General features: G+C 63.3%; 51 protein-coding genes, 1 tRNA gene and 1 CRISPR repeat array (1 of these 53 running past the window's edge). Of the genes, 8 read left to right on the top strand and 44 right to left on the bottom strand.

What is annotated here, in order from left to right; genetic code table 11:
* The 5 genes from BMY31_RS00740 to BMY31_RS00720 form a co-directional block, all read right to left on the bottom strand.
* Positions 1 to 617, bottom strand: the 5' portion of a protein-coding gene (locus BMY31_RS00740) for a ZIP family metal transporter (RefSeq protein ID WP_078686376.1). The gene continues 181 nt to the left of window position 1, outside the view; 617 of the gene's 798 nt are visible here — the first part of the coding sequence; the start codon lies at positions 615 to 617; the stop codon falls past the left edge of the window.
* 389 nt (positions 618 to 1,006) lie between these two features.
* A complete protein-coding gene (gene feoB, locus BMY31_RS00735) occupies positions 1,007 to 3,655 on the bottom strand; it encodes a ferrous iron transporter B (RefSeq protein ID WP_078686375.1) in 2,649 nt (882 codons plus the stop codon).
* A gap of 103 nt (positions 3,656 to 3,758) precedes the next feature.
* Positions 3,759 to 3,995, bottom strand: a complete 237-nt coding sequence (locus BMY31_RS00730) for a FeoA family protein (protein WP_078686374.1) — start codon at positions 3,993 to 3,995, stop codon at positions 3,759 to 3,761.
* Between the two features lie 65 nt (positions 3,996 to 4,060).
* Positions 4,061 to 4,345, bottom strand: coding sequence for a FeoA family protein (locus BMY31_RS00725; protein WP_306806899.1), 285 nt, complete (start codon positions 4,343 to 4,345; stop codon positions 4,061 to 4,063).
* Between the two features lie 263 nt (positions 4,346 to 4,608).
* On the bottom strand, positions 4,609 to 7,302 hold the full coding sequence (locus tag BMY31_RS00720) for a phosphoenolpyruvate carboxylase (RefSeq protein ID WP_090991419.1): 2,694 nt from the start codon (positions 7,300 to 7,302) through the stop codon (positions 4,609 to 4,611).
* 356 nt (positions 7,303 to 7,658) lie between these two features.
* Between BMY31_RS00720 and BMY31_RS00715 the strand changes: the two genes are divergently transcribed.
* The gene (locus BMY31_RS00715) at positions 7,659 to 9,128 is read left to right on the top strand and encodes a lipopolysaccharide biosynthesis protein (protein WP_257612292.1); all 1,470 of its coding nucleotides are present in this window, start codon (positions 7,659 to 7,661) and stop codon (positions 9,126 to 9,128) included.
* A gap of 198 nt (positions 9,129 to 9,326) precedes the next feature.
* On the opposite strand, the gene BMY31_RS00710 is transcribed toward BMY31_RS00715, so the two are convergent.
* The 3 genes from BMY31_RS00710 to aspS form a co-directional block, all read right to left on the bottom strand.
* Entirely contained in the window at positions 9,327 to 10,370 is a 1,044-nt protein-coding gene (locus BMY31_RS00710; protein ID WP_091007392.1) for a zinc-ribbon domain-containing protein, read from the bottom strand.
* Positions 10,371 to 10,611: 241 nt separating this feature from the next.
* Positions 10,612 to 11,850: a CapA family protein gene (locus BMY31_RS00705; RefSeq protein ID WP_180371315.1), complete on the bottom strand. Its 1,239-nt coding sequence runs from the start codon at positions 11,848 to 11,850 to the stop codon at positions 10,612 to 10,614.
* Between the two features lie 198 nt (positions 11,851 to 12,048).
* Positions 12,049 to 13,818 (bottom strand): aspartate--tRNA ligase, encoded by a 1,770-nt coding sequence (gene aspS / locus BMY31_RS00700; RefSeq protein ID WP_234970612.1) that lies wholly within the window; start codon positions 13,816 to 13,818, stop codon positions 12,049 to 12,051.
* A gap of 258 nt (positions 13,819 to 14,076) precedes the next feature.
* On the opposite strand from aspS, the gene BMY31_RS00695 reads away from it, so the two are divergent.
* A complete protein-coding gene (locus BMY31_RS00695) occupies positions 14,077 to 14,730 on the top strand; it encodes an HAD family hydrolase (protein ID WP_078686719.1) in 654 nt (217 codons plus the stop codon).
* Between the two features lie 19 nt (positions 14,731 to 14,749).
* Here the strand turns inward: BMY31_RS00695 and BMY31_RS00690 are convergent, their stop codons facing one another.
* The 3 genes from BMY31_RS00690 to BMY31_RS00680 all read right to left on the bottom strand — a co-directional run bounded on the left by BMY31_RS00690 (position 14,750) and on the right by BMY31_RS00680 (position 18,450).
* The gene (locus tag BMY31_RS00690; RefSeq protein ID WP_078686368.1) at positions 14,750 to 16,414 is read right to left on the bottom strand and encodes a 4Fe-4S dicluster domain-containing protein; all 1,665 of its coding nucleotides are present in this window, start codon (positions 16,412 to 16,414) and stop codon (positions 14,750 to 14,752) included.
* An 84-nt stretch (positions 16,415 to 16,498) separates the two neighbouring features.
* Positions 16,499 to 17,467 (bottom strand): RluA family pseudouridine synthase, encoded by a 969-nt coding sequence (locus BMY31_RS00685; RefSeq protein WP_091007386.1) that lies wholly within the window; start codon positions 17,465 to 17,467, stop codon positions 16,499 to 16,501.
* Entirely contained in the window at positions 17,467 to 18,450 is a 984-nt protein-coding gene (locus BMY31_RS00680) for a LysR family transcriptional regulator (RefSeq protein WP_091007384.1), read from the bottom strand. The genes BMY31_RS00685 and BMY31_RS00680 overlap by 1 nt, the downstream gene beginning before the upstream one ends.
* A gap of 251 nt (positions 18,451 to 18,701) precedes the next feature.
* On the opposite strand from BMY31_RS00680, the gene BMY31_RS00675 reads away from it, so the two are divergent.
* Positions 18,702 to 20,108, top strand: a complete 1,407-nt coding sequence (locus BMY31_RS00675; protein ID WP_078686365.1) for a Na+/H+ antiporter NhaC family protein — start codon at positions 18,702 to 18,704, stop codon at positions 20,106 to 20,108.
* A 246-nt stretch (positions 20,109 to 20,354) separates the two neighbouring features.
* On the opposite strand, the gene hisS is transcribed toward BMY31_RS00675, so the two are convergent.
* Positions 20,355 to 21,668, bottom strand: a complete 1,314-nt coding sequence (gene hisS, locus BMY31_RS00670) for a histidine--tRNA ligase (RefSeq protein WP_078686364.1) — start codon at positions 21,666 to 21,668, stop codon at positions 20,355 to 20,357.
* 147 nt (positions 21,669 to 21,815) lie between these two features.
* Positions 21,816 to 22,616 carry an amidohydrolase family protein gene (locus BMY31_RS00665; RefSeq protein WP_078686363.1) on the bottom strand — a complete coding sequence of 267 codons (801 nt, stop codon included), beginning with the start codon at positions 22,614 to 22,616 and terminating at the stop codon, positions 21,816 to 21,818.
* A gap of 174 nt (positions 22,617 to 22,790) precedes the next feature.
* Here BMY31_RS00665 and BMY31_RS00660 point away from each other — a divergent pair, with 174 nt between their 5' ends.
* Positions 22,791 to 23,657, top strand: a complete 867-nt coding sequence (locus BMY31_RS00660; RefSeq protein WP_091007381.1) for a DMT family transporter — start codon at positions 22,791 to 22,793, stop codon at positions 23,655 to 23,657.
* Positions 23,658 to 23,789: 132 nt separating this feature from the next.
* Here the strand turns inward: BMY31_RS00660 and BMY31_RS00655 are convergent, their stop codons facing one another.
* The 5 genes from BMY31_RS00655 to nadA all read right to left on the bottom strand — a co-directional run bounded on the left by BMY31_RS00655 (position 23,790) and on the right by nadA (position 28,587).
* Positions 23,790 to 24,821 (bottom strand): branched-chain amino acid aminotransferase, encoded by a 1,032-nt coding sequence (locus BMY31_RS00655; protein ID WP_091007378.1) that lies wholly within the window; start codon positions 24,819 to 24,821, stop codon positions 23,790 to 23,792.
* Positions 24,822 to 25,015: 194 nt separating this feature from the next.
* Positions 25,016 to 25,555, bottom strand: a complete 540-nt coding sequence (locus tag BMY31_RS00650; RefSeq protein WP_078686360.1) for a transcription repressor NadR — start codon at positions 25,553 to 25,555, stop codon at positions 25,016 to 25,018.
* An 18-nt stretch (positions 25,556 to 25,573) separates the two neighbouring features.
* Complete coding sequence (gene nadC, locus BMY31_RS00645; protein WP_078686359.1) at positions 25,574 to 26,452, bottom strand: carboxylating nicotinate-nucleotide diphosphorylase; 879 nt, start codon at positions 26,450 to 26,452, stop codon at positions 25,574 to 25,576.
* Positions 26,449 to 27,666, bottom strand: coding sequence for an L-aspartate oxidase (locus BMY31_RS00640; protein ID WP_091007375.1), 1,218 nt, complete (start codon positions 27,664 to 27,666; stop codon positions 26,449 to 26,451). Before BMY31_RS00640 ends, nadC begins: the two co-directional genes overlap by 4 nt.
* Complete coding sequence (nadA, locus tag BMY31_RS00635) at positions 27,667 to 28,587, bottom strand: quinolinate synthase NadA (protein WP_180363864.1); 921 nt, start codon at positions 28,585 to 28,587, stop codon at positions 27,667 to 27,669.
* A gap of 193 nt (positions 28,588 to 28,780) precedes the next feature.
* On the opposite strand from nadA, the gene BMY31_RS00630 reads away from it, so the two are divergent.
* Complete coding sequence (locus tag BMY31_RS00630; protein WP_091007372.1) at positions 28,781 to 29,833, top strand: threonine aldolase family protein; 1,053 nt, start codon at positions 28,781 to 28,783, stop codon at positions 29,831 to 29,833.
* On the opposite strand, the gene BMY31_RS00625 is transcribed toward BMY31_RS00630, so the two are convergent.
* The 8 genes from BMY31_RS00625 to BMY31_RS00590 all read right to left on the bottom strand — a co-directional run bounded on the left by BMY31_RS00625 (position 29,830) and on the right by BMY31_RS00590 (position 38,441).
* Positions 29,830 to 30,486: a 4'-phosphopantetheinyl transferase family protein gene (locus BMY31_RS00625; protein ID WP_091007369.1), complete on the bottom strand. Its 657-nt coding sequence runs from the start codon at positions 30,484 to 30,486 to the stop codon at positions 29,830 to 29,832. The two genes, BMY31_RS00630 and BMY31_RS00625, sit on opposite strands and share 4 nt — an antisense overlap.
* A gap of 72 nt (positions 30,487 to 30,558) precedes the next feature.
* Positions 30,559 to 31,179 (bottom strand): DUF47 domain-containing protein, encoded by a 621-nt coding sequence (locus BMY31_RS00620; protein ID WP_078686354.1) that lies wholly within the window; start codon positions 31,177 to 31,179, stop codon positions 30,559 to 30,561.
* A gap of 36 nt (positions 31,180 to 31,215) precedes the next feature.
* A complete protein-coding gene (locus BMY31_RS00615) occupies positions 31,216 to 32,265 on the bottom strand; it encodes an inorganic phosphate transporter (protein WP_078686353.1) in 1,050 nt (349 codons plus the stop codon).
* A gap of 272 nt (positions 32,266 to 32,537) precedes the next feature.
* On the bottom strand, positions 32,538 to 33,296 hold the full coding sequence (locus BMY31_RS00610; protein ID WP_078686352.1) for an amino acid ABC transporter ATP-binding protein: 759 nt from the start codon (positions 33,294 to 33,296) through the stop codon (positions 32,538 to 32,540).
* Between the two features lie 19 nt (positions 33,297 to 33,315).
* Positions 33,316 to 34,161 (bottom strand): amino acid ABC transporter permease, encoded by an 846-nt coding sequence (locus BMY31_RS00605; protein WP_091007366.1) that lies wholly within the window; start codon positions 34,159 to 34,161, stop codon positions 33,316 to 33,318.
* On the bottom strand, positions 34,158 to 34,817 hold the full coding sequence (locus BMY31_RS00600; protein WP_078686350.1) for an amino acid ABC transporter permease: 660 nt from the start codon (positions 34,815 to 34,817) through the stop codon (positions 34,158 to 34,160). The genes BMY31_RS00605 and BMY31_RS00600 overlap by 4 nt, the downstream gene beginning before the upstream one ends.
* A gap of 162 nt (positions 34,818 to 34,979) precedes the next feature.
* Positions 34,980 to 35,960, bottom strand: coding sequence for a glutamate ABC transporter substrate-binding protein (locus tag BMY31_RS00595; protein WP_078686349.1), 981 nt, complete (start codon positions 35,958 to 35,960; stop codon positions 34,980 to 34,982).
* A 123-nt stretch (positions 35,961 to 36,083) separates the two neighbouring features.
* A complete protein-coding gene (locus tag BMY31_RS00590) occupies positions 36,084 to 38,441 on the bottom strand; it encodes a sensor domain-containing phosphodiesterase (RefSeq protein ID WP_180371314.1) in 2,358 nt (785 codons plus the stop codon).
* A gap of 194 nt (positions 38,442 to 38,635) precedes the next feature.
* On the opposite strand from BMY31_RS00590, the gene BMY31_RS00585 reads away from it, so the two are divergent.
* Complete coding sequence (locus BMY31_RS00585) at positions 38,636 to 38,956, top strand: hypothetical protein (RefSeq protein ID WP_091007361.1); 321 nt, start codon at positions 38,636 to 38,638, stop codon at positions 38,954 to 38,956.
* Positions 38,957 to 39,110: 154 nt separating this feature from the next.
* On the opposite strand, the gene BMY31_RS00580 is transcribed toward BMY31_RS00585, so the two are convergent.
* The 18 genes from BMY31_RS00580 to BMY31_RS00495 all read right to left on the bottom strand — a co-directional run bounded on the left by BMY31_RS00580 (position 39,111) and on the right by BMY31_RS00495 (position 54,464).
* Positions 39,111 to 39,683, bottom strand: coding sequence for a xanthine phosphoribosyltransferase (locus tag BMY31_RS00580; protein WP_078686346.1), 573 nt, complete (start codon positions 39,681 to 39,683; stop codon positions 39,111 to 39,113).
* Positions 39,684 to 39,880: 197 nt separating this feature from the next.
* Entirely contained in the window at positions 39,881 to 40,060 is a 180-nt protein-coding gene (locus BMY31_RS00575) for a hypothetical protein (RefSeq protein WP_091007359.1), read from the bottom strand.
* Positions 40,057 to 40,320 carry a hypothetical protein gene (locus tag BMY31_RS00570; RefSeq protein WP_091007356.1) on the bottom strand — a complete coding sequence of 88 codons (264 nt, stop codon included), beginning with the start codon at positions 40,318 to 40,320 and terminating at the stop codon, positions 40,057 to 40,059. The genes BMY31_RS00575 and BMY31_RS00570 overlap by 4 nt, the downstream gene beginning before the upstream one ends.
* A 299-nt stretch (positions 40,321 to 40,619) precedes the next feature.
* Positions 40,620 to 40,695 (bottom strand) — tRNA-Thr (locus tag BMY31_RS00565).
* 146 nt (positions 40,696 to 40,841) lie between these two features.
* Positions 40,842 to 42,032: a purine-nucleoside phosphorylase gene (locus BMY31_RS00560; RefSeq protein ID WP_078686341.1), complete on the bottom strand. Its 1,191-nt coding sequence runs from the start codon at positions 42,030 to 42,032 to the stop codon at positions 40,842 to 40,844.
* Positions 42,033 to 42,114: 82 nt separating this feature from the next.
* Positions 42,115 to 43,200: a hypothetical protein gene (locus BMY31_RS00555; RefSeq protein ID WP_257612288.1), complete on the bottom strand. Its 1,086-nt coding sequence runs from the start codon at positions 43,198 to 43,200 to the stop codon at positions 42,115 to 42,117.
* A 165-nt stretch (positions 43,201 to 43,365) separates the two neighbouring features.
* Positions 43,366 to 43,941, bottom strand: a complete 576-nt coding sequence (locus BMY31_RS00550; RefSeq protein ID WP_078686340.1) for a hypothetical protein — start codon at positions 43,939 to 43,941, stop codon at positions 43,366 to 43,368.
* An 18-nt stretch (positions 43,942 to 43,959) separates the two neighbouring features.
* Entirely contained in the window at positions 43,960 to 44,736 is a 777-nt protein-coding gene (locus BMY31_RS00545) for an NYN domain-containing protein (RefSeq protein WP_078686339.1), read from the bottom strand.
* 9 nt (positions 44,737 to 44,745) lie between these two features.
* Complete coding sequence (locus BMY31_RS00540) at positions 44,746 to 45,174, bottom strand: hypothetical protein (protein ID WP_234970610.1); 429 nt, start codon at positions 45,172 to 45,174, stop codon at positions 44,746 to 44,748.
* A 2-nt stretch (positions 45,175 to 45,176) separates the two neighbouring features.
* A complete protein-coding gene (locus BMY31_RS00535) occupies positions 45,177 to 46,160 on the bottom strand; it encodes an NAD(P)-dependent oxidoreductase (RefSeq protein WP_091007353.1) in 984 nt (327 codons plus the stop codon).
* A 28-nt stretch (positions 46,161 to 46,188) separates the two neighbouring features.
* Complete coding sequence (locus tag BMY31_RS00530; protein WP_078686337.1) at positions 46,189 to 47,202, bottom strand: DegV family protein; 1,014 nt, start codon at positions 47,200 to 47,202, stop codon at positions 46,189 to 46,191.
* 19 nt (positions 47,203 to 47,221) lie between these two features.
* Entirely contained in the window at positions 47,222 to 47,806 is a 585-nt protein-coding gene (gene hpf / locus BMY31_RS00525; protein WP_078686336.1) for a ribosome hibernation-promoting factor, HPF/YfiA family, read from the bottom strand.
* Between the two features lie 131 nt (positions 47,807 to 47,937).
* Positions 47,938 to 48,897: a substrate-binding periplasmic protein gene (locus BMY31_RS00520; RefSeq protein ID WP_078686335.1), complete on the bottom strand. Its 960-nt coding sequence runs from the start codon at positions 48,895 to 48,897 to the stop codon at positions 47,938 to 47,940.
* A 324-nt stretch (positions 48,898 to 49,221) separates the two neighbouring features.
* The gene (locus BMY31_RS00515) at positions 49,222 to 49,956 is read right to left on the bottom strand and encodes a ComF family protein (RefSeq protein WP_091007351.1); all 735 of its coding nucleotides are present in this window, start codon (positions 49,954 to 49,956) and stop codon (positions 49,222 to 49,224) included.
* A 64-nt stretch (positions 49,957 to 50,020) separates the two neighbouring features.
* Positions 50,021 to 51,046 carry a TatD family hydrolase gene (locus tag BMY31_RS00510; RefSeq protein WP_091007348.1) on the bottom strand — a complete coding sequence of 342 codons (1,026 nt, stop codon included), beginning with the start codon at positions 51,044 to 51,046 and terminating at the stop codon, positions 50,021 to 50,023.
* A gap of 1 nt (position 51,047) precedes the next feature.
* Positions 51,048 to 51,959, bottom strand: coding sequence for a 16S rRNA (adenine(1518)-N(6)/adenine(1519)-N(6))-dimethyltransferase RsmA (rsmA, locus tag BMY31_RS00505; RefSeq protein WP_091007345.1), 912 nt, complete (start codon positions 51,957 to 51,959; stop codon positions 51,048 to 51,050).
* A gap of 24 nt (positions 51,960 to 51,983) precedes the next feature.
* Entirely contained in the window at positions 51,984 to 53,594 is a 1,611-nt protein-coding gene (gene metG / locus BMY31_RS00500) for a methionine--tRNA ligase (protein ID WP_091007342.1), read from the bottom strand.
* Between the two features lie 105 nt (positions 53,595 to 53,699).
* Entirely contained in the window at positions 53,700 to 54,464 is a 765-nt protein-coding gene (locus BMY31_RS00495) for an alpha/beta hydrolase family protein (RefSeq protein WP_078686330.1), read from the bottom strand.
* Positions 54,465 to 55,152: 688 nt separating this feature from the next.
* Here BMY31_RS00495 and BMY31_RS08895 point away from each other — a divergent pair.
* Together BMY31_RS08895 and BMY31_RS08890 are read left to right on the top strand one after the other, a co-directional pair.
* Entirely contained in the window at positions 55,153 to 55,563 is a 411-nt protein-coding gene (locus BMY31_RS08895) for a hypothetical protein (RefSeq protein ID WP_257612285.1), read from the top strand.
* Between the two features lie 341 nt (positions 55,564 to 55,904).
* Positions 55,905 to 56,102: an HNH endonuclease gene (locus BMY31_RS08890; RefSeq protein WP_257612359.1), complete on the top strand. Its 198-nt coding sequence runs from the start codon at positions 55,905 to 55,907 to the stop codon at positions 56,100 to 56,102.
* A gap of 103 nt (positions 56,103 to 56,205) precedes the next feature.
* A CRISPR array of direct repeats spans positions 56,206 to 56,478; the repeat unit is 29 nt; unit sequence GGGATCATCCCCGCATGTGCGGGGAGCAC.

Genomic DNA, 56,478 nt, shown 5'->3' with positions numbered 1-56,478 from the left:
GCAGAGATAGTGACGACGGCCCCGACGGGCTCGACGACACCCGACAGAAAGCCGCCAAGAAACGCCTTGGACCTCGACGCCCCCTCTGCCCTCAGCGGCATCGAGATGATAGCCCCCTCCGGAAAGTTCTGGATGGCAATGCCGATGGACAGAGCCATCGCACCGGCAACGGTCAGGCTCGTGTTGCCGGACATGAGGCCCGCATACACCACCCCAACGGCCATTCCCTCGGGAATGTTGTGTATGGTGACGGCCAGAACCATCAGGGTCGTCCTCTCGAGCCTGGATCGCATTCCCTCGGGCTCGGTGTCGGTCTCCCCCAGGTGCAGGTGAGGCATGAGGCTATCGAGTAGGAGCAGGAAGAGAACGCCGAGCCAAAAGCCCGCAAAGGCGGGCAGCCATGCCATGTGCCCCATGCCGACGGACTCCTCGAGCGCAGGCGCTATCAGACTCCAGATCGAGGCCGCGACCATCACGCCAGCGGCAAAACCCGTCAGGGCCTTGTTGACCGTCCTCCCCAGCTGTCTTCTCATGAAGAAGACCATGGCCGCGCCAAGCGTCGTCCCCGCAAAGGGAATGGCCAGACCCACGGCCGTCGTTGTGATGGTGTCTCCCATGTCATCCCCCCCAGTATTTCCCTGCCGTCGCAAGCGCGACGGGTCGATGCAGTGGTAGGCGGAGGATCCCAGAAAAGGTGCCTCCACCCTATCAATACCCATTAGTTAGCCGTATCTTACTTTATCTTGAGAACAGTGCGCCTTCTCCGCAAAACAAGGGGCCCCGCGCAAGCGGGGCCCACGGAGAGGATGGTTCGCGGATTGGGCAGGTGAAGCTACCTCGTCACTTTCCCGTGACGCAGGATGTCACGTAGGGCTACGCAGGAGCTCGCAACCGCCACGGCGATGCCTATGGACTCAAGCTCAGGCATGAGCGCTCCTCTCGATAGTCGATAGAACGGCAAGGCGGAAGGTGCCCGGCCGCAGAGACCGGGTACCCCCCAGAATTGCTAGGCCTGATGGGCAAGCGAGCTCAGAATCTTGCTGTCAGCCTTCTCCCACTTGGGCATGGGACGGAACACCTGGAAGAGCATGGCCGCCAGGATGACGAATGCCACGATGGTCCAGAAGCCGAAGTTGCCGAAGACGATCAGCTCGTAGAACTGGTTGATCATGAGGCCGATGACCCAGCCGAACACGCACTCGAAGGCGATGGCGAAGGCAGTCCACTTGCCGCTGTCCATCTGGCGGCGAATCGTGCCCATTGCGGCGAAGCAGGGGGCGCAGAGCATGTTGAAGGCAACGAACGCGCACATGGAACCGATGTGGACCACGCCACCGACGGTGAACATGCCGGCAAAGCCGTTCCACATGTTGACCGAATTCTCGGTCGCATCGCCAAGGCCATAGAGAACGCCGAAGGTGGAGACGAGGTTCTCCTTGGCGATAAGGGCGGAGATGGTGGAGGCAACAGCCTGCCAGTTGCCAAAGCCGAGGGGCGCGAAGATGAAGCTCAGGACGCCACCAATGCCAGCGAGCAGCGAGAAGTCCATCACGGCGTCGGGGGCACCGTCCATGGCGGGCAGGTAGCCGAAGGTGTTGGAGCCGCCCTCCCAGCCGGATACGCCGAAGTTGGAGAGGAACCAGATGCCGACCGCAGCGGCGAAGATGATGGTGCCGGCCTTCCTGATGTAGGACCAGACGCGCTCCCACACGTGCAGGGCCCAGGAGCGAATTGCCGGGAAGTGGTAGTCAGGAAGCTCCATGACGAACGGAACGGGCTCGCCCTGGAAGGGCTTGGTCTTCTTGAGCATGACGGCCGAGACGATGATGGCGGCAACGCCCATGAAGTAGAACATCGGGGCGACCCACCACATGTCAGAGCCACCAGCGAGAACGCCCATGACAAGCGCGATGATGGGAAGCTTGGCGCCGCAGGGAATCATGGTGGTGAGCATGGCGGTCATGCGACGGTCGCGCTCGTTCTCGATGGTCTTGGTCGCAAGGACGCCCGGGACGCCGCAGCCCGAGGAGACGATCATCGGGATGAAGGACTTGCCGGAGAGTCCGAAGGGACGGAACACGCGGTCCATGACGAAGGCGACACGGCTCATGTAGCCGCAGTCCTCGAGGAAGCAGAGCATCACGAACAGGACGAACATCTGGGGGATGAAGCCCAGGACGGAACCGACGCCGCCGATGATGCCGTCAACGACGAGCGAGATGACCATGGGAGAAGCACCCGCGGCGGTCAGGGCATTCGTCGCGGCATTGGGGATGGAGTCCACGAAGCCGTCGTAGTCGTGTCCGTCGGGGGCAGGGTTGTCCACAGCCGTCGCAAACGCGTCTGCGTCTACGGAGTCAATGGTCTGGAGCTCCTGGCCGTCAGCAAGGATGGGGTTGCCGTCGGCATCCTCCTCCGTGATTGCCTCGCCGTCCGCGTCGAGGAAGTTGCCGTCCTCGTCGTGGCATGCGACATCGGTCGCGACGACACCAGCTGCCCTGGCGTTGTCTTCGAAGGTAGTGACGACGTCAGAGTCGGTCTCGCCGGCCTCGATGGCCTCGGCGACGCCCTCGGTGTCCACGCCCTTCTCGTCTGCGGCCTCAAGATACGCATCGATCTGGTCACCGTAGTAGTTCTCACCCCAGGCCTCGGTGTCGGCATCAAACTGCTGCTGGGAGGCGCCGTTGATGAAGAAGCCGTCCGAGAAGAGGTTGTCGTTGACCCAATCGGTGCCTGCGGTGCCGACGGTGGAGATGGCGATGTAGTAGACGAGGATCATGACCGCAACGAAGATGGGGAGGCCCAGCCAACGGTTGGTAACGACACGGTCGATCTTCTGGGACACGGTAAGCTTCTTGGGCGCCTTGACGACGCAGGCGTCCATGACCGTGGCGATCCAGTCGTAGCGGTCGGAGGTGATGATGGACTCGGAGTCGTCGTCTCGGTCGACCTCGACCTTAGCGATTACCTTCTCGGCCTCCGCAAGTTGCTTGCTGCTGAGGCCAAGCGACTTGATGGCCTCGGCGTCGCGCTCGAACACCTTGATGGAATACCAGCGGGAGAGCTCGGCGGACGCGACGGAACCGACGATCGCCTTGATCTGGGAGAGCGCATCCTCGACCTCTGCGGAGAAGCACGGGGCGCCCTTGGTCGAGACGCCCTTCCTGGCAGCGCTCAGAGCCTCGTCCATGAGCTTGTCGAGGTTGCTGTTTCGAAGCGCGGAGACCTCGACCACGGGTGCACCGAGCATCTTCGAGAGCTTCTTGCTGTCGATGGTGTCGCCGCGCTCCTTGAGAAGGTCGCACATGTTAAGACCGACGACGACGGGGCGGCCGGCCTCGAGAACCTGAGTGGTGAGATAGAGGTTGCGCTCGAGGTTCGTGACGTCGATCAGGTCGACGACGGCGTCGGGACGGTCGTCGACGAGGAAGTCACGCGAGACGACCTCCTCGGGGGAATACGGGGAGAGGGAATAGATGCCGGGAAGATCGACGAGGGCGATGCCCTTGTCTTTCTTCCAGTCAGCCTGCTTCTTCTCGACGGTAACGCCAGGCCAGTTGCCGACGTAACCATTGGAGCCGGTAAGCTCGTTGAACAGCGTCGTCTTGCCGCAGTTGGGGTTGCCGGCAAGGGCGATGTAAGTCTTGTCTGCCATCAAAACCTTCCTTGAAACGTTGTGTTTCATTGCAGAATCGCAGCTAAACCACGATTTGTTAGGTATAGGTAACTCTCTTTTCAAAAAAAGAGAGGCGTGTCGCCTAGGCTACGGCGACGTCCCTCACCTCGATGCACTGAGCCTCATCCTTGCGAAGCGAAAGCTCGTAGCCGCGGACCGTGACCTCGATGGGGTCGCCCAGCGGCGCGACCTTGTGAACCAGGACCTCGGTGTTCTTGGTGAGCCCCATGTCCATGATGCGGCGCTTGATCGCACCCTCCCCCGTGAGCTTGGACACGACGCACTTCTCACCCACCTTGACGTCCTTAAGCGTTGACATAAATCCCCTTTCAAAACCATGCCGAAGTCCGGCAGTTACAAAACCCAAGTGTTGCGTCAAGGCAGCTAGCAGGTAACGACCTTCATGGCCGTGGAGCGGTTGAGGCCTAGCGTGGAACCTTTGACGCTGACGAGTACGTCTCCGCTGACGCGCGAGATGACCTTGACCGTGGCTCCGGGAACGAAGCCAAGCTCTGCCATGTGCTGGCGGACCTCCTGCGTCCCACGCACCTTGGCCACCTGGACGGTTTCGCCCTCGCCCACCATTGAGAGCGGAAGCTGCGCGCCGGAACGGAGAGCCTGCGCACCCGCGACGGCAGCACGGCTGCCCTCCATTACGCTTTCCATCATGAACCTCCCGATAACGACGCTTTTGCCTGATAAAGTAGCATAAGTTAGTTTACGTGAACTAACTTCGATACAGTTGTACACCAAAGCTAACTATTAATGAAGCCAATTGCTGCATTTTTCACTAATTAATTTTTCCGCACGAACGAGTGATCCAAAGGCAGGCGAGATGCCGTTCGCGCCCCAGGCACAAAAGCGGCCCGCGCCACCAAAGGGCGACGCGGGCCATAAGCAAATGCGTGAAGCCGAAAGACGCCGGGCGCAAATCACCCGGTGTTCTGGAGGCCGGCGGCAACGCCGGACACGGTGCACAGGATGAGGTAGATGAAGCGCTCGCGCTCCTCGGGAGTGAGCTTGTCACCGCGAGTGCGGACGGCCTGCAGCGCACGGGCCTGTGCAATGGACAGGACGTTCACGAACGGCAGACGCATGTGAATGACGGGACCGAGCACGCGACGGTGCTCGAGCGGCCAGTTGTTGCCCGTGATGGCAAGCACCCACTTGCGCGTCAGACGCATCTCGTCGAGAACCTTCTTGTTGAGGTCCTCGCGGTCGCCCAGCGAGAGGAACATCTCGGCGATGCGGTCGTCGGTCTTGGAGATGGACATCTCGATGTTGTCGACGAAGGTCGTAAAGAGCGGCCACTCCTTGTAGGCCTCCTGGAGGCGATCGAGGTCGCCGAACTTCTCGCAGGCGGTGCCCAGACCGTACCAGGCGGCAAGGTTGGTGCGCGCCTGGGACCAGGAGAAGATCCAGGGGATGGTGCGCAGGTCGTCAAGCGACTTGGCACCCAGGCCACGCTTGGCGGGACGCGAGCCGATGGGCATGAGGCCGATCTCGGTCAGAGGCGTGACGAAGCTGAACCACTCTGCAAAGCCGTCGGTGTTGAGCAGGTCGAGGTAACGCTCGCGAGAGTACTTGTCGAGCGCGGTCGAGATGTCAGAGAACTTGTCGATGGTCTCGGTGTTGACGTACTCGATCGACGGCGCGGACTGCAGCAGGGTCGCACCGGCGACGGACTCGATGTGACGACGCGCCAGCGTGGGGTCGCCGTAACGCGCGAAGATGACCTCGCCCTGCTCGGTCAGCTTGAAGCGGCAGTTGACGGAGCCCTTGGGCTGCGAGAGGACGGCGCGGTTTGCGGGGCCGCCACCACGGCCGACGGCGCCTCCGCGGCCATGCATCAGCACGAGGTCGATGTTGTTCTCCTCCGCCCACTTTGCGATGCGCTCCTGGGCAGCGTGCAGGACGAGGGTCGCCGAGGTGGGGCCGGCGTCCTTGGAGGAGTCGGAGTAGCCGAGCATGACCTCGAGCCTACGACCGGTCTCGGCAAGACGACGCTGGACCTGGGGGAGCTTGATGACCTCGTTGAGCGTGTCCACGGAGTTCTCGAGGTCCTCCACCTGCTCGAACAGGGGGATGACGTCGAGTACGGGGACGTCCGCCTCGTGCGCGAAAGCTAGGTGCGCGAGCTCGTAGACGTCCGCGACGTTCTGGGCGCTCTTGGTGAACGAGATGATGTAGCGACGGGCGGCCTTTACGCCGTTCTTGCGCTGGATGGATCCGATGGCGCGGAAGGTGTCGAGCACCTCGCGGGTCATGGGCTGCAGCTCTCCCCTCTCGCCCCAGCGGCCGTGCTCGCGAATGTCGGCGAGTGCGCGGGAGTGGACGACGGAGTGCTGACGGAACTCCATCTCGACCATGTGGAAGCCGAAGGTCTGGGCCTGCCAGATCAGGCGTTGGACCGGACCGTAGGCGGTGCGAACCGCGCCCGCGGCGGCAAGGGAACGCTGGACGACCTTGAGGTCCTCGATGTAATCCTCGGCAGAGTTGTACATGAGGTCCGCAGTGCGGTTGACGGTCGCCTTCAGACGCTCGGAAATAACGAGCATGACGGCGCGGTGGGTCTCCTGCGCGGAGATCTCCATGGCGTGAGCGCTGATAACCTCGCTCATCTCGACCTGGTGGCTCCAGAGGTTGAGGAGCTGGTCAGAGGCAGGCGTGGACTCGGTGTCGAGCGTGATGTTGCGGCCGACGGCGTGCGTGGCCTCGGCAAGGGTCTCGAGCATGTGCGTGCGGAACTTCTCAGCCACCTTGCGCGAGACCTTGGCGGTTACGTTAGGGTTGCCGTCGCGGTCGGAGCCGATCCAGCTTCCGGGGTGGAAGAACGCGGGGCAGACGGGCGGCACGGTGCCGGCCTTCTCGCCCAGCTCCCAGTCGTCAAAGCGACGGTAGACCTCGGGAACCATCTCGAACAAGGTGTTGTCGAAGATGTCGAGGATGGTGTCGGCCTCCTCGACGGGCGTCGGCTTCTTATGGGCGATTGGCGAGGTGCGGAACAGCGCATCGATCTCCTGAAGCATGCGGCGCTCGTTCTCGGCAAGAGAGACGCCAGCCAGCAGCGGTCGCTGCTCGAGCAGGGCCGAAATGCGGCGGATCTTGCCCTCGACGGCCTTGCGACGTGCCTCCGTGGGGTGCGCGGTGAAGACGGGGTGGAACTCGAGCCGGTTGAGAAGTGCGATCGCCTTGCCCCTGCCGCACTCGTCGACGAGCTGGCGATACGCGACTGTGATGTCGTTGATCGGGTCGGAGTCCGCATTGGTGGGGACGACCTCCTCGCGCTGGCGCAGCGAGGTTACGCGGTAGTTCTCCTCGCAGATGTTGGCCAGGTGGAAGTACGTGGCAAAGCCCCTCATGAGCAGTGTTGCGCGCTCGACGGGAAGGTCGTCAATGATCTTGACGGCCTCCGAGAAGGCTGCGACCTCCTCGTCGGTCTGGTCATCCTCGTCGAGGTTGGCCATGATGGCATCAGCCAGGAGCGCATCGAAGGTGTCGCAGAGCTCCTCATCGTATTCGCCGATGACCTTGCGGGTCAGACGCAGGAAGAGCGTCATGTTCTCCTTCAGGCCGTCGGGGATGTCGAACTCAGAGAGTGTCGTCTCCGCCGCGGAGCGCTTCATCGCGTTCTCGATTTCTTCTCGCGCAAGCCCCGCCTTATCGTCGGCCTTGCCCTTAACCTCGTCCGTCAGTCGTTCGACCTCAGACACAATGCCTCCTTCGCGCCATGCCCCAGGGCATATCGTTTTCGCAGAGAATTAGCTCTTTTACCATACCTGTGCAAAAACGCCACCACCTCTTCGGCACATGGATGAAACCCAGATTTCACCGGATGCAAACAGAAGCAAGGCATTATTACGCAGCGTCGCAACCACGCGGAGCGACGCTGCCATGAACACTAAAATGCAGAGAAGTGCCTGACCGCCGGCATCCCGCTCGGCGGAAGCCCGACCACAGTCAAACAGTCTGCAGGAGCAGTATGAGAAATCCTCTTGACCAGCTGAACGGCGCGCTCGGAGCCAACGCGCGCCGTCACGCGCCCCTTCACACGCCGAGTCCCGCCGACAACCTGCGCGAGGCTCGCCTGCGCGCGCAGACGGAGGCAGGACGGCAGTCCCCCGGGCAGACCGGAGCGCTTACGCGCCTGGTCAACCACTGGTGGGACCGACTGATCGGCGCCGTCTACTCAGGGTCACTCGCAAACCAGACCGCGCAGTACAGTGCCCACAACACCAAGCGCGACTACCTGTACAACTCGCTGGGCTCCGGCGTCTGGGGCGCCCTCTTCCCCATCCTCACGATCGTCGCGACCCAACTTGTCGGAGCCGAGCGCGCGGGCATGTTCTCCATGGCCTTCGTCATCGCGAACCTCCTGCAGTTCATCGGCAACTACGGCGTCCGCACGTTCCAAGTGTCCGACATCGACGAGATGGACTCCTTCTCGTCCTACTGCATCCAGCGCTTCGCCTCGTGCGCGCTCATGCTCGGCGTGGGCTACCTGTACTGCAGGCTGCGCGGCTATGGCGGAGAAATGCTCGTCATCTGCGCTGGCACGTTCGCATTCCGCATGGTCGACGCCCTCGCCGACGTCTACGAGGGCAGGCTCCAGCAGTTCGACAAGCTCTACCTCGCAGGCGTCTCGCAGATCGTCCGCTCGGCGGCGGTCATCGTGATCTTCTCCTTTGCCTTGCTGGTCACCCACAGCGTGCCCACCGCAAGCGTCGCGATGGCAGTCGCCTCGCTGGCCTCGCTGGCGCTGGTAACCATTCCCCTTACTCTTTTCGAGACGCCCCGTTCGCGCAGCTGGGACCTCACCGAGATCGTCGAGGTGTTCAGGGAGTGCTTCCCCGCGTTTCTGGCCCAATTCCTCTTCGCGCTCATCGAGGCGATGCCCAAGTTCGTGATGGAGGGCAGCCTGGGCTACGACAGCCAGCTCTTCTTCAACGCCATCTACTTCCCCGCGCAGAGCATCCTGATCGTCGTGAGCCTCGCGTACAAGCCCCAGCTCGTGCGCCTCGCGAAGATCTGGGCGGACCCCAACCACCGCAAGCGCTTCGACCTCATAGTCATCGCCGTGGTGCTGGGCACCGCAATCTACACGGCAGCCTCCCTCGTCGTGGCCGCTGTCATCGGCATCCCGCTTACGGGTCTTCTCTACGGCACCAGCTTTGAGCCGTATCGCAACGCCCAATACCTGATGATCGTCGCCGGAGGCCTCTCGGCGGTCATCGACTTCCTCTATCAGATCATCACGGTCCTGCGCCAGCAGCAGAAGGCCACGGGTGCCTACGGCATCGGCTTTGGCTACGTGACGCTCGCCTCGCTGCTGCTGATCAACACGATGGGATTCGATGGGGCCGTCTGGGCCTACGTGACGGTCATGGTCGTCCTGCTGGCGCTGCTGATCGTCCAGTACGTGCGCATCCGCCTCAATCCACCAAGCTTCTAATCGCAGGTAGAAACACGTGCACGACCGCTTGAGGCGCGTCTGGGAAGACTACGGAGGCGTCGTCCTCCTAGCTCCTCAAGTTCGGGAAAAGCACCGGGGACAGCATGGGGACGGCGGGCCGCCACAAAAGAAGGCGGGGCGAGCCATGTGGCCCGCCCCGCCTCAGCCTTGCCTTGCGAGAGCTATGTAAGCTCGTGCTTACGACTCGCTGTTTGCGTTGACGCAGCGCAGACCAGAGTCAGAGTCGCCCTCGATCATGACGTAGAGGTTCTCGTCGGTGGTGTCATCCTCGTTGAAGAAGGCATAGAGCTTCTTGTAGCCGTCGCCGAAGTCGAGTGTGTAGGTGGTGCCACTCTCGTCGTTGGTCTCGACGGACCAGGTGCCGTGGTGCCCCTCGTCACCGATGTACATGTAAACGGTGTTGTCGGCGTCGAACTTCAGATAGGAGTCGCCGATCATGGAATCGGGGGTCTCGGTGACATCGCCGTCGTTCATGATGGCCGTGATGTTCCAGGTGGAGACGATGGGATCAGCGGTCGCAGGCGTCTTCGTGTCGGTCTTGGTGTCGGTCTTGGTCTCGGTCTTGGTGTCCGACTTCGAGTCGCTCTTGCTGTCGTCGTCGCCAATGGAGTCCTCGATCTTGGTGAGGCCGGGGTCAGACGTGCCGTTGCTCGAGTAGGTGTCCTTGGGCCTGCCGAACGCCATGTACAGCAGGATGGCCAGCACGGCGACGATTCCCACGATGATGGCGATCTTCTTGCCGTTGCCCTTCTTGGGCTCGCTGCTCAGGGGAATCTGGCCGGGAGCGGGCACCTGGCCGGGGTTCACCTGACCTGCCGGGGGCACGGGAGCACCGGGGACAGGGGGGACGGGCGCGCCGGGAGCGGGCTGCGGGGTCGGCTGGACGGTCGTCGGCTGGACGGTCGTCGGCTGGACGGTCGTCGGCTGGACGGTCGTCGGCTGAACCTCGGTCGGTTGCTCGGGCGCAGGCGAGAAGGGCTGCGCAACCTCGGTCGCAGGCTGGGCGGCGTCGGACTCTACGGGCGAAACGGGAGCGGGAACCACAACGGGGGCCACCTCGTCGGCAGGCGCCTGCGACGTCTCCGGGGCAGTCTCGCTACCAGTAACGGGGCTGGGTGCAGCGGGAGCGTCTGCGGCGGCAACCGCGTCAACCTTGGTGCCGCAGCTGGGGCAGAACTGGGAATCGTCCGCGATCTGCGCCCCGCACTTCTTGCAATACATGCATCCTCCTATCGTCTTTTTACGGTCGCATCTCCCCCGCAAAACGACAGGAAAGATGGTGTGGGACCGAAGTCCCGGTTTTCTTAGGATACATCGCGAAGTGTTACAGATACGTGCAATCTATTAGACAGATACGTGCAATCTGTTAGCAAGTTTCGCCAATTGAACCAGCATGGACCCCTGAACTGCAGTTTTCTAGCTCATTTTCGAACGCTCAGGCGACCGAGCAAGACGATGTCACCTACAGCTCGACGCGAAGCGCGCAGGCCTCTCGGTCGTAACCGTTCCCTAAGACGGAGGCTACGTAGTCCCGAACCCATTCGGGCGTGCAGATCGATCCCGCGCTCGCCGCAAGGTCGTCGGTGTAGTCCGACAGCAGGTACGTCGTCATGCTCGTCCCACGGCCCCGGTGCGTGACCAGTGGCCGAAGCTCATAGGAGGCAACCCGGCAAGCCCCGTCGGCGTCCTTGTGAAGCACCACCCTGGCAAGTCCGCCCACCTGGCGGTTGCCGTCCTCCTGCGTGCTCACGAAGTTTCCGAGCGAGAAGAAGCAGACCCCCCGTATGCCGCGCGCGGTCTGGAACGTCTCGACGGGCTCAAGCACGTGAGGGTGCGCGCCGATGATGACGTCCGCACCGCAGTCCGCAAAGACCTTCTCCCACCGGCGCTGCTCCTGGGTGGGCTCCGTCTGATACTCGGTGCCCCAGTGCGGAAAGACGACGACCATGTCGGCGTGCTCGCGAGCGTAGGCCATCGTGGAGCGCACGTGCCCCTCCTCCAGCATCGAGACCGATCCCTTTGGGTCGGGAATGCCGTTGAGCGAGTAGGTGTAGTTCAGCAGCGCCACGCTGAAGCCGTCCTTGCGAAAGATGCGCACGCCATCTGGCGCCTGGCCCGAATCTGGGTCAGCCGCCCCGATGACCGCGACGTCGGGATGCCTCTGGCTCCAGAAGCGCAGCTCGGAAGAGAGGGCCGGATAGCCGGAGTCCATGGCGTGGTTGGACGCCTTGAGGATGACGTTGAAGCCCACCCGCGCCTCGGCGTCGCCCACCTCCTGCGGACCGTTGAAGCAGGGGTATCCAGAAAGTGGAGCAACGTCTCCGCCCAGAGGGGTCTCCTGGTTGAGCACCTTGATGTCCTGCCCCACCAGCTGAGGGGCGACGTTGGCGAAGAGATGATCGTAGTTGTAGCTGCCGTCGCTCTGGATGCCCGTGGTGTAGACGCCCTCATGCATCAGCACGTCCCCCACCATGGTCAGGCTGATGTCGACGCCGGGCTCGTCAGCGAGCGAGGCCTCGCAGACCGTGGCGACCTGCTCGCCAGAGGGCGCCTGCACGTCCCGGCTCGGCCGCAGGCCCAGCGCGAATCCCCACGCGACCAGAGCGAGAGCCGCAAGGCAGGCAAGGGTGCCCAGGACCAGCACAACGCGCGGGACCGTTCGACCGGCGCCCTTCTGCTCGTCAAGTCCGTCGGAACCCATCGCGCTCCTCCCCCGCCGTCGCCACATTGCCCACATGATATCCGCGACCTGGCGGAACCTCAATCGACCGTCCGCCCTGCGGCATCGATCGCGGAGGAGCGGGCGCGCAGGAAAAAGCCCCTCGGGACTCGTCGTCTCGAGGGGCTCGGTTGGGCGTCGTCCATTGCCGCAACTCAAATGCAGGCGGCGCGGGCCCGTCTACTGGAGCGTGCTCAGCGCAACCTCCTTGAGCTGCGCGGGCGACACGACGGAAGGCGCGTCGCTCATGAGGTCGGAGCCAGACGTGGTCTTGGGGAACGCCATGACCTCGCGGATGGAGTCCGCGCCGGCCAGCAGCATGCAGACGCGGTCGAGGCCCAGAGCGAAGCCGCCCATGGGAGGCGCACCGAACTCGAGCGCCTCCATGACGAAGCCGAACTGCTCCTTGGCGCTCTCCTCCGAGAAGCCCAGCATCTTGAGGATGGCCATCTGCATCTCGGCGTTGTGGATGCGCATTCCGCCACCGCCGGCCTCGAAGCCGTCCATGACGAAGTCGTAGGTGTAGGAGCCGACCTCGAGCGGATGCTCCATGATCTTCTTAGGATCGGTCTCGGTGGGAAGCGTGAAGGGCTGGTGCTCGGCCTCGTAGCGCTGGGTCTCCTCGTCCCAGTGGAGCAGCGGGAAGTTGACGACCCACAGGAAGTCGTGGCCCTCGCGCTTGACGTCCAGGACGTCTGCCATGTGGCTGCGCATGCCGCCCAGGATCTCGTCGCACTTCAGGCGGGACTCGACCGCGAACAGCACGAGGTCGCCAGGCTCCACGCCCATCTCGGCGCGCAGGCCTTCCATCTCCTCATCCGAGAAGAACTTGACGATCGGGCTGGTGACGCTGCCGTCCTCGCGGAACGCGACGTAGGCGAGGCCCTTGGCGCCGAAGGTCTTGGCGACGTCGCCGAGCTTGTCGATCTTGGAGCGGGCCCAGGTGCCGGCACCCTTGGCGTTGATGGCCTTGATGTACATGTTGGGGTCGGCCGCCGCGCCGGCGAAGAGCTTGAACTGGGACTTCGAGAAGATCGAGGTCACGTCGTGGAGCTCCATGCCGTAGCGGGTGTCGGGCTTGTCGGAGCCATAGGTGTCCATGGCGTCCCAGTACTGCATGCGGCGCAGGGGCGTGGGCATGTCGACGCCCATCTTGCCCAGGGCCTCGTGCAGGACGTCCTCGAGGGCACCCATGACGTCGTCCTGGTCGACAAAGGACATCTCGACGTCGACCTGGGTGAACTCGGGCTGGCGGTCAGCGCGAAGGTCCTCGTCGCGGAAGCACTTGGCGACCTGGTAGTAGCGCTCGACACCGCCGACCATCAGGAGCTGCTTGAGGAGCTGCGGCGACTGGGGCAGCGCGTAGAAGCGGCCTGGCTGCAGACGGGACGGGACGATGAAGTCGCGGGCGCCCTCGGGGGTCGACTTGAACAGCGCCGGCGTCTCGACCTCCATGAACAGGCGGTCATGCAGGGCCTGGCGCAGCGCGAAGGTGAAGTCGGAGCGCAGCTTGAGGTTGTCCATCATCTTGGGGCGACGGATGTCGAGGTAGCGATAGCGAAGACGGATGTCCTCGGAGACCTCGACGTGGTCCTCGATCTGGAACGCAGGCGTCTTGGAGGTGTTCAGGATCTCCATCGACTTGACGTGGACCTCAATCTCGCCGGTCACCATCGACTCGTTGATCTGGTCGTCAGGGCGCGGGCACACGACGCCCCTTACGAGGATCGGCCACTCTGTGCGCATGGTCTCGGCCGCGCGGAATGCCTCCTCCTCGCACACGTCGGGATCGAACTGGAGCTGCGTGAAGCCCGCACGGTCGCGGAGGTCGACGAAGATCAGGCTGCCGTGGTCGCGGCGGCGCCAGACCCAGCCGGTAAGGGTGACCTCGGTGCCGATGTCCCCGCGGCGGAGCTCGCCACAGGTGTGCGTGTGCATGCTAAAAGGCATTTCTTTCCTCTCGTCTTCCGCCCCGTGCCGTGACGGGCGGACTAGCAGATGATTGCGCGCCGCCGTAGACCGCGGAGTCGCGCGGTCTCACATAATAGCAGCCTGAGACCCGTGCGGACGGCTCGGCGCGGTATCCACACGCCGCGGCGCAAGAAGGCGTTTGCGCGGCGCGAAAGCGATGGTGGGTATGTGGGCTTCCCCGTCGGGCCACCCGCCCCGTGCTAGGCTTTTCTCCACATACACGAGAGAGGCATGGGCATGGCTTACAGGGCAGCAATCTTCGATTTGGACGGGACGCTCCTCAACACGCTTGAGGACCTTCACGCGTCGGTCAACCACACCCTCGCCCTGCACGGCATGCCCATCCGCTCCCGGGACGAGATCCGCTCCTTCCTGGGAAACGGCATGCAGGCGCTGATTCACCTCTCGTGCCCCGAAGGGACGGCATCCGAGCTCGAAGACCGCGTCCTCGCCGAGTTCAAGGACTACTATGCCCTTCACGGCGCCGACCACACCGCGCCCTATGACGGCATCGTCGAGCTGCTCGACGTGCTTTCCGGCGAGGGAATACGCCGCGCCGTCGTCTCGAACAAGGGAGACTTCGCCGTACAGGCCCTCGTGGAGAAGTACTTCCCCGGCATCTTCGACGCCGTCGTGGGAGAGCGACAGGACGTTCGTCGCAAGCCCGCCCCCGACACCGTCAACGCGGTCATGCGCGAGCTGGAGCTTGCGCCCAAGGACGTCGTCTACATCGGCGACTCGGAGGTCGACATAGACACCGCACGCAACGCTGGCATCGACTGCCTCTCCGTCTCGTGGGGCTTCCGCAGCAGGCGAGAGCTCACCGCCAGCGGTGCCACCACCATCGTGGACGACATCAACGATCTGGCCGAGGCCCTTCTCCTCTACTAGCCCCCGTCTATGGCCCGACCTACGGGCGCTTCGGCTCCTCTGCCGCGGCCCCCTTGGCCTCCGCATCCTCACCGGTGGTCGCGGCCAGGGACTCCGCGACCTCGCGGTCCTCGTCTTGCCTCGTGAAGCCCTCCGTGAGCATCGGCAGGAGCATGCGGTACGAGTTGTCGGTGGCATTCTCGCGCGGGGAGGCCTTCGCATAGCGCCGCACCGCGGCGGCCGACTTGTTGATGGCCGCGAGCGTGCCCGCACCGGCGACGCAGCCTCCCGGGCAGGCCATGCCCTCCAGCAGGTAACCCGGGTACTTGCCCTTGACCGCATCCTTCATCATCGCGCGGCACTCCCTGAGCCCCTCGGCGCTGGTGACTTTGACCTCCCGGTCAGGGTACTTGCGGTGGACGGCGTTGACCACGGCATTGGCGACGCCACCCGAGACGGCGAAGTTTCGCGCGTCGGCGGAGGCGACCTCGAAGTCGCCCTCGTCGTCTCCCGAGAGCGCCGCGCAGTCGATGCCTTTGGCGGCCATCATGCCCGCAAGCTCCTCGAACGTCAGGACGAAGTCGACCTCGGAGCGGACCGTCTTGCGCATGGCCTCGAGCTTCTTTGCGGAGCAGGGCCCCACAAACACGATCTTGGCGTTGGGATGCTGGGAGCGAATCAGGCGCGCGGTCAGCGTCATGGGCGTGAGTGCCATGCTGATGCACTTGGCATGCTCGGGGAACTCGAGCTTCGCCATGAGCGACCAGGCCGGGCAGCAGGACGTGCCCATGAACGGCAGCTCGTCGGGAACCTCCTCCAGAAAGTCCTCCGCCTCCTGGACGGTGCAGAGGTCCGCCCCGAGGGCGACCTCCTCGACTCCGCTGAAGCCCATGCTCTTGAAGGCCTCGCGCAGCTTGGCCGCATCGACCTTGGCGCCAAACTGTCCGACGAAGGCGGGCGCGACCTCCGCGATGACCTCCTCGCCGCGCGCGATGGCCCAGATGACCTGTGCGATCTGGCTCTTGTCGGCAATTGCGCCGAACGGGCAGTTGATGAGGCACTGGCCGCAGCTGACGCACTTGCTGTAGTCGATTTCGGCGCGGCCGTGCTCGTCGGAGTGGATGGCGCCCATTCCGCATGCCTCGGCACAGGGGCGCTCATGGTGATGGATGGCGTGATAGGGACAGGTCTTGGCGCACAGCCCGCACTTCACGCAGACATCCTGGTCGATGAAGGCCTTCTTGTCCTTGAAGCTGATCGCCTTCTTGGGACAGATCTCGCGACACGGATGCGCAAGGCAGCCTTGGCAGGCATTGGTCACCTCGTAGACGTTGTCCTTACAGGCGTTGCACGCGAACTTGATCACGTTGATGAGCGGAGGCTGGTAGTAGACCTGGTCAGACTCCTCTGCCTCGGCAAAGCCCTCGCTCACGCGGCTGGGTCGGTCGTTGGAGGAAAGAGGGAGGCCCATCGTCAGGCGTATGCGCTCCGCAATGATGGCGCGCTCCAAGAAGACGCTCTCGCGGTACGTGGCCACGTCGCCGGGAAGGATCTTGTAGGGGAGCTCGTCGAACTCCTTGTCGAAGCTCGAGTCGTCTCGGCCGGATCCCGGCCCCATCGAATAGCAGATCTTCGCGACCTCACTGAAGACGTTGCGCCGAATGTCAGTGAGATTGGTATAGACGCCTCGCATTGTGTTGGGCATGAGGTACCCCTCTCCGCGGCACGGCAAGGTGCCGCACGAATGGCCCAACACGAAGGCGCCCCCACGCCAAGACGGTCGGGCCCGCTAACGTTCGATGTGAACCCCTCCATCATGAACCTTTGCACCGAACTCCGCCCGCGAGAACCGAGATTCGAAGCGCTGCGGCCACTCGCTGCGAACCAGCACCTCTGCTCCGGTCACGGGATGCACGAAGCTCTCCTCCAGCGCATGGAGCATGAGCCCATCGCGCGAGCGAGGCCCACGATAGAGCGTGTCGCCCGCAATCGGAAAGCCCATCGATGCCAGGTGCACGCGAATCTGATGGCGGCGCCCGGTCTCGAGACACGCAAGCACCAGGGAGCGTCCGTTCTCCTCGCCCAGCTTTCGCACGCGGGTGACGGCGCGCTTGCCGCCCTCGCTCACGCGCATGCGGCGGGCATCGTGTCGGTCCCTGCCAATGGGCGAGTCAATCACGCGCTCGCCCTTTGGGAAGCCGGCAGCCACGACGGCAAGATAGCGCTTGCCCATGTCATGCCCGGCAACGAGCTCGTCGAAGGCTGGCTGGAACTCCTCGGTGAGCGAGAAGAGCGTGACGCCCGTGGTCTCGACGTCCAGCCTCTGCAATGCCTGCACCCTGGTCGTGATTCCCTCGAAGCGTGCCCAGGCGGCCACCAGGTCGCTCAGCGTCGGCACGCCCGTGCCGTCGCCGTGCACCAGGATGCCTGCGGGCTTGTCCACCGCGCACACGAAGCGGTCGCGGTAGACGATGCGGGGTATGCGCCCGCCACCCCCTCCCAAGCCGTCCACTCGCGAGGCAGACGAGGCCTCGGGCGCCGTCGCAAGCGTCAGGGCCAGCCGATCACCAGCGTCTGCGCAGGCATTCGGCGCAAGCACCTCATCGGAGCGACGCAGCCGCCCCTGCGCGAGGACGCGCGCCGCGCCGGGCTTCGAAAGGCCCACGGAGCGCAGCGCCCGCACGGCCGGGCCCGAAGCGACCACGTCGAAGAAGACCACGCCTCCCTTCGAGCCAACGTATTCGAGCAGATGCCCCATCACTTCTTGCCTCCCCGCGCTGTCAGCCGCTCGCGCTCCTCCTGAATGGTGTGCGGGAGCGGACAGAACAGCTCGACCAGCACGTCGTTGAAATCCTTCACGACGCTCCATACGTGGTCCGAGCGGCGCCAGGCCACGTCGATGTCAATCATGGCACGCCTGCCCAGGCCGATCATCCTCAGCCGGTCACGGCCGTGCTTTTTAATCGAATCCACCGCGAGCTCGAACGGCACGAAGCACGCACCAACCCCCTCGGCCGCCAGGTCGACAAGGGTCTCGGAGTTCTTGGAGTACACGCGGACGGTCGGCTCGACGCCCGAGCTGGCAAACATGCGCCGGGCAAGGTCGCCGGGCTCGTCGTTCTCGCCCAGCATCATGAAGGGAAGCCTGGCGAGGAGCCTCATGTCTCCCGTACGCCCCACGCGCCCGAGAACGCCCTCGACGTCCTCCCCCAAAGCCCGAGCCAACAGGTCTTGGTGGGCGAGCAGGACCACCTGCTCGCGATAGAGGCGGTGCACCTCGAGGTCATGCGCGTCGTGGGGGACGGTGGCCACGACCATGTCGAGCTTCTCCGCGCGCAGCAGCGACACCAGAGCCTCGTTCTCATCCTCATGGAGAAGGACGTTGACCCCGGGATGCGAGGCCCCAAAGCTCGAGATGGCCTGGGGCATGAGCATGTGGCCGCGCGTGCTGGCAACCCCCACGCCCAGAAGGCCGCGCTGGTCGCCCGCAATGTCCAAGAACTCCTGGCGCATGGCACGCTCCTGGGAGCGAAAGCGCTGGGCGTAGCCCAAAAAGACCTGCCCTGCATACGTCAAGGTCAGAGGCACGCGACGGTTGACCAGGCGGACGCCCAGCTCTCGCTCGACGCCGGCGATGTGAGCCGAAAGCGTCTGCTGCGTCACGGCAAGTCTCGCGGCGGCGCGCGTGAAGCTCTTCTCCTCTGCCAGCGCCACAAAGTAGTCCATAGAGGTGAAGTTCATGGCTCCCCCTAACGGTCGGTCTTATGCACAGAGCATTTTACGCATGCATCCAGCACCTCATGCGATTTCATTCCATATGAGAAGCGCCACTATGCATATCCACTAATTACAAACGGATCTTGTTGGATGCATCAAATATAACAGTTGGACGCAGTACAGCAACACCCGTAGATTACTTGTGCGACAGACGTCAGATTGCCAGTTCGCGCACGCGCGGGGCATAGTCCGGAAGACGGGGGTGGAAATCAAAAATGCTCGAGTCCCTTGTGCTCATAGTCTTTGCGGCATTGCTCGTAGCAGGCATAGTTTTGAACACGCCGCTGCTCGCAACGCTCATCGTGGGATTCTTCCTCTTCAGCGGATACGGCCTCTACCGCGGTCACAAGCCGGCCAAGCTCCTCAAGCTCGCGCTTTCGGGCGTCAAGACCATCGGCGGTGTGCTGGTGTTCTTCATCATCATCGGTGCCCTCACCGCATCGTGGCGCGTCGCGGGGACGATTCCAGCCATCACCTGCTGGTCCGCGCAGCTCGTCAGCCCCAAGACGCTGGTAATCATCTCGTTCCTGCTCTGCTCGTTCATGTCCATGGTCACCGGAAGCTCCTATGCCTCGTCCGCGACCATCGGCGTCATCTGCATGACCATCGCGACGGCCATGAAGGCCAACCCCGCCATGGTGGGCGGTGCCATCATCGCCGGGGCCTTCGTGGGAGACCGCTGCTCCCCGCTCTCGTCGGCAGCCGCACTCGTCGCAACGCTCACGCGCACGCAGCTCTTCGACAACGTCAAGCGCATGGTTCGCACGGGCATCGTACCGTTCGTCACCGCGTGCATCATCTACATCGCGCTGGGCCCCGTCGCGGCCGGCTCGGGGATGATCCCTTCGTTCCAGGAGAGCTTCGCGAGCTCGTTTGACCTCTCACCCATCGTCATCGTTCCGATTGTGCTGATTCTTGTGCTCTCCATCGCTCGCGTGGACGTCAAGAAGACCATGCTGGTCAGCCTGGCTTCTGCCCTCCTGATCTGCATCTTCGTCCAGCATGTTCCCCTGGAGCGCATTCCCGGCTACCTCGTGATGGGCTACGCGTCCGACAACGCCGCCATCGCTCGCATGGTCAACGGCGGAGGAATCATCTCGATGGCCGACATCATCGCCATCGTCGGGGTCGCCTCGACCTACTCGGGGCTGTTCTCCGGAACGGGCCTGCTGCTCGGCCTGCACGACTACGTCAACAAGATCGCACGCCACTCGACGCCGTTCATCAGCGTTCTTCTTACCAGCATTGCGACCTGCACCATCGCCTGCGACCAGGTGGTCGCCCTCATGCTCACCGCGCAGCTCTGCGACGAGTGCGAGCACGGTGGGAGCGCCCTTGCGCTCGACCTCGAGAACAGCGCCGCGATCATCCCCTCCGTCGTGCCCTGGTCGACGTCGTGCATCGGCATCATCGCCTTCGTGGGCATGCCCATCGAGAGCGTCCTGTTTGCCTACCTCAGCGTGCTCATCCCCCTGTGGACGCTGGTCATTTCCATCTACCAGCACCGTCATCCCAGCTTTGCGGACGGCCGGTCCGCCAGGATCTTGGGACTCGACGAGCGAGACGACGCCCGCCGCTTCACGCCGGCAGACAAGACGCCCCCCGAGCGACTGGTGGCATAGCGCCAGGGCGCCACATGACAAGACCCCTGACTGCGGCCCGAAGCACCCCCTTGCGCTTCGGGCCGCTCCCTTTTTAAAGACGCTCCGGGCGCGACGCGACCAAGAAGGCGCCCCAGCGAAGGCCCCCTCCAAAGAGAGCTCGCCCCTCACCCGCGACCAGGCGCGCCGAAGCGCGGAACCCAGGCGTCGCAGAATGAGGGGCGAGCGAGAAGTGCGTGTACCTCTCTTTTGCGCTAGGGCAAAGCGCTAGGCCAGGCGCGCCCTGACCTCAGAGACAAGGTCGGCCATCGGGACGCTCACCTGCTCGTGCGACTCCATGTCGCGCAGGGTCGCCGTTCCGGCCGCGATCTCGTCGGAGCCCAGCACCACGCACAGGCGGGCGTTGTGCTTGTCTGCCTGCTTGAACTGGCTCTTGAGCGAGCGTCCCTGGTAGTCGGCCTCGGTTCGGATGCCAGCTCCGCGCAGCGCGAGCGTCGCCGTGAATGCCGCGTCGCGCTCGTTGGCAGAGGTGCAGGCGACATAGACGCAGTCGGGCTCGGAGCCCTCGATGTCGACGCCCAGCGACTGCAGGGCGAGGGCCATGCGCTCGAAGCCCACCGCGAATCCGATGCCCGGCGTGGGCTTGCCGCCCTCGAGCTCCATCAGGCCGTCGTAGCGGCCGCCGCCACCGATGGCGCCGACGCCGGCACCGATGCAATCGACCTCGAAGACGGTGCGGGTGTAGTAGTCAAGGCCGCGAACGAGCGTGGGATCCTCGATGTAGCTCACGCCAGCCTCGTCCAGGTACTGCTTGACCTTCTTGTAGTGAGCATCGCACTCCTCGCACAGGTTGTCCTTGGCAAGCGGCGCATCTGCCATGACCTCGCGACAGTGGTCGTTCTTGCAGTCGAAGCTGCGCAGCGGGTTGATCTCGGCGCGCTCCAGGCAGTCCTCGCACATCTGGTCCTTGTGGTCCAGAATGAAGCTGCGGACGGCCTCGCGATACGCGGGGCGGCATGCGGCGTCGCCCATCGAGTTGATGCGGAGGGACAGCTTGTCGGCCGGGAAGCCCATACGCTTGTAGAACTCCATCAGCATGATGATGCACTCGGCGTCCGCCGCAGGGTCGGGTGCGCCCAGCCACTCGACGCCGACCTGGTGGAACTGGCGCAGGCGACCCTTCTGGGGACGCTCGCCGCGGAACATGGCCTCTCCGTACCACAGCTTGACGGGAGCGCCGCCCTGCGGGACGAAGTTGTTCTCGACGGCCGCGCGCACGACACCCGCGGTCCCCTCAGGACGCATGGCCATGCGCTGCCTCGCCTTGAGGCCGCTTTCGCTGCCCGACTCGAGGAGGCGATCCATCAGCGCACCGGAGAACACGCGGAACATCTCCTTGCGGACGACGTCGGTCGACTCGCCGATGCCGTGGACGAAGGTGTCCACCTGCTCGATCGCCGGCGTCTCGATCATGTCGAAGCCGTACGCGCCGAACAGCTCGCGCGCGATGTCCTGCATATGCTGCCAGGCGCGCATGTAGCCGCCGAACAGGTCCTCGGTACCCTGGATCTTCTGTGCCATCAGAGGCCTCCTTCTCGCGCCTTCAGCGCGCATCGCGACCGCGGCCACAAACGACGCACGGCGCGCGCCGCCTTCCACGGTCCATCGGGGCAGAAGTATACGCCCACCTTCCCCGCCCTAAGTGCCGGGCGAGAAGGACGTTGGCGCTTAGTTCGATATCTCCATCCCCAGGAAGCGCTCCGCGTTGTGCCAGAGCATCTTGTCGAGGTCTTCCCGGGAGAAGCCGAGCGAGCGGAAGCGCGAGAGCTCCGAGCCCGGAGTCCACATGGGGAAGTCGGACCCGAACAGGATGCGGTCAGGGCCGTACGCCTCGCAGAGCTCGCGGGTGCGGCGCGGCCCCAGCCAATGCTGGGAGCTCGACATGTCCAGGAAGCAGTTCTCGTTCTCCAGGAACTCGAGGGCGTAGTCGAACACCGACCAACCGCCGAAGTGCGCCGCGTCAACCCTGAGCCTCGGGAAGGCATGGAGCACCGTTACCAGGCGATGCGGGTGCGAGTAGTCGTAGCGGTAGTCGCCGCAGTGGATGAGGACGGGAAGGTCCTTCTGCTCCGCTATCTCGTAGATGTGCATGAGCCTCGGGTCATCCATGTTGACGCACTGCGTGTCCGGGTGGAGCTTGATGCCCTTGAGTCCCATCGCACAGGCGCGCTCGACCTCGGCCAGCGGGTCTGGATAGTCCTGGTGGAGCGTCATGAAACCCGTGAGGGAGTCGTTCTCGCGACAGGTCGCGGCAATGAAGTCGTTGATGGACTCCACGTTCGAGGCCTTGGTCGCGACGGAGTGGATGACGCTGTGGGTAACGCCCGCATCGCGCTCCTCCTCGAGCATGCGCGCGACCGATCCATCCGGCAGCCCCATCTCAAGGCCATAGAATCGACCGATGCTGGAGACCGCTCGCTCGGCAATCTTATCGGGATAGACGTGCACGTGGACATCCACTATGGGCATGGAAGCTCCTTACGCTGGGCAACTCCAAACATGGTAGACGGCTTTTCCTCACTCGAACAGGGTGGACACACACTCGTAAGGCTTCTGGGCGCGAACGCGATGCTGCGGCGGGACGCGTGATACTTCATACTTGCGACTGACAGCCATGCCCTAGGAGCAAACGAACGGAAGCACATGAAGACGAACCGATACCTCATAGAGACAAGCGTAGCCTGCCTACTGTGGAGCGGGTCGATCATCGCCTGCAAGATCAGCTACGGGTCCATAGGACCGTTCACGCTGGGACTCATGCGCTTCTCGCTCGCAGCAGTCATCATGCTTGCCATGCTCGCCGTCACGCGTGACCATGACCGGCCCCGCGGCCGCGACATGGCCATCTGCGCCGCAACTGGGATCGTGGGCACGACGCTCTACTTCGCGGGCGAGAACTACGGGGCGCTGCTGCTCCCGGCATCCACCAGCTCGCTCATCATCGGAGCCTTCCCGGCCATTACGCTCGCGCTCGAGAGCGCATGGGACCGGACGCGTCCCGACGGCCTCAAGGCCGCAGGCATCGCGCTGGCCTTCGTGGGCGTCGCCGTGCTCGCCTACGGCGAGAGCTCGTCGGGCGGCAGCGACGTCGTGCTGGGAGGCCTTGCGCTTCTGGGCGGCGGACTCTGCTGGGCCGTGTACAACCTCATGATGAGACCGCTTCTGGGCAAGTACTCGACCACCTCCATCACGGCATGGCAGACGCTCTTCGGCGCCCTGGGCTTCGTGCCCCTCGTGCTCCTCACCGAGGGCCTGCCGACGGCCACACCCGCACCGGAGGCGCTGCTGTCGCTTGCTTACCTGGTCCTTGGCTGCACGGTGGCGGGATTCATCCTGTACAACCACAGCCTCAAGGGACTCCCCGCCTCGACCGCGGCGTCCTTCGCGAACCTCATCCCCGTGTTCGGACTCATCCTATCCGCGCTGATCCTGGGCGAGGCCATCACGGTCCCGCAGCATCTGGGAGGCTCCCTCGTCGTCGCGGGCATCTTCCTCTCGGCGCGCAGCTAGGAAGCCGTGGCGAGGACCAGCCTCCTTTGGCAATCCCTTCTCAAAAACAAGAGGCGAGCGATGCGCCCCCGCGCACCGCTCGCCCCAGCGTGCAAGTGAAACGCTGTCCCGTAACAGCCTTGTCCGTCTGACTTACTCGACGTCGATCTTGTGGACCCAGCCGAACTTGTCCTCGATCTTGCCGGACTGGATGCCCGTCAGGGTCTCGCGAAGCTTCTTCATGACGGGGCCGACGTGCTCCATGCCGTAGACGATCTTCTTGCCGTCGCAGTCAACCTCGCCGACGGGGCTGATGACGGCAGCGGTGCCGCACATGCCGCACTCGGTGAACTGGTCGATCTCGTCGAAGCGGACGGGACGCTGCGTGACCTTGAGGCCGAGGTACTTCTCGGCGACGTCGACGAGCGAGCGACGCGTGATGGAGGGCAGGATGGAGTCGGTGTGAGACTGCGGGACGACCAGGTTGCCGTCCTTGTCGACGAACAGGAAGTTGGCGCCGCCGGACTCCTCGACATAGGTGCGGGTCTCGGGGTCGAGGAACATGTTGTCGGCATAGCCCTGGGCGTGCGCCTCGACGGAAGGCAGCAGGGACATGGCGTAGTTCAGGCCGGCCTTGATGTTGCCAGTACCGTGAGGAGCCGCGCGGTCGTACTTGGAGACCTGCAGCTTGACGGGCTTGACACCGCCCTTGTAGTACGCGCCGACCGGCGTGACGAGGATGCGGAACTGGTACTCGTCAGCGGGCTTGACGCCGATGACGTTGCCGGTTGCGATCATGAGCGGGCGGATGTAGAGCGTGGCGCCGCTACCGAAGGGCGGGACCCACGCGACATTGGCCTTGACGACCTTCTCGACGGCCTCGACGAACTGCTCCTCGGGGAAGGGGGGCATGACGATGCGACGTGCGGAGTCGGCCATGCGCTTGGCGTTCTGGTCGGGACGGAAGCAGACGATGTCGCCGTCCTCGGTGGTATAGGCCTTGAGGCCCTCGAAGACCTCCTGGCAGTAGTGGAAAATGCCAGCGCACTCGGAAAGCCTAATGCTGTGGTCGGTGGTTAGAGTGCCCTCATCCCAGGCGCCATCCTTGTAATTGGATACGTAGCTGTAGTCGGTCGGCTGATAGGCGAAGGAAAGTGCACCCCAGTCGATATCCTTCTTCTCCATTTACTACTCCTTAGACGGTCTAACCAATACAAACGCACAGCGCTGACGCAGCGCACTGACTGCGTTGTACGCGAGTGTACTACTCACGGAAAAAAGCTCCACCACGCGAGACACGGTCGAAACATCAGCTACCCAAGCACGCCACACACGTCTCTCGACGAGCGCGAATCAGGCCTCGAGCGAGCTCCCCGGCCCTAGTTGAGGTCCGAGCTGACCTCGTAGGGAAGGCGCTCGACCAAAAAGCCGTGCTCCTTGAGGGCCGCCGCGACCTCGTCCAGAATCTCCTCCGAGGCGGCCGTCACATGGTGGAAGTGGTAGCCCGACGTGATGCGCGAGAGCGGAGTCGACTTGCTCGTCGCGATGTCGGCCAGGTAGCGGGCGACGTCGCGGCGGCTCGAAACGTTGAGCGGAACGCTGATCACACCGTAGGTGCGATGGTTGACCACGACGTCCTCGACGGTTCCGCCCAGGTCGACGATCAGGTCGAGCTCCTCCTGCACCTGGTCCTCGCGATGGCGGACCTTGAACGCGCGGCGCGGCACGTCGCGCCTGGACAGGACGTAGCCGCGATGCGTCGAGTCGATCTCGACGCCCTCGCGACGAATAAGGGCGATGTCCTGAACGATGACCTGCCTGCTCACGCCAAGCTCCTGGGCAAGGTCGCCACCAGACAGGGCACCGTCCGCGGCGCCAAGAAGGGCCACGATCTTCTCCCTACGCTCTTCCCCCGTCATGCAGCCCTCCCCTCCTCGCTAGCGTCCGCACGCCGCGGCGCCGGGCTCGTCGACCGTAAGGTGCTTGAGAGACAGATCCAGGATCGGGGCGGAGTGCGTGAGCGCGCCGGACGAGACGATGTCCACGCCAAGGTCGACCAGGGTGGCCGCCTTGGCCTCGTCGACGTTGCCCGAGACCTCGACCTCGGCCGCACCGTCGATGACGCCCATCGCCTCGCGCATCGTAGGCAGGTCCATGTTGTCGAGCATGATGATGTCGGCGCCAGCGGACACGGCCTCGCGCACCTGGTCGAGGGTCTCGACCTCGACCTCGACTTTTCGCACGAAGGACGCGTAGGAGCGAGCCGCCTCTATGGCAGGCGCGATGCCACCGGCCGCGTCGATGTGGTTGTCCTTCAGCATCACGCCGTCGGACAGGTTGTAGCGATGGTTGCTCGCGCCGCCCACGCGGACGGCCTCCTTCTCGAACACGCGCATGTTGGGCGTGGTCTTGCGCGTGTCAACCAGGCGGGTCTTGGTGCCCTCGAACAGGCGCGACACGCGACGCGCCATCGTCGCGATGCCACTCATGCGCTGCAGGTAGTTTAGTGCGACACGCTCGCCGGAAAGCAGCGCGCGCACGCGGGCGCGAACGACCCCCAGCTCTTGGCCGGAGGTGACGTCGTCGCCCTCGGCCACCGCGAACTCGCAGCTCGCCTCGGAGTCAAGCAGCTCGAAGGTGCGGGCAAACACGTCCAGGCCGCAGATGACGCCGTCCTGCTTGGCGATCAGGTGAACGTGGCCGCGAGCCTCCTCGCCAACGACCGCGGCGGTCGAGACGTCCTCACTCGTGATGTCCTCCTGGAGCGCCGAAAGAATCAGCGGCTCGGCCTGAAGCTTGAGCGTTACCGAATTCATGCGTGTCTCCCCCTGACGATGTCGCGGGCCGCCTCGCGCGAGAAGACAAGGCTCTCGAGCAGCGAGTTGCTGGCCAGTCGATTCTTGCCGTGCACGCCGTTGCAGCTGGTCTCGCCCGCGGCGTAGAGGTGGTCCATGGTGGTCTTGGAGTGCTGGTCGACGTGGATGCCGCCCATAAGGTAGTGCTGGGCGGGCACAACGGGAATGGGCTCCCTGGTGATGTCGTAGCCCTCCTGCAGGCAATGCTGCCAGATGTTGTGGAAGTGAGTGAGGATCTCCCCGCGCGAGACGTTTTCGAACGAGAGGCGCACGTAGTCGGAGCCCTCCTCTGCCATCTTCTTGTGGATGGCGTTTGAGACGACGTCACGCGGCAGAAGCTCGTCCACGAAGCGCTTGCCCTGGGCGTCGATCAGGATGGCGCCCTCCCCGCGACACGACTCCGAGATCAGGAACGCGCGACCGGGCTTCTTGGTGTAGAGCGACGTGGGATGAATCTGCACGTAGTCCATGTGCTCGAGCTCGACCCCGTGCCCCTCGGCGATGCGGCAGCCGTCACCGGTCAGGCAGGGGAAGTTTGTCGAGCGGTCGTACAGGCCTCCCACGCCTCCGCATGCCAGAATCGTGTCATGGCAAAGGAGAAGTTCGTGCTCTCCCCCTGGCAGCTCAACCTCTATGCCCTGGCAGGACCCGTCCTTCTCCACGAGGTCAACCATGGTCGTGTGCTCGCAGATGGTAACGTTTCTGAGCTCCTGCACACGCTCGAGCAGGGTCGTGGTGATCTCCTTGCCGGTGATGTCTGCGTTGTGCAGGATGCGCGGACGGCTGTGCGCACCCTCGCGCGTGTAGTCAAAGTCGTCGCCGGAGGCATTCAAGTCGAACTGAACGCCCAGACGAACGAGGTCGTTGATGATGCCGCGCGACTCCCAGATCATCTTGTCGACGCTCTCGACGCGGCACTCGTCATGACCGGCACGCATCGTGTCGTCGAACCAGTAGTCGTAGTCGTCATGGTCGCGCATGACGCAGATACCGCCCTGGGCCAGCATCGAGTCGCAGCTCTCGACGTCCTCCTTGCAGATCAGGGTGACCTTGAGTGCACGCGGCAGGTTGATTGCCGCATACAGCCCCGCCACGCCGCAGCCGACGATGACGACGTCGCTGGTCAGCTGGGATAGCTCGCGCTGCCCCTCGCGGCACTCCTCTTGCTTCCCCATCTACCTCGCCGCCAATTCGAGCATGCGCTCAAGAGGCGCGTTGGCGCGGTCGGGATCCTCGGGCAGCTCCATCTGGCCCGTGCCCCTCTCGAGACATTCCAGCAGCTTTTGGGCCGTGACCATCGCCATGTTGGGGCAAACGGGCCTCGTCGCGGGGAAGTGGATGGTCTTGCCCTGGCCCTGGGTCAGGCGCTCGATCTCGGCCGCCACCCCCACGACCGTCAGAACGATGAACTCCTTCTTGTCGCTCGCCGCGATGTGCTCGATGATCTGCTTGGTCGAGCCGATGTAGTCGGCCTCCCACAGCACGTCCTGCGGGCATTCGGGATGCGCCAGGACCTCGGCCTCGGGATGCTCGGCCTCGAGGGCCTCGACCTCTGCCGGCGCGATGCGGTTGTGCGTGGGGCAGTAGCCGCGGTTCAGGATGACGTTCTTCTGGGGCACCTGCTCGGCCACGTAGCGACCGAGGTTCATGTCGGGAATGAACAGGATGTTGTGCTGCGGAAGCTCGCTCACGACCTTGATGGCGTTGGAGGAAGTCACGCAGACGTCTGCCCAACGCTTGATCTCGGCCGTGGTGTTGACGTAGGCGACCACGGCGAGGTCGTCGTACCGCTCCCTTACGCGGTCAACGTCAGCCTTCTGCACCATGTGCGCCATAGGGCAGTCCGCCGCAGGCTCGGGCATGAGGACCGTGCGACCCGGGTTGAGCAGCTTCACGCTCTCCGCCATGAACGACACGCCGCAGAGCACGATGGTGCGGCTCTCCAGCGTCTTCGCAAGACGCGCAAGATAGAACGAGTCGCCGACGTAATCCGCAAGTGCCTGGGTCTCCGCGGGCACGTAGTAGTGGGCAAGCACGACGGCATCCTTTTCGCGCTTTAGTTCGGCGATGCGTCTGGCGATCTCGGCCATTTCCATAGGTGGGTCTCTCCCCTTCCTCGGGCGCGACGGCGCCGCGCCTACGATTCCTGGGAGACAGTATGCGCTCTGTCTTAACATCTGACAAGACAGTTCTGCGTTTGGCTTCCTTGGGGTTTCAAACTACATTGTCCGACTCCGGATGCGCATGCTTCGCTGTACATTTGTGTGACCCGACAGATTGGAAGAGACCATGCGCATGTTCCGCAACGACTACTCAGAGGGCGCCGCCCCACAGATCCTCAAGGCCCTGATTGACACCAACGAGGAGCAGTGCGTGGGCTACACCGAGGGCGACCCCCACTGCGAGCACGCTCGCGAGCTCATTCGCGAGGCCTGCCAGCAGCCCGATGCGATGGTCGAGTTCTGTCTGGGAGGCACGAGCGCAAACGTGATCGGGGTGACCGGCATGCTGCGCGACTGGGAGGGCGTCATCTGCACCAAGGACGGCCACATCAACGTCCACGAGACCGGTGCCATCGCGGCGACGGGCCGCACCGTGCTCCCCACCCAGGACACTGACGGCTTCCTTTCTCCCGAGGAGGCCGAGAAGGTCTTCCGGTTCCAGACTTCAACCGGGCGCCACATGACGCTCCCCAAGGTCGTGTACATCACCGACACGACCGAAATCGGCGGCGTCTGGACGCGTGACAGGTTCGACGCCATCGTCGACTGGGCCCACGGCCACGGCCTCAAGGTGTTCCTGGACGGCGCCCGCCTTGCGTCCGCGCTCACGAGTCCCGCAAACGACCTCACGCTTCCCTACATCGCCTCGCGCGTCGAGGCATTCTACCTGGGGGGAACCAAGAACGGCATGCTCTTTGGCGAGGCCATGGTGATCATGGACGACGAGCTGCGCGAGTCCTTCCCCTTCCTCCAGAAGGAGCGTGGCGGCCTGATGGCCAAGGGACGCCTTCTGGGCGTTCAGTTCGAGGCGGCCTTCACGCCCGATGCCCAGACCGGCGAGGCGCCGTACTGGACGCTGGCGAGAGGCGCCAACGACTGCGCCCTCGCACTGCGAGACGGACTCGTCGCCCTGGGGTTCGAGCCCTACGGGCGCTCCGACTCCAACCAGCAGTTCTTCACCGTCACACCCGAGCAGCAGGAGGCGTTCGAGAGTGCGTCCGGCTGCGAGACCTTCTACGCGCTCGACGACGGGCGCAAGGTCATCCGCTTCGTGTGCAGCTGGGCGACGGGACGAGCCGACGTGGACGAGCTGCTGGCACTCGCGAAGACACTTTCCTAGGGACGAGGCTCGCCCCGTCCCGCAAGCACGCCGTCAAGAAGTGCCGACGCGTCGGGCTCCATCACATCCAGCTCGAACGGGGATGGCGCCGCCACGGCAAGAACGCGGTCGCCCAAGTCGCGCTGCTCCAGATGCCACCCCTCAAGCACCTCGGGAGAGGCGCTTGGGTCGGTCGCGAATCCCGTGCCCGCCGCCTTGAGGATGGCCTCCCGCCGCGTCCAGGCGCGCGCCCACGCACGCAGCCCCTCGCGCGTCGACGCGCCTCCGATCAGCCGTAGCTCCTCGGCGTCGAAGTACCTGCGAGCCACCAGCCCCTCGATGCCGTCGCGATAGCGTGAGGGAACCTCCTCCAGGTCGACGCCCACGGGCTCGTCCGAGACAGCCATAGCCGCCCACCCGCAGTCATTGGTCAGGTTGAACTCGGGGCCGCCCTCCAGATAGGGCTTGCCATGCGCGCCCCTGCGAAGCCGGTCCTCGTCACGCACGCCCAGAAGGGCGCGAAGCAACAAGCCAGATGCGAGGGCCTCGAGCCTGCTGTGACGCGTGCCAAAAAGGGAGCGCGTCGCGTGGCGCGAGGGGATGACGTCACGGCACTCGTCGGCCCTTCCCTCCAGAAGGCGGCCGTCGAGCATGTAGACCACGACCTTCTCCACCACGCCCCCTCACCAAGCGAAATCGTCCAAGGCCATTGTATGGGATGGACGGCCAACGGTTCGCGAGGGCGCCTAAGCGCTCTTCATCACGACGTAGCGCACGACACCGGCAGCCCTGTCGCAGGCGTCAAGCACGCCCTCCATGCGGTCGAACACGCGCAGCCAGGTGACGGAAGTGCGGCCGTTCTCCTCGTCGCGGAACAGGCGCCTCACGGCGGTCGCGTAGACGGCATCGCCCTCGTCCTCGATTGTCGAGATGTCATGGGCCAGCTCCATCACCGTTAGGTCCTTCTTGTAGTTGGGCAGCGCGTATACCATCTGATGCACCTTCTCTACGCAGCGCGTGGTGAGCCCCGCAAGCTGGAGTGCCTCGTCGCGCATGTCCTGGATGTTGAAGAGGTCTAAGCGCAGCACGACGCCGTTCATGTCGTCCACGATGTCGTCCAGCTTGAGGGTGAGCTCCGATATGTCCTCGCGCTCGATGGGCGTGATGAACGAGGCGTAGAGCTCCTTCATGATGCGCTTCACCTTGTGGTCGCACTCGCTCTCGTACACCTTCATCTGGGGGATGCGCGCGAACGTCTCGGGATAGTCGTGGATGATGCGCTCGTACTCGTTCGAAGCCTCGACGATGTGGTCGGCAAACTCTTTGAGCAGGGTATAGAAGATGTCCTCTTTCTTGATTCGTGCCATACTTGACCTCCGATGGAAGACGGGACGTCGGGGAAACTAGAAGACGAGAAGGAAGAGCTTCGCCAGCGCGAAGCCGATGACTCCACAGCCGGGGAACGTGAACAGCCAGGTATAGACCATCTCCTTGGCAACGCCCCAGTTGACCGAGCGCACGTTCTTCGCGGCACCCGCACCCATGATGGCTGCGGTCTTGGCGTGGGTCGTCGAGACGGGAAGGCCCGTGAGCGTCGCGACAAGAAGCGATATCGTCGCGCTGACGGAGGCCGAGAACCCCTGGTACTTCTCGAGCTGCACCATCTCGGTTCCGACCTTCTTGATGATGCGCTTGCCGCCCACGCCTGTTCCGATGGCCATGGTGGCCGCGCACAGAATCTCGATCCACAGGGGGAAGCCACCCATTTCGGCGACGCTCATGTCTGCGGAGAGGGCGATTGCAAGCATGGCCGTCGACATGAACTTCTGGCCATCCTGGGCGCCGTGCATGAGCGCGACGAAGGCCGAGCCTACCACCTGGAGCTTGCCGAACGCCTCGTCCGCCGCGAGGCGGTTCGCGTTCTTGCATGCGACCTGGATGATCCGGGCAAAAAGCCAGCCGGCGCCAAAGCCCATCAGGGTCGAGAGCACCAGACCGTAGACGACCTTCATCCACTCGCCCATGTTCACGCCCTCAAGCCCACCATGGACGGCGAGCGCGGCGCCGGTCAGGCCGGCAATCAGGGCGTGGCTCTCACTGGTGGGAATGCCGAAGGCCCAGGCGCCCAGGCCCCAGACGACGATGCCTACCGTGGCAGCGGCGAGGGCGATCATCGCGGCATGCGAGTCGCCTCCAAAGTCGACCATGCCGCTCATGGTGTCGGCCACCGCGGTCGAGATCGCGGTCATGGCCACGAGACCGATGAAGTTCATGGCAACGCTCATGGCGATGGCAGCATTAACACTAATGGACCTTGTGCCCACGGACTCGGCAATGGCATTGGCGGCGTCCGTGGCTCCGTTGACGAAGATGGTCCCCAGGACGAGGACGATGACAACCGTCAGAAACGGGTTCACTGAGAGCATCTGCAGAAATCCTGCAAGGGTGATCAAGGCTCCCCCCTTCGGAATGTGCGCGAAAACGTACACATCACTCTTGTACCCGTCGCGCGGCAAGACAAAAGCACTATTTCGCTCTGCGCTCGGCTCTAGGGACAAACAAACGCCATCTCCTTGCGACGCATCCCTCGAAGAGGCGCTCTCTGTAGATAAGAAACGGGGAGAAGGACCTGTGTCCTTCTCCCCGACCTTGTGCCGGTGCAACGAGTCCGCGTCAGTCAGACGAACGCGATTCGCCAAAGATGGCGGACCTCCGACGGAAGGTGCTAGTGCCCCTTGATGGAGTTGAGGAACTCCTTGGCTCGATTGGATTGGGGGTTGTCGAAGAACTCGTCTGGGTCTCCCTGCTCGATGATGGTGCCGTCCGCCATGAAGACCACGCGGTTGGCGACGCTGCGGGCAAACCTCATCTCATGCGTGACGACGACCATGGTCATGCCCTCCTGCGCGAGCTCGACCATGACATCCAGGACCTCGTTGATCATCTCGGGATCGAGGGCCGAGGTCGGCTCGTCGAAGAGCATCGCCTTGGGGTGCATGGCGAGCGAGCGGGCGATGGCCACACGCTGCTGCTGGCCACCGGAGAGCTGGGCGGGGACCTTGTTGGCCTGCTCGGCGACACCCACGCGACGCAGGAGCTCCATGGCCTCCGCCTCGGCCTGGGCCTTAGGGGTGTGAAGGACCTCGATGGGGCCCATGGTCACGTTCTGCAGGATGGTCTTGTGCGCAAAGAGGTTGAACGACTGGAACACCATGCCGACCTCGGAGCGCAGCTTGGCAAGCTCCTTGCCCTCCTCGGGCAGGAGCTCGCCGTCGATACGGATGGAGCCCGAGTCGATGGTCTCGAGCCTGTTGATGGTGCGGCAGAGCGTCGACTTTCCCGAACCCGAGGGGCCGATGAGGACGACGACCTCGCCCTTCTGGACGGACAGGTTGATGTCCTTAAGGACGTGAAGCTTGCCAAAGTGCTTCTCTACGTGAGAGAGCTCGATGATCGGGCGCATGCCCTGGGCCTCGTTAGACATGTCTCTCCATTCTGGGGCCCTAGATGGGCTCTTCCTCGGTACGTGCGATAACCTTGGCGCCCGAACGACGGGCGACGGCAACAGAAGCCTGGTTGATCGCGTAGTTGATTAGGATGTAGATGATGGCGACCACGAAGTAGGTGGAGACCAAAGCATCGTAGTTGGTGATGAGGACGCGCGCGTTCTGCAGCATGTCGGGGAAGCTCACGACGTAGGCGACCGTGGTGTCCTTCACGACAACCACCAGCTGCGAGATGAGCGAGGGAATGACGAAGCGGATGGCCTGCGGCAGGATGATCTTGCGCATGACCTTGCCCTCGCTCATGCCCAGCGAGAGCGCCGCCTCGCGCTGGCCCTTGGGAACCGCGTTGACGCCCGCGCGAAAGACCTCGGCAAGGACGCCGGAGGCCGTCAGCGAGATGGGCAGCGCGAGCATCCAGAACGCAGGCATCTTGATGCCGTAGCTCGGGATGACGAGGAAGAAGAAGTAGATCAGAAGAAGGCTCGGGATGCCGCGGAAGAAGTTGACGACCACGCGGAAAATGGCCGACCCGACCTTGTTCCTGCTGATGCGCCCCAGCATGAACAGCACGCCCAGCACCAGCGAGATGGCTCCCGCAGTGAGCGCAACCTGGAACGTGCCCAGAAGGCCCTGTCCGAGGTAGCGCCAGGTCGATACCTTGGTGAAGAACGACCAGTACTTCGGCGAAAGCTGACCCGTGACGTAGAAGCGCCACGCAATGAATACGAAGAGCGCGGCGACGGCGATGGATGCCACGATGGTTCCCACGAGGATGCGACGTCTGGTCTTGGGACCCGGCTCCTCGTAGAGCGCGTCGCGCATGGAGATGACGTTTGCGCTCATCGCAGAATCCTCACTCTCTTGTCAATCTGGTTGCCGACGATGCCGATGGCAAACGCGGTGCCCGCGTAGCCGATGGCGGAAATGAAGAACGCCAGGATGCCACCGACGGAGCGCGTATTGATGTACGAGACCAACCCGGTGAGCTCGGGAGGATCAAGGGGAACCTGCGAGCCCAAAGCCGTGGTGAGCATGACGGCAATCAGAAGGTTGGTCATGGGAAGGACCGCAGAGCGCAGTGCCTGCGGGATGACGACCTGCCTGAGGATCTGCCCGAACGAGAGGCCGAGCGAACGAGCGGCCTCGACCTGTCCCACGCCGATGGTGTTGATGCCCGACATGAAGTTCTCGGAGCCAAAGGCCGACGCAACGAGTGTCGTGGTGAGAATGACGCAGACGCCATAGTCTAGAACGACCTTAAGGTGCGGAAGCGCATACACGCAGATGATCAGAAGAGAGACGCCGGGGATGTTTCTGAAGATCTGGACGTAGAGGTCGCCCAACTTACGCAGCGGCTTGATTGGCGAGACGCGTGCGACGGTTACCAGCAGGGCGAGCAGCATGGCGCCCGCGAACGCGATGGCGGTCATGCGCCACGTCACAAGCAGTGCCTGGACGTACATGTCGCCATATGTGGAGAGAAGCTCCTGGAGCCCCATTTTCACCTCCCGGGGAAAGAGGGACCCCCGTGCCGTACGTACGGGGGTCCCCAGGGTTGCACGCTATGTACGATAACTTCAAAAGCTTATGCGATGCTGCAAGAAAGTCTCAATGGAACAACAACGTAACCAAGAGGCTGGCTTGCACGCGAAAAGTCGACCTTATGCGCCAATCGCGGGAGGCTCGGGAGCCGACTCGAGGTTGGTTCGGTCGCCAATGGCAATCTTCCAGAGCTTGGCCCAGGTGCCGTCATCCTCGACCTGCTTCAGGAAGTCGTTGACGAAGTCGACGCCATCGGAGTCCTTGGGCAGGCCGACGCCATAGGGATCCTCGGGACCAAAGGGGTCACCGACGATCTTGTACTTGCCCGGGTTCTTGACGATGGCACCCATCTGCATCGTCTGGTCGATGACGTAGGCGTCGACGCGACCCTGCTCGAGTGCGGAGCGCGCCTCCTCGTCAGTGCTGAACTCCTGGGTCTTAGCCTCAGGGGCGTACTCGGCCACGATCTCGGGTCCGGTCGAGCCGGACTGGACGGCGACGCTCTTGCCGGCGAGGTCATCGAGACCCTTGATGTCGTCGTTGCCCTCTGCGACAAGAATCGCCTGCTGCGAGCTGTAGTACGGACCAGCGAAGGAGATGACCTCCTTGCGCTTGTCGTTGATGGAGTAGGTCGCGAAGACAGCGTCGACGGTGTCGTTGGTGAGGACGGACTCGCGCGTGTCCGAGGTGACCTTGGTCAGCTCGAACTTCTTCTCGTCGCCCAGGATGTAGCGGGTCAGAAGCTGGTAGAGGCCAGCGTCGAAGCCACGAAGCGTGTTGTCGTCGGCGTTGCGAAGCGAGAAGAGCGTAGAGGTCTCGACGCCACCGACGCGCAGGGTGCCGGCAGCCTTGACCTTGGCCGCCCACTCGCTTGCGTTGATCGTCGCGTCGTCCGCGACCTTGCCCTCCGCAACCAGCTTGTCAAATGCCGCGGCGTCGATGTCGCTGGAGGAGGCGTCAGACTTGGCGCCGTCGGAGTCATCGGGCGCGGGGGCGCTGGTGTCGCAGGCGGCGAGGCCCAAAGCAGCAACGCTGCCGAGGCCCAGGGTGATGGCCTGGCGCCTATTGAGGACGATCTTCTCGAGCGGGTTGTAAGACATGGCTATCCCTTTCCCTGGAACGATAGGTCTGTATGCTCGTTTGGATGAATCCTACCCAATTGCTCGCAATACGTAGTCAGAAGAACCCGACTATTTTCCTCGAGCGAAATAATGCGCAGGCCCCTACCGGCTTTCTCCCTCGAACGGGAGCCCCGTCCGCGTTCTTGCCCGTGTGAGTATGTACCCAAGGTCGCGCGGGGAGTCGTACAGGTATCCCTGCATGCGATCGATGCCCATGGCGCGCAGACGGTCGGCCTGTTCCCGCTGCTCGACCCCCTCGGAAAGGGCCTCAATTCCAAGGTCGTGGGCCATGTTGATAGAGTTCTGAAGGATGGCCAGGTTCTTCTCGCTCGAAAAGTCCTCGAGGACGAAGCTCATGTCGAGCTTTATCAAGTCAAAGTCGAACTTACGCAGAATCTCGAGGGAGGAGAAGCCCGAGCCAAAGTCATCCATCCACACGCTGAAGCCCGCGTCGTGGAAGCGCTTGATGGCCTCGCCCATAGCCTCTTCGTCTGCGGCGAGCGCGGACTCGGTAACCTCAATGACCAGCAGGCGCCGATCGATACCGTAGCGATCGCAAAGCTCGGACACGGCCTCAACCATGTCGCATTCCTCAAAGTCGTAGCGCGAGAGGTTGATCGACACCGGGATCAGGCTCGTGCCGGCGGCACGGCAGACGGCGAAGTCCTTCAGCACACGCTCCACGACATAAAGGTCAAGCCGATAGATAAGGCGTGCCCGCTCGAGGACCGGAACGAACACGCCGGGAGACATGAAGCCGTAGCGCTCGTCATCCCAACGCGAGAGGGCCTCCTCGCAACAGACTCGCTCGGTCTTCGCGCGTATGATTGGCTGATAGTAGACCTTGATCCTCTCGTCCCGTATTGCCTCCGCAAGATGTTCGCACAGGTACACGCCCTTCTGGAACGACCGGGCACTCTGGACCAGGGAGGGTTCCGCCGAGCCCTTGAGGAAGATTGCCAGGTTGTTCTCACCCTCGTCCTTGGCGACTTCGACCGCTCGCTCGCACCGCTCGACAACCTCTTTGAAGGACGTGTCGGAAGACGTGACGCACGAGGCGCCCGCCGAGACGGTTAGGTCGTTCTCGAACCCAAGGACGTCACTGGGGATGTCCGAGATTGCCTTCTGGATGTGAGCGAACACCTCATGTGCCTGCTCGGGCACATCTTCATGTAGAACGAAGAAGAACAGATCGGCATCGTAGTGCGCAAAGCAGTCGTCGTTGCGCAGGAGCTTCGAGCAGGCAGTCGAGACCTCGTTGAGAATGATGTCGTGGGACTTGCTCCCGTGATGCAGGTGCCCGTGGAAGTCATCGATATCCATCAGCATGATAAGCGCGGGCCGCTCTCCCCTACGGCAGCGCTCGAGGTCCTGGTCCAGCGCCCTCTCGAGGTAGCGGCGCGAGTTCGCGCCTGTGGCCGCGTCGATCGCCAAGAGGCGCTGCATGTTCTGCATGAGCGAGCGAGACTTCGCGCGGTCGTTGTAGAACAGCACCAGAAGGGCTGCCACGACGACGAAGTACACGGCCAGAAGGACAACGATCAAAACATCGACCCGCAGCGGCCCCATATAGGCGGCGCCCTCGTTCACCTCCCCCTCGATGTCCTCGTAGTAGGAGCCCATCGAGATGATCCAGCCGTAGTCGCGATACAGCTTCGAGTAGGTGATCTTACGCGCGGGCTGGCCGTCCTGCGGACGCTGGAAGTAGTACGAGCTGAACAGCTCCCCGTGCTCCTTTATGCCCTCGAGCTCGGTCAGGTAGGGCGTGTCCCCCACGGCGTCGGTCATGTTTGTCGAGAGGAGCATGCCCTCCGTGTCGGAAAGGTAGGGGTGGATGAGGCGTATGGCGTAGCCGTCTCCCCCATCGAAGTTGACCACCGCATTGACCCAGATGTAGCTCTGATCGTCGAACACGTAGCGATGCAGACGATCGTGGAGGCTGCCTGCCAGCAGGCGCTCGGCCGTCTTGCGTGAGAGGCCGAAGACTAGCATGTAGTCACCGCGGCGGAAGTCAAGGCAGACCTCAAACTCCCGATGCAGGCCGTCAACGGACGAATAGCCGTCCGAAAGAACCTTGTCCTCGTCGCAGAGGACCTGTCCCGTCTTAAGGTCGACCACGACATGCGATACGTTCACATCTGAGTCGCGTCCAAAGAAGCCGTTCACCGTGTCACAGAACGTCTGCTGGTCGGGCGAATCGGCCATGGCGGCATCGAGCCCATGGCTCATGCCCGAGAGAATCTGCAAATAGTAGGCATTGCGAGTTTCTCGCTCGTTATCGATGTCGCGAATGACGTTGTTGACCGTCTCTTTCAGAAAGCTCTTCTGAAGGGTGACGGCATTGTTCGAGATCTGCATCATGTGGGAGTTCTCGAACCAGAAGCATAGTGCGAGGAAGGCCGCGGTGAGCATGAGCACCACAGACAGAATGCGGTACTTGTGCCTGACCAGCATCCCCATGACGTCACCCACCAACGACGCAAGAGAGGGCATCAGATAGTGCAGTAAATTGAATTATATGAGCCAAAGGGCACATTGGCTACCACATTTGTCCACGCGGTCGCATTATTCTGCGAGTCGTTTTCGGCAGACGGCAACCGGTTGCCTACACTGTATGTCGCAGCCAAGAAGAGACGGCGAAAGGCGAGCCGAAGATGACAACGAGACCGACGGATTCATACGACCGAGGCAGGATCTCGGCGTTCGCCGCAATGGTGACGGCCACGGTCGAGCTGGGATTTCCCGAAGAGCTCGCGCAGGTGATGGCCGGCGAGCTCAGGAGCGAGGAAGCCATGCGCAAGATGTGCGCCTACCTCAGGCAGGCGCGCCCCACGAACCCGGCAGACATAGCCGACGAGATGCTCGCCATAACGCAAGTGCGCGACGCTTGGGTTCAGAAGCAGGTCAGCGAACATGCAAACGCCTCGATGACCCGTTTCTACAACCGTCCCGATCGCTTTTCTGACCAGGGGTAGCGGACGACTCGGACAGGCGCCCAATCCCCCGACACGCCAAGACGCCGAGAAGCGCCCAAACAAAAAGACCCCGGAGCGCAAGCGCTCCGGGGTCTCTGCAGTAAGTCATTCGGAATGAAGCGCCATAGGTCAGACGCCCTTCGATGTGGCCAGGCTACGAGCGGAAGGTGATCTTGTCCTTCCCCATCGACTCGATCATTGCCAGGGACTCGACGCGGAAGCCCTCGGAGCGCAGCTCGTCACCCGCGCCGCCAAAGCACTTCTCAATCTGAATGGCAGCGCCGACCTTGGTGGCGCCCGCCTGGTCGCACAGGTCCATAAGGCCGCGCATGGCCTTGCCCCTAGCGAGGAAGTCGTCGACCAGAAGGACGCGGTCGTCCGCCGTAAGGTAGTCACGGCTGATCATCACGGAGTAGTCCGTGTTGTGGGTAAACGAATGGACGACGGTCGAGTAGACGCCGCCGTCCAGGTTGCTCGTCTTGTGCTTCTTGGCAAACACTACGGGCACGCCCATAGCCATGCCGACGGCAACGGCGATGGCAATGCCGCTCGCCTCAATAGTCATGACCTTGTTGACGCCACAGTCCTTGTAGATGTCGGCGATCTCCTGAGCCATCTCTTGGAGGAGGTCGGTATCGATCTCCTGGTTCAGAAAGCTGCCGACCTTAAGAATTTCGTCAGAGAGGACCTGTGCATCGCTCAGAATGCGCTCTTCTAGCTTCTTCAAAATGGACTCCGTCGCCGAGGTGACCTACAGGTGCGTCAAAACTATCGGGCATCAAACATACAGCCATGCCGACTAGTTAATAAGGACAACTATCGCACCGTTTCATTTCCGAAAAGATTAGGTTACTGCAGAACAAAAAAAGTCCACGTCAAATCGACGAAGAGTACCTCCGGTGCGCCAAGAGGACTACCCCCGTGTCATGCGAATGCCGAAAGAAGGCCCTCGTAGTTGATAACGGCGCCCTTCGCCCCCGAAGGATCAAGAGCCTGGGCGACCCGGGTGGCCAGAGGCGGCTTTACGAACCCCTCCATCAGCAGGTCCGGTCTCGAGAACACCTCGGCTGGCGTTCCGCTCATCAAGATTGCCCCACGCTTCATGACGATAATCCTGCTCGCGTACTGGGCAAAATGGTTCCCACGCTCTGGATCGCCTGTCCGGGCCAGAACGCCGAGACGGGACCAAGCGACACCGCCATGCTTCCAAACGCACCGACCACGACGCCGACGCCAGAGAAGAGGGCCATCATGACGAAATGTGCGAGCCCGGGCTTGCGAACCTCGCCCTTCTCCATCACCCAGACGCTCTTCTTGTCTTCCGTGGGAATGGTTCCGCCCATTCCAACTGCTGCGCTGCCCATATGACGACCTCCTCGCAAGCAAATCCTGACAATTTGTTCCATCACGACCAGGTGCCATACGTCATGTCGTGATGCTTGTTTTTTATGTTGGGATGCGCGCGTTTCGGCCTCATGTCCTCATGTCGCATGGGCCGTTAATAGAGGAGCACCATATCAAGTCGTTATGCGCTCGGACTCGCAAACTGACCAGGGGCGCAGCGATTGCCCGCACGACGCATGCCTGATACGGTCGACAGGAATCGTGCTCGCTCGCAAAGAAAAAGGCCGGGACACGATGTGTCCCGGCCTGAGGTCAACACTGGAGCCAGCAATCAGACTTGAACTGATGACCCCCGCTTTACGAGAGCGGTGCTCTACCAACTGAGCTATGCTGGCGACTCCAACTGCTTGCGCAGCGGAATAGATATTAATCGAAGTCGTTCCCTCACTCAAGCAAAAGTTGGCATCTTCTTTAATATCTTCCACATACGCCGCTCGGACTCCTGCGATTGGCTCGATCGCAAGTACGGCGCAGCCGTTCCCTACAGCATGTGGATGATACCCCGGACTAGCCGCTCGAAGTCATCCGCCTTTGCGGCGGCCTTCTGAAGGACCTCCTCGTGAGTGACCGTGTCGGCACCGCTCTCGTTGGCGGCCAGGGTCAGGCCAAGCACGTTCATGCCCAACGCGCGAGCCATGATGACCTCGTTCGCCGTCGACATGCCGACGTACGAGACACCCATCACGCGCATCATGTTGGCCTCTGCCTTGGTCTCGAACGTCGGTCCAAGCACGCCACAATAGACGCCCTCGTCGATCTCTATCCCCAGATCGTCCGCAACGCCTCGCGCGACAGCGCGCAGATAGGGCGCATAGGCATCCGTCATGTCGACGAAGGGGCTGTCGACCTCTCGGACCTCGTCCCAGTCCGCAAGGGGATTGACGCCCGTGAGGTTGATCTGGTCGGCCAGGATTCCGAGGCCCGCCTTGGCGTTCCCGGCGATGTAGCCCGTTGCGCAGCTGAAGATGATGTCCCTGCAGCCGAGCGAATGCGCGTGACGCACCAGGGACGTGACCTCGGAAGCAGAGTAGCCTTGGTAAAGGTGAGGGCGCCCAGGATAAACCACTACGGGAACGTCGTCGATGGTGCCTATGGTCGCCTCGAACTTGTGCCCGGGAACCGGTCGCGCATCCCGCGGGAAGCCCTTGATGTCATGATAGTCAATGCGGCGCACGGGCTTGACCAGAGAGGCCAGCTGTCCCAATCCCGTTCCCAGCACGATGGCAATAGGATGCTCGACGGAAGGCTTGCAGCTCTTAACGATGTCCTCGGTTACCACGCAGACCCCCTCATTCTCAAGGAGACGGGCAAAGACACCCTCCCCCTTGGTCAACTGTCCTGTATAGGTCCCATCGTAGATGACATGTACCCCGCACGAGGGACTTTTCGCCTTGAGGACGGCAAGTCGGGCGCCAGAGGCCCGAGCCTTGAGGAGCGACCTCTGGGATCCAGCCTCGAACTCCCGTGTGACGTCGGTGCCACCCTTGAGCCACACGCGCCCGTCACGCTGCTCCGCGGGCGGTCGCGGCACGGGAAGGCCGCTGGCAAGCTCGGGGCAGACGCCGACCACGTCCACCTTCTGACATAGCTCCTGCACGGCATCGACCGGCTTGGCTCCCCCATCGTAGCGACACGCCGTTCCTCGCAGGCACTCGCTGACAATCACTCGCATTGGCTACCTCCACACGTAAGAAAAGGGGCGGGACACGTGGTCCCGCCCCATGATAGGCACCGGTTATCGCTCAGGCCATTGCCTAGGCAACGAGCGAGGAGAGCGTGACGTTGCCGTTGCAGAGGAGGCCGTTGACGAAGTCGGTCCACTCGCTGGAAACGGCAGACTGCGTCGTGGAGTACTGCTGGTAGGCAACATAGTAGGCGGCCTGTGCGGCAGCGTAGGACGCGGAGTCGTTGGTGATCGTGTAACTCGAGAGCGCGGAGGCGTAGACGCCGTCCGTCGACTTCCAGGTGTTGTTCTGGGCATCCCACTCGTCGCCGGCGAGATCGATGATGTACTTGGCGTAATCGGCAGACGTGGCCTCGGTGTTGCCGTCAGCGGGCTGCGTGGGAGCGGTAGGCGCAGTGGCGCTCTGCGTGGTGACCACCTGGTCGCGAAGGGCCTTCATCGTGGCGGAGTCCCTGATGAGGCTCTTGACGGTATCGGAGTCCATGTTGTAGCTGGACGCGATGCTGTCGAAGTCGCTGGAGCCAAGGGTCTCCTCGGCGTAGGCCGCGACGTCGTCGTCAGAAACGTTGATGCCGCGGTTCTCGGCCTCCTTCATCACGATCTCGTTGCGGACGTAGGAGAGCGCGTTGTCGGCCGAGGGAATCTTGTACGTTCCATCATCGTTTTTGGAGGCCTCGAGCGTGGAGGAGGCATTGATGACGTCGCGAATGGAGACCGAGGTGGTCTGGCCGTTGTAGGTGTAGGTTGCGATGGTGGTGTCGAGCTCACCCTCGGAGACGGAGGTCCTGCCGCTCAGCGCGGAACCCGAGCCGCCGCCAAACGCAAAGTGGCCGATGAGCCCACCCGCGATGGCGCAGACCAGGGCGATGACGACCCAGATAGGCGTGGAGAGGCCGGAGCGCATCTTGACCGGCTTGGGCTTGGACTTCGAGGCCTCGGCCTGCTTGCGCTCGCGGTTCTTCTTGCTCCTCTTCTCCTTCTTCTTGGGCTGATCCTTCTTGGAGTCATCATCCTTCTTGGAAGGCGACTCCTCCTTGGTCGAATCAGCCTCGACGGAGGACTGCTCGTCCTTCTCATCGATAGAAGCGTCCTGGTCGACGGTCTCGACCTCGTTCGTCTCGAGCTCGTCGTTATCGGGAGTGTTGGGCTCCGCCATGATACCTACCTCCAAATGTCCTGCCCTGCAAGACATACGCTTACTCACTAACACATGCTGAAAAAATGCTACTACAAACGATGCGGGCACGACCTGCGCGGCGGTAAGTGCCACGAGGAACGGTCATCGCTTAACAGGTTCTGAACCTACCCCGACGGCCAGACGCTACTCCGCGAGGGCCGCGATAATCTCCGCGGAGAAGCCCTTGACGTATCCGTGTCCGTTCTCCGCGTCGAATGCGACGCGGTCGCGGAGCGCCGAGGCCACGGCGGGCGAGATGGAGCCCTTGGCGAAGTCCAGGAGCGCCACGAGCATGTCGTGGTACTCGGGGTCGCCGTGGTAGCACTGAATCGCCTCGTCGAGCAGCGGCCAGACCTTGTCCGCGTTCTCGGGCGAGGAGGCACCAAGGCGCGCGAGGAACTTGAAGGCAGACAGGCGCACCGCGGCGGAGCTGTCGTCAAACAGCGATGCCTCCGCACCGTCGAAGGCCTCCGCGACCTTGTCGCTGTCTACCGCAGCCATGAGAGTGAGGGTGTCGAGCACCTGCCAACGGGTCTGGGCCTCGGGACGCTCGAGCGCCTCGAGCAGATCGTCGGTGTAGTCAAGAAGCTGGTCGGGGCTGGCCGCGGCAATCGCCGCGACAAGTCGCGCCGCCTCCTGGCGACGACGGCGGTTGGAGCCCGCAAGCTGGTCCATAAGCGCGGAGAGCGCCTGCTCTTCCCTGTTGCTGTCTTCTGCCATGTCGTTCCTTTCTCAGTGCTATTCGCAGAAACCGTCCACCATGACGGTTCCGCTCTTGGGGTCCTGGTGGATGTCGATAAAACCAAGCTTGGATGCCTCGCGCAGGAGCATCGAGAACGAGCGGTAGCCATAGCTCCTCTCGCTGAACTGCGGACGCTTGCGCTTCATGGTGTCCTTCAGGCGCGATGCCAGGATCGCGGAGTCGCTCTCGCCCTGGAGGGCGTCAATAGTCTCGAACAGGAGCTTGTAGCAAGGGTGCTTGTCCTTGGACACCTTGGGCGAGAAGTCCGGCACGCCGCCGGCGGAAACGATGTCCTCGTAGAAGATGAACTCGTCGCAGACCTCGGTCAGAAGCGAGCTCGTGGCCTGCTTCATGCCCACGCCGATGACCGTCTTGCCAAACTCCTTGAGCTTGGCAACGAGCGGCGAGAAGTCCGAGTCCCCCGAGAGAATCGCGAAGGTGTCGATGTGCTCCTTTGTGAGCGCCATCTCCATCGCGTCGACCGAGAGGCGGATGTCGGCCGAGTTCTTGCCGGTAAACGCCCTGTCGGGGATCTCGATTAGCTCGATTCCGAGCTCGTGCAGGGGCGTGATGGCGTCATCGAAGCGCTGCCAGTCGCAATACGCGCGCTTCGCGGCGATCCTCCCCTTGTCAACCAGACGCTCGAGGATGCGCTTCACGTCCGGCCTGGGACCAGGCTCCTGGTGGCCGTTCCTCTTCCTCTTGCCCGTTCCCAGGGCAAGGTTCTCATAGTCAATTAGGACCGCAAGGGAGCTTTGGCTGTTCTCGCTCATGCGCCCCTCCTATTCTCCTTTGTTCGCGTCATCCGCATCATCTTGGACGCTGATGATCTCAGGCTCGGGAGTGCCGTCGCGACGCGCGCGGCGAACGGCTTCGGCGTTGGCGTTGCCCGCGCGCCTGACCTGGTCCTTGTTGACCCTGAAGAAGGTGTCGTGGAACTTCCAGGGACCGACGCTCTCGCCGAAGTCCATCTTGAGCGCCGCGATGGCCCCAGCCATGCCACCAACGGGAATGCCCGCGAGCATGATCCAGCCCGTTGCGGAGACGATTGCAGATACAACGACGCCAACCCCAATGATCTTGAGGTTGGCAGTCCAATATTCCTTCTTGGTCACGCACGAGCGAGCCAGCTCGCCACCAATTCGCACGCCAAGGATGATGCCAAAGAGCAAGAGGAGAATTGCGACGATTGCCATCGAGAAAGCGACCAAGTCTACTCCTCCCCGTGATGGTGATGGTGACAGTGGTGGTGCTCGTGCGCGTCATCGGCCGCAGGCTCGATAAGGGACCAGTCAAGCCCCGCCGCGGCCGCCTCGGCCTCGTCCTCGTAGAGGACGGAGATGGCCTGGGTGCCCAGACGCTTTCCGCCGATCTGGCACAGCACGTCATACAGGTTGAACGCGGTCTCTGCGCCGGGGAGCTTCAGGTCGAGGTCCTCGGCGTGGCGCAGCGCGAGCGCGATGTCCTTGCGCATGTGCTCGGACAGGAAGCCCGGTCGGAAGTCGCCCTCCACGGACTTGGGCGCCAGGCGCTCCATCGCCACCGAGCCGCCCATGCCGTCGCACATCACGTCGACGATCTGGTCAAGGTCAAGGCCGGACTGCTTCGCCAGCGCAAGCGCGTCGGCGTAGCCGACCATACAGGAGGCCAGGGAGACCTGGTTGCAGAGCTTGGCCGCCTGGCCGTCGCCAGCCTTGCCGAAGTAGTAGATCTTGGACGAGAAGGACTCGAGCAAAGGCCTGAGGATCGCCGTCGTCTGCTCGTCGGCGCCGACCATGAGGGTCAGCGTGCCGTCCTGTGCACCCGACTGGCCGCCGGTGACGGGGCAGTCGAACGAGTGCTTGTCCATGACCTCGGCCGCGTCATGGAGCTCACGTGCAAGCTCGGGCGCGCTGGTGGTCAGGTCGACGAGCCACGCGCCCTTCTTGCTGCCCTCGAGCAGGCCGTTCTTGCCGAAGTAGACCTCCTCGACGTCATCGGGAAAGCCTAGCATGGTGAAGACGACGTCGGCCTTGGCCGCAGCCGCCGCGGGAGAATCGGCCCACGCGGCACCCTTCTCGATGAGATGCTCGGCCCTCTCCTTGCTTCGGTTGTAGACGGTCAGCGAATAGCCGGCCTCCATGATGTGCTCGCAGATGGGGGCACCCATGATGCCGGTGCCGATGAACGCAACGTCATGCACGCGCACTACTGCCATAAGATCAAGTCCTTTTCTGCTAGTCGCGCTACTCGCCGCGCTTGACCTTGCGGGCGATGCGGTCGGTCAGAGAGATCTTCTCGCGACGGTCGACGCCCCAGAACACGAGGGCGACCATGCCGGGGCCCACGTGGGAGCCCAGGATGGGCGAAACGGTGCTGCGGATGATTGCAACGTCCTCGCAGCCCTTCTCCTTGCGGACCTCGCGCTCAAGCCAGTCCGCGTCCTTCTCGGCATCCGTCGAGACGATGGCAAGGGGAAGCGAGGGGTCATGAGCGTAGTTGTCGCGGAAGTCCTGCATGATGGCCTTGAGCGCCTTCTTGCGGCCGCGGCACATGCCACGCAGCGTCAGCGCGCCGTTGAGGTCGTACGAGAGCTCGGGCTTGATGTCGAGCTTGCCGCCCACGGTCGCCGCCGCGGGAGGAATGCGCCCGCCCGCCGCGAGCGCGTCGAAGCTGTCCAGGGTGAAGTAGCCGTGGATGAAGTTGCGGGCGTCCTCCGCCCACTCGAACAGCTCCCGCGCGGAAAGGCCGCTCTCGGCCTGGTGGACGACCTCAATCGCCAGAAGCTCGCCGGCGGCGGAGTCAACCTTGTTGTCCAGAACGTAGATCTCAAAGTCCGGGTACTTCTCGCGGATCATCTCCGCAGCCTGGCGCGCCGAGTTGATGGAGGAGGAAAGTCCCTCGGTAAGGCCCATGTAGATGGTCGGGACGCCCTCCTTGGCCGCACGCTCGAACACGTCGAAGTAGCGACCGGGAGTGACGGCGCAGGTGGTGTAGTGCTCGTCCGGGTTCTTGCGCATGTGCTCGTAGAACTCATGCGGATCGGACGTCTGCCACATGTCGTCCACCTTCTCGCCCTCGGGCGTGACGTAGGTGAACGGGATGACCTCGACGCCGAGCTGACGAACGACCTCGGGGGCGTAGTCAGCGGTGGAGTCGACGATGATCTTTACATTGCTCTTCTGATGATAGGCGCGGCCGGCGCCACTGGCGCCGGCCGAAACCTGAGACTCATCAGTTGTGGGATTGCCTTGACCCATTAACTGTCCTTAATGTGCTTTAAGCCTCGTCCTCGAACTCGAACTTGGGCTTGATGATTCCGTAACCCCCATTATGACGGTGATAGATTACGTTGATGAGACCAGTGGCCGCATTTTCGAAAACATAGAAATCGTGACCGAGCAGGTCGGTCTGGACCAGGGCCTCCTCCTCGCTCATGGGCCTGAGGTCGACGAACTTCTCGCGGACGAGGGCGTCGTCCTCGTCGTCAATCAGCTCGGCCAGGTCCGCGACGGGCTCAAGGGAGATTCTGACGTCCTCGCGAGCGGAGTGGTGCTTGTGGTCGATGATGCGCGTCTTGTACTTGCGGAGCTGGCGACTGACCTTGATGGCGGCGGTGTCGATTGCGCCGTACATGTCGTTGTCGGAGGCCTCGACGCGAACGACATTGTCGCGAACGTAGACGGTGACCTCGCACTTCTTGCGGTCGGGATCAGTGCGCTTTCTGTCAACACGCAGAACCACGTCGCAGGACATAGGCTTGATGTCAAATACCTTAAGGGCTTCGCCGATCTTCTCGTTCACATGCTCGCGCATGGAATCGGTAACCGAGACCTTACGCCCTGAGATCTTGATGTCTACCATAGGTTCCTCCTAAACTCGCGTTTTCCTCCGTTAGGAGCTGCGCGTTCTTCTCATACCCATTCTCTTGCCACTAAATCATTCTTCCTTTCGACGAATGGCGAACATTTTAATGGGAGAGAAGTGCTAGCGACTTAGATGATGGCCGCGTTCGAGCCAGCGGTCGAGCCGTCGCCGGGATTGTCCGCGTCAGTCGCATCCGCGGGCTGCGCCTCCTCCTGCTGCTTGGCAGGAATGTCCTTGATCTGCTGGTCAGAGGTGATGGTGGTCATTCCGCCAACCCACCTGCAGCGGATGACGTCGACCTGGCCGTTCGACTGGATGGCAGAGAGCGCCTCGGAGACCGCGCTCTGGAGCGACTCGTTGCTCGACGACACGGCGACGCCCTGCACGACGGGCTCGTCGAGGGTGCCGCAGAAACTGATGCCGTTGAAGTGGGCCGAGAGATATGCACCCGAGTAGGCGTCGCACAGCACGTAGTCGACGTTGCCGGCCGCGAGCGCGTCGAAGGCCTTGTTCAGGTTGTCGAAGGTCTTCTCCTGAACCACCAGGCCAGTGTCCTGAAGCGCCTTCTGGGAGACCGATCCGCCCTGGATGCCGACGACCTTGGAGGACAGGTCGTCGACCTTAACGACGCCGTCATTCCCCTTGCGGAAGAACGCGGTGGTCGACTCCGCATAGGAGCCGACCACCTTCACGTCCCCGTCACTGCTGTCGCTCATGTCCATGACGATGTCGCAAGTCTGCCCGAGCGACTTGCTTGCACTGGTAACCTGCACGAACTTGACCTTGAGGCCAAGCTGGTCGGCCAGGGCCGAAGCGACGTCGACGTCCATGCCCATGACGGCATCGTCGTCGCCGGTGATGCAGAACGGCGCGGTCGTGCGTGACGTGCGCAGACCTACCGTGAGGTAGCCATCCTCGACCAGCGATGACGAGTCGACCTTTGCAGAGAGGGATTCGGTCTGTTGGACCTTTGCCTGCTCGACCGAGGGGGTCTGTGTGACAAATGGAACGTCACATGCCGAAAGACCGAGCGTGAGCGCTGCCGCTGAAGCTGCGAGTAGGGTGACGCGGGCGCCGTTTATTCTCATGCTGTCTACCTTCACTCTTATGCGTATAGAGCGTCTTATCCAGCTGACCTGGTATTTGACCCCACACTCGCACACTGGGACGGTCGCTTCGGGGCTACACGGCCCCCCACTACTGGCCCTCTCGCCCGTGAGGCCGTATGCCTCAAGAGTTGCGGGCGGTGCGTCTTACTTCTAGGACGAGCCATGCTCGCTCGGGCGCGCACGCCCGAACTTACGTGGATCCTTTTGGCCTCGTCTGCCATGAACTAGGAGGAGATCACCTCCGCAACCACAGACCTGGATAAGACTTGCTGCAAGTATACCAAGTTGGAAGCACCTGCGCTCTCACCATACGCGAGCGAGGGCGCAGGCCGTGACCGACCTCGCGCCGCGTCCCAGAAGGCTTCGGGCGCACTCGCGCACGCTCGAGCCCGTCGTGACGACATCGTCAACCAACAGCAGGTCAAGACCGCACACGTCGTCGATCACCTCGACGGTGCCCGCAAGGTTTCGCGTCCTTTCCTCTCGCCCAAGTTCGCGCTGGTCGCGTGCCTTACCACGCACGAGGATATCGGCAAGTGGCAGGCCGAGCTCGCGGGCGAGGACACGAGAGACGCCCTCCATGTGGTCGAATCCCCTCCTGGCATAGGCGATCTTCGTCGCCGGCACGAAGCAGAGCGCATCGGCGCCCTCTGCCGAGAAGCGCGGCTCCCCGTCTGGGGCGGCCCATGCGGAGGCCTCGTCCAGCGCGCATGCCATAGCCGCCGCTATGATGGGGGCCAGGCGCTTCTCGCCATGGTCCTTGTAGATTGCGACCATGCGCGCGGCCGTCCCGCAAAACGAAAGCGCGCAGACGGTGGCGCGTGTCTCCCACGCGCCATCGCACTCCGTGCAGGTGAGCCAGCCGAAGGGTGCCCCGCATACGGGGCAGGCCCAGCGTTGGTCGATCCATTCCAGGGAGTCGCGGCATTCTGCGCACAGGAGCTCGCCGGGAAGGTCACAGCCCACGCAGCGCGTCGGGTACAGCAGCTCGAGCATGTCGTTGCCAAGACGTCCGGCCATCTGGCCAAAGCTGCGCATGATGTCCCTCAAGCCTGCGATGGGGGTCGCTGGTTAGTGGAGTTCTACCCAGCGCGTGGAGCGGCTAACGGCGCGGCTCGAAGAAGTCGCGGGCGTTTCTCCACAGCGCGTCATAGGTAGCCTGACGCGTGTGGCCGGCCTCCGCCCTCACATCGGCCAGACGGCCCGCGCTGAATGCGACCATGGCCGGCTCGCACTCTTCGCCGCGTAGCGGCACGGGCGCCATATAAGGAGAGTCGGTCTCGACGAACAGGAGCTCGGAGGGACACTCCGCCGCGGCAAGACGGATGTCTTCGGAGCGATTGAAGGTCATGGCGCCGCCAAAGGCGATGTGGCAGCCTAGGTCCACGAAGGGCCTCATGACCTCGGGCCCCTGCGTGAAGCAGTGTAGGTCGCAGCCCCGTCGGGGAACGCCCTCCTCCTCGAGCACGCGGGCCACCAGGACATGTGCCTGGCAGGACTCGTCCTCGGGGTTGTCGCGCACGTGCAGCTCGACGGGCAGGTCGAGCTCGTGGGCGCGGCGCAGCTGGATGCGCAGCGCGCGCTCCTGAACGTCCGCGGGAAGCTCGTTGTAGGGACCGAAGTCGACGCCAATCTCTCCCACGCCCACGCAGAGCGGGCTGGCAAGAAGGGCGTCCATGCGGGACAGGGCCTCGTCCGTGAGCTCGGCCGCCCCATAGGGATGGGCGCCCGCTACGAGACGGACGTTTTCGACCAGGGGCGCGACCTTGCCAAACGCGCCCTCGTCGAACGTGGGGGGCACGAGGCCCCGCTCCGCGCAGCGCTCGATGCGACGGGACGCCTCGTCAACCTGGCGTGCGAGCCAGTCCAGAAACGCCGGGGCGTCCTCGAACTTGCGCGGGAACTCGTCGACGGGATCGATGGGCACCACCAGCATGCGAACGCCCGCGAGGGCGGCGCGGCAGATGGCAATCGACGCGTCATGCTTGCGAAAGCTCGTCAGGTGGCCATGCGTGTCCGCAAGGGGCGCGAGGGGCTGGGGCAACTCGATGGCGCGACCCTTGCGGTTGTGGAACAGCACGCCGTCATCGAGCGTAAGGGCATCGTGGTTGACGCACTCCTGGGCCATGCTAGCGCCCCTCGGGAAGCTCGAGCCGGGCCGCAAGCGTGATAAAGTCGGAGAGCTCGAGCGCCTCCGCGCGAGCCGTGGGAGAAACGCCCGCCCTCTCGAAGGCCGCGTCGAGCGCAGCCTTGTCGAAGCCGCTCGAGGCCATGGAATTGCGGATGGTCTTGCGCTTCTGGGCGAACGCGGCATCGATCACCGCAGCTGCGTGCGCAAGGCGCTCGGGCGAGAGGACCTCGCCGGTCTGTGGGTCGACGGCCGGCCTGCGGTCAATGCGCACCACGGCGGAGTCGACGTGGGGAGGCGGCATGAAATTGCCCGGCCCCACCTCGAAGCGGCCGGTCACCTCGCCGTAGAGAGCGAGCTTTGCGGTGTACGCGCCAAAGGCACGCGTGCCGGGACGCGCCGCAATGCGATTGGCGACCTCGGCCTGGACCATGACCACCTCACGACTGAGCGAGGGAATGGTCTGCAGGCTGCGCAGGATGATGGTGGCCGCCACCTGATACGGTAGGTTCGAGACGAGCTTGGTTGGAGCCGGATCGAGGCCCTCTATCTCGAGACCCAAGACGGCCTCGGCCAGGCGCTGGCCATCGACCTTGAGCGCGTCGCCCATGATCAGGGCGAAGCGCTCGGAGTCCTTGGCGCAGGTCTCGGCGAGCACCGGCTCGAGGGTTCGGTCCGCCTCGACGGAGCAGACCGCCCCCGCGAGCGGGAGCATGGCGACGGTCAGGGTCCCAACGCCGGGTCCGACCTCGAAGACCACGTCCTTCTCGCCCAACTGGGCAAGGTCGAGGATATTCCCGATGACGTCGTCGTTCACCAGGAAGTTCTGTCCAAGGCGATGCTTGGTGTACAGGCCGAAGTCCTCCAAGACCGCCTTGGTCTCGCGAACGTTGGCGAGCCAGGAGTGTGCCATGCGCCCTACCGCCTTTCGTCGCCGCTATTTCTTCTGGGAAGCGAGCCGCGGGAAGAGCGCTTCGCCCTTGGTTACGTCAACACCGCCCTTGAGCTGGCCCCACTCGCAGACGCCCGCAAGGTCGTCCGTTGCGGCCTCTTCCTCGAGGCTCATGCGACGCAGGACCTCGACCGAGGTCTCGGGCATGATGGGGGCAAGCAGGTGCGCGCAGATTCGAATGGACTCGAGCAGATTGACGATGATGTCCCGAAGCTCGCCGGCACGGGCGGGATCCTTCGCGACCGCCCAGGGCGCGGAATCCTCGATGTAGTGGTTCGCCGCGTGAACGAGCTCCATGACGACGTCCTTGGCGCCGACGTAGTCGAGGGAGTCCATGCACTTGGCATAGCGGCCCTCGATGCCCAGGGCGATGGCGCGCAGCGGGTTGTCACGCTGCTCCCAGCCCTCGTCGAGCTCGGGGGTCTTGCCGTCGAAGTACTTGGCGCTCATGTTGAGGGCGCGACTGACCAGGTTGCCCCAGCTGTTGGCCAGGTCGGCGTTGTAGACCTGCTCCATACGCTCGAAGCTGATGGCCGAGTCCTCGCCGTGGGTAACGTCGGTCATGAAGTAGTAGCGGTAGCCCTCGACGCCCAGAAGGTCGATGACGTCCTGGGGAGCGATGGCGTTGCCGCGCGACTTGGACATCTTCTCGGCCTTGCCGGTCTCGCTGTTGCGGACCGTCAGGAAGCCGTGCGCAAAGACGTGGGAGGGAAGGGCCTCGCCAATGGCCATGAGCATTGCCGGCCAGATAACGCAGTGGAAGCGGATGATGTCCTTGCCGACCACGTGGTACTGCGCGGGCCAGCGACGGGCGAGCTCGGCCTTGGCCTCGTCGCTGTCGTCGCCGTAGCCCACGGCGGTCATGTAGTTGAGCAGTGCGTCGAACCAGACGTAGGTGACGTGCTTGCCGTCAAACGGAACGGGGATGCCCCAGTCGAAGCTGGTGCGCGAGACGGAAAGGTCCTGCAGGCCACCCTCGACGAAGCTGCGAACCTCGTTCATGCGGAAGGCGGGCTGGACGAAGTCGGGGTGCTCGTCGTAGAACTTGAGCAGCTTGTCCTGGAACGCGGAGAGCTTGAAGAAGTAGGACTCCTCCTGGACGCGCTCGAGGGGACGGCCGCAGTCGGGGCAGAGGTGCTGCCCCACGGTCTCGTTCGCCTCGTCGGACTTGCGGACCTGGTTCTCGGTGAAGTAGGTCTCCTCAGGCACGCAGTACCAGCCATCGTAGCTGCCCTTGTACAGGTAGCCCGACTCCTTCATGCGCTCCCACAGGTACTGAACAGCCTTGTACTGGCGCTGCTGCGTGGTGCGGATGAAGTCGTCGTTCGAGATCTCGATCTGCTTCCACAGGTCCTTGAAGAGCGGCTCCTGACTGTCGCACCACTCCTGCGGCTTCATGCCGTGGGAGGCGCCGGCCTCCTCGACCTTCTGGCCATGCTCGTCCATGCCCGTGAGGAACTTCACGTCATAGCCGGCGGCGCGACGGTAGCGCGCCTGCACGTCGCACAGCATGGTGCAGTACGCAGTTCCCAGGTGGGGCGCGGCGTTGACGTAGTAGATGGGCGTGGTGATGTAGAACGAGGGCTTGTCGGCCATGGTGCGTATCTCCTAATGACGGATTTTTGGGAAGGTGCGCAGCGCACACGAATGCAGATTATACAGCGGACAACAGGCCGATGTTCGATGCACCACCCAACAAGCCTAACGTGCAAATCGCGACCACAGCCACTCCGCAGCCTGGTCCACGACCTGCCAGTATCGATCGCCGGTAAAGCCGTGGCCTCCTCCAGGAATGACGCGAAGCTCACACTGGGGCAGAAGCGACGCCGCGCGCTCGGAATAGGACAGAGGCACCACCTCGTCGGAGTCCCCGTGGAATATAAGCACGTCCCCAGGAAAGGCGGGTGCGTGCTCGAAGAAGTCGTAGTCGTAGCAGGACCTGAGGAAGTCACCGCTCACGTTCATCTTCATGACGCGATAGGATTCGGGAATGAGCTCGCGCCTGGGACAGGCCGCGTGCACCGAATCGTAGAGGTTGAATGCCGGGTAGAGAAGGACGCACCCTCGGATCAGGTCCGCGTTCGCACGTGCGGCCATGAACGTCACCGCTGCGCCGAGGCTCGATCCGCAGAGGAACACGTTGTTGGCGTCCACAAACGGCTCGCGTGAGAGCTCCCAGGCAACAGACTCGAGGTCATGCTGCTCGGTGAAAAGCGACATGTTGTCCTGCCAGTCGCTTCTGCTGTAGTTTCCGCCCCCGCAGAAGTCGAAGACATAGGTCACCATGCCGCGCCCTGCCGCGGTCCGCGCGTAGGCTTCCATGTCTCCGTGGTTCGTGCTCAAACCGTGAGAGAAGATGGCCGTAGGACGCGGCCGACCCCCCTCCCACCCCTCGGGAAGGAACAGCTTCCCGTAGATGCTCTTATCCTCGCGCCTGCACCAGTACTCTCGCTCCTCGAAACCCATTCCATGCCCCCGTAAGGTAGTCCCGTACACCCCGTCATTGTGCTCATAGCATCATTTGACACGATACAGCTTATGTCAGCAACGTTGCCATTGGCATACGAACCCGCAAATAGCTGGGGTCATGGGATGCACTCGGTGGGCTCAGTGCCTGCCGCTTCGATTCAATCGTCCCATTCTGCGGCTGTTTTTGTACGGGGCCGTTGGCTCGCAGAAGTCGCACTCGTCCTCCAGGCGGCGAATTCCCTCGTCTCGCGTCGGCTTGCGCGCGTCGCGCCTCCTTAGCCTGAGCACGAAGTAAACCCCACGCCATCGGCTCGAACACGAAGAGCGTGAACAGAACGAGAGGCCACGAGTCGGCTGCGCTCGTGCCAATCACCCCCTGGAAACGGCAAAACGGCCTAGGTCCCCACGTCTGCTATTGTCCATCCTTATCCAGACAACAAAATGCATCAGCCGTGAGAGAAGAGCAAATAGGCGAGAAAGGCGCCCGACGGCGCGACAGGCGATTATACAGCAGCAGGCAGGCGCCCCACCCCAGCCCCCGCGCCCTGCGACGTTTCTGCAAACGCGCCACCACGCAGCCGAGAAGAGCCTGCCCCGCGCCCGCACCTCACCGGGCAAGGCACGTCCGCCTCCGCCGCAACGCCAGGCTCACGCAGCCACCTCCGCGCCCTCCACGTGGTCTACGATGGTGATCCACGCCAAGAAGACTACGCCCAACCGACCAGCATCGAGCGCGACCGGCACCGCGACCTCCGTCGCGACCGCAGCCACGAGGAGCACCATGGACCAGATCGACAACGCAACCCTCTCGCAGGCCGGCGACGTCGCCCGCGGCCTGCTCGACCTCCTGGCCACGGCCACGCTCGTCACGCTCGCCGTCGCCGCGCTCGTTGCCGTCGCCATCCTGCTCAACCGCCTCGCCCGCAGGCGCCTCGTCGAGCGCCTGCCGCACCCCGCCTCGCGCAGATGCGCGGCCTCAACGAGCGCTACCGCCAGGCCCTCGGCCCCGATGTCGACGCCCTCGCGCACCTCAGGCAGCACGTCGCGCTTCCCAGCAAGGACGCCTTCGACCGCTATGACCCCACGGCAAGCCTGAGCGCCTACCTGACCGACAGCGCGCCCTCGCTCGCCGCCGTCCCAGCAGAGACCTGGCGCGCCTACGCAGCCGAGGCCCGCGCCATCATCGACAGCACGCCACACCCGTCCGTCCCGTGGCACCTCCTCTGGAACGCCGATGCCCCGCATGAGCAGGCCACCAGCCAACTGCGCGAGGCCGAACTCGTGCACATCACCTGGGCCTGGTCCTACGTCTCCCCCAAGGGGCGTAACCGCTACATCGCCAACCGCGTCTTCGGCGCGCAGGACGTCTACGAGGCCCTCGTCGAAAGCGAGGAGCGCGCCCGCCACGAGGCATCGCGCGAGCACCAGCGCGCGCTCATGACGCCGAGCCTGCGCTTCGACATCCTCAAGCGCGACGGCTACCGCTGCCAGATCTGCGGGCGCACCGCCGCCGAGGGCGCCAGGCTCGAGGTCGACCACAAGGTGCCCGTCGCAGCTGGCGGCCTCACCGTGCCCGAGAACCTCTGGACCCTCTGCCACGACTGCAACAACGGCAAGTCCGCGAAAGAGCTCTAGCCCCGCGCCCTACCGTATCTGCTTCTCGAACCGGAACATACCCTCCGGGAACTGCCCGTCCCCCTGCGAGTCGACCATATCCGGGTCGTTCGGGTCGGGGTGGTGACTCATCCCCGCATGTGCGGGGAGCACCGCTTGTTGTGCGCATGCTCTTTGGCGCGGCCGGGATCATCCCCGCAAGTGCGGGGAGCACTGGACCTTGAAAAACGGATAGCGTCGCCGATTGGGATCATTCCCGCATGTGCGGGGAGCACTCGGCGGGAAGGCCGCGCGCCGTGGTAATGCCGGGATCATCCCCGCATGTGCGGGGAGCACTTAAAGGCAGCGGCAAGGTTGCGCACATCGGTGGGATCATCCCCGCATGTGCGGGGAGCAC

It is taken from the genome of Parafannyhessea umbonata (assembly GCF_900111255.1).
Classification (GTDB): domain Bacteria; phylum Actinomycetota; class Coriobacteriia; order Coriobacteriales; family Atopobiaceae; genus Olsenella_J; species Olsenella_J umbonata_A.
Note: the sequence above shows the minus strand (reverse complement) of the source record. Positions and strands in the feature narration are given on the sequence as shown.

What these genes read in the sequence shown, in the direction of transcription:
- BMY31_RS00655 (WP_091007378.1), bottom strand. Translation starts at nt 24,821, where the DNA reads ATGGAGAAGAAGGATATCGACTGGGGTGCACTTTCCTTCGCCTATCAG.
- nadA (WP_180363864.1), bottom strand. Translation starts at nt 28,587, where the DNA reads ATGGAAATGGCCGAGATCGCCAGACGCATCGCCGAACTAAAGCGCGAA.
- BMY31_RS00715 (WP_257612292.1), top strand. Translation starts at nt 7,659, where the DNA reads ATGAGAAATCCTCTTGACCAGCTGAACGGCGCGCTCGGAGCCAACGCG.
- BMY31_RS00585 (WP_091007361.1), top strand. Translation starts at nt 38,636, where the DNA reads ATGACAACGAGACCGACGGATTCATACGACCGAGGCAGGATCTCGGCG.
- BMY31_RS00515 (WP_091007351.1), bottom strand. Translation starts at nt 49,956, where the DNA reads ATGCGCAGCTTTGGCCAGATGGCCGGACGTCTTGGCAACGACATGCTC.
- rsmA (WP_091007345.1), bottom strand. Translation starts at nt 51,959, where the DNA reads ATGGCACACTCCTGGCTCGCCAACGTTCGCGAGACCAAGGCGGTCTTG.
- BMY31_RS00640 (WP_091007375.1), bottom strand. Translation starts at nt 27,666, where the DNA reads ATGGGGAAGCAAGAGGAGTGCCGCGAGGGGCAGCGCGAGCTATCCCAG.
- BMY31_RS00510 (WP_091007348.1), bottom strand. Translation starts at nt 51,046, where the DNA reads ATGGCCCAGGAGTGCGTCAACCACGATGCCCTTACGCTCGATGACGGC.
- BMY31_RS00685 (WP_091007386.1), bottom strand. Translation starts at nt 17,467, where the DNA reads ATGGGGCATCTGCTCGAATACGTTGGCTCGAAGGGAGGCGTGGTCTTC.
- BMY31_RS00630 (WP_091007372.1), top strand. Translation starts at nt 28,781, where the DNA reads ATGCGCATGTTCCGCAACGACTACTCAGAGGGCGCCGCCCCACAGATC.
- BMY31_RS00570 (WP_091007356.1), bottom strand. Translation starts at nt 40,320, where the DNA reads ATGGGCAGCGCAGCAGTTGGAATGGGCGGAACCATTCCCACGGAAGAC.
- aspS (WP_234970612.1), bottom strand. Translation starts at nt 13,818, where the DNA reads ATGCCTTTTAGCATGCACACGCACACCTGTGGCGAGCTCCGCCGCGGG.
- BMY31_RS00650 (WP_078686360.1), bottom strand. Translation starts at nt 25,555, where the DNA reads ATGACGGGGGAAGAGCGTAGGGAGAAGATCGTGGCCCTTCTTGGCGCC.
- BMY31_RS00710 (WP_091007392.1), bottom strand. Translation starts at nt 10,370, where the DNA reads ATGTATTGCAAGAAGTGCGGGGCGCAGATCGCGGACGATTCCCAGTTC.
- BMY31_RS00520 (WP_078686335.1), bottom strand. Translation starts at nt 48,897, where the DNA reads ATGAGAATAAACGGCGCCCGCGTCACCCTACTCGCAGCTTCAGCGGCA.
- BMY31_RS08890 (WP_257612359.1), top strand. Translation starts at nt 55,905, where the DNA reads ATGACGCCGAGCCTGCGCTTCGACATCCTCAAGCGCGACGGCTACCGC.
- BMY31_RS00550 (WP_078686340.1), bottom strand. Translation starts at nt 43,941, where the DNA reads ATGGCAGAAGACAGCAACAGGGAAGAGCAGGCGCTCTCCGCGCTTATG.
- BMY31_RS00680 (WP_091007384.1), bottom strand. Translation starts at nt 18,450, where the DNA reads ATGAACTTCACCTCTATGGACTACTTTGTGGCGCTGGCAGAGGAGAAG.
- BMY31_RS00605 (WP_091007366.1), bottom strand. Translation starts at nt 34,161, where the DNA reads ATGAGCGCAAACGTCATCTCCATGCGCGACGCGCTCTACGAGGAGCCG.
- BMY31_RS00665 (WP_078686363.1), bottom strand. Translation starts at nt 22,616, where the DNA reads ATGCCCATAGTGGATGTCCACGTGCACGTCTATCCCGATAAGATTGCC.
- BMY31_RS00720 (WP_090991419.1), bottom strand. Translation starts at nt 7,302, where the DNA reads ATGAAGCGCTCCGCGGCGGAGACGACACTCTCTGAGTTCGACATCCCC.
- BMY31_RS00600 (WP_078686350.1), bottom strand. Translation starts at nt 34,817, where the DNA reads ATGGGGCTCCAGGAGCTTCTCTCCACATATGGCGACATGTACGTCCAG.
- BMY31_RS00695 (WP_078686719.1), top strand. Translation starts at nt 14,077, where the DNA reads ATGGCTTACAGGGCAGCAATCTTCGATTTGGACGGGACGCTCCTCAAC.
- BMY31_RS08895 (WP_257612285.1), top strand. Translation starts at nt 55,153, where the DNA reads ATGGTGATCCACGCCAAGAAGACTACGCCCAACCGACCAGCATCGAGC.
- BMY31_RS00725 (WP_306806899.1), bottom strand. Translation starts at nt 4,345, where the DNA reads ATGATGGAAAGCGTAATGGAGGGCAGCCGTGCTGCCGTCGCGGGTGCG.
- BMY31_RS00730 (WP_078686374.1), bottom strand. Translation starts at nt 3,995, where the DNA reads ATGTCAACGCTTAAGGACGTCAAGGTGGGTGAGAAGTGCGTCGTGTCC.
- BMY31_RS00595 (WP_078686349.1), bottom strand. Translation starts at nt 35,960, where the DNA reads ATGTCTTACAACCCGCTCGAGAAGATCGTCCTCAATAGGCGCCAGGCC.
- BMY31_RS00675 (WP_078686365.1), top strand. Translation starts at nt 18,702, where the DNA reads ATGCTCGAGTCCCTTGTGCTCATAGTCTTTGCGGCATTGCTCGTAGCA.
- metG (WP_091007342.1), bottom strand. Translation starts at nt 53,594, where the DNA reads ATGGCCGACAAGCCCTCGTTCTACATCACCACGCCCATCTACTACGTC.
- BMY31_RS00705 (WP_180371315.1), bottom strand. Translation starts at nt 11,850, where the DNA reads ATGGGTTCCGACGGACTTGACGAGCAGAAGGGCGCCGGTCGAACGGTC.
- BMY31_RS00560 (WP_078686341.1), bottom strand. Translation starts at nt 42,032, where the DNA reads ATGCGAGTGATTGTCAGCGAGTGCCTGCGAGGAACGGCGTGTCGCTAC.
- BMY31_RS00610 (WP_078686352.1), bottom strand. Translation starts at nt 33,296, where the DNA reads ATGTCTAACGAGGCCCAGGGCATGCGCCCGATCATCGAGCTCTCTCAC.
- hisS (WP_078686364.1), bottom strand. Translation starts at nt 21,668, where the DNA reads ATGGCACAGAAGATCCAGGGTACCGAGGACCTGTTCGGCGGCTACATG.
- BMY31_RS00545 (WP_078686339.1), bottom strand. Translation starts at nt 44,736, where the DNA reads ATGAGCGAGAACAGCCAAAGCTCCCTTGCGGTCCTAATTGACTATGAG.
- BMY31_RS00620 (WP_078686354.1), bottom strand. Translation starts at nt 31,179, where the DNA reads ATGGCACGAATCAAGAAAGAGGACATCTTCTATACCCTGCTCAAAGAG.
- BMY31_RS00530 (WP_078686337.1), bottom strand. Translation starts at nt 47,202, where the DNA reads ATGGGTCAAGGCAATCCCACAACTGATGAGTCTCAGGTTTCGGCCGGC.
- hpf (WP_078686336.1), bottom strand. Translation starts at nt 47,806, where the DNA reads ATGGTAGACATCAAGATCTCAGGGCGTAAGGTCTCGGTTACCGATTCC.
- feoB (WP_078686375.1), bottom strand. Translation starts at nt 3,655, where the DNA reads ATGGCAGACAAGACTTACATCGCCCTTGCCGGCAACCCCAACTGCGGC.
- BMY31_RS00495 (WP_078686330.1), bottom strand. Translation starts at nt 54,464, where the DNA reads ATGGGTTTCGAGGAGCGAGAGTACTGGTGCAGGCGCGAGGATAAGAGC.
- BMY31_RS00690 (WP_078686368.1), bottom strand. Translation starts at nt 16,414, where the DNA reads ATGCCCAACACAATGCGAGGCGTCTATACCAATCTCACTGACATTCGG.
- BMY31_RS00575 (WP_091007359.1), bottom strand. Translation starts at nt 40,060, where the DNA reads ATGAAGCGTGGGGCAATCTTGATGAGCGGAACGCCAGCCGAGGTGTTC.
- BMY31_RS00660 (WP_091007381.1), top strand. Translation starts at nt 22,791, where the DNA reads ATGAAGACGAACCGATACCTCATAGAGACAAGCGTAGCCTGCCTACTG.
- nadC (WP_078686359.1), bottom strand. Translation starts at nt 26,452, where the DNA reads ATGAATTCGGTAACGCTCAAGCTTCAGGCCGAGCCGCTGATTCTTTCG.
- BMY31_RS00535 (WP_091007353.1), bottom strand. Translation starts at nt 46,160, where the DNA reads ATGGCAGTAGTGCGCGTGCATGACGTTGCGTTCATCGGCACCGGCATC.
- BMY31_RS00590 (WP_180371314.1), bottom strand. Translation starts at nt 38,441, where the DNA reads ATGGGGATGCTGGTCAGGCACAAGTACCGCATTCTGTCTGTGGTGCTC.
- BMY31_RS00555 (WP_257612288.1), bottom strand. Translation starts at nt 43,200, where the DNA reads ATGGCGGAGCCCAACACTCCCGATAACGACGAGCTCGAGACGAACGAG.